Origin of the sequence: Klebsiella sp. NPDC088457, from assembly GCF_044900465.1 — a bacterium.
Classification (GTDB): domain Bacteria; phylum Pseudomonadota; class Gammaproteobacteria; order Enterobacterales; family Enterobacteriaceae; genus Klebsiella.
This window is the reverse complement of the sequence record NZ_JBJDNH010000031.1, coordinates 5,237-62,907: the sequence shown is the minus strand read 5'-3', so window position 1 is coordinate 62,907 and position 57,671 is coordinate 5,237. Positions and strand designations below refer to the sequence as shown.

The following is a 57,671-nucleotide window of genomic DNA, read 5'->3' as shown; positions in this document are numbered from 1 at the left end:
TCAGCGATCACAATGGCCCGCATGCCCATATGATCGCCGCCGATCCCAGCGGGAAATTCGTCTACTCTACCGATCTGGGGCTGGATCGGATCTATCAGTACCGGATCGACAATAGCAGCGGCAAGCTGACGCCGAACGATCCGCCGTTTATCGCCGCTTCTTCGGCCGGCGCCGGGCCGCGTCACTTTGTCTTTACGCCGAAAGGCGACGGACTGTGGTTGATTAATGAAGAATCTTCAACGCTGACGTTCTATCATCTTGATAAGCAAAGCGGGCTGCTGCGCGAAGGCAAAACGGTTTCCGCACTGCCGAAAGGCTACAAAGGCACCAGCTTTGCCGCCGGACTGGTCCTCAGCGCCGATGGCAAACAGCTGTACGTCGCGAATCGCCTGCATAACAGCATCGCGCATTTTAGCGTGCTGGCCGACGGCAGCCTGAGCCATCAGGAGGATATCTGGACCCGCGGCGACTACCCGCGGACGTTGACGCTGGATAATCAGGGGCAATGGCTGTACGTCATGAACCAGCGTAGCGATAATATTACCCGTTTTAGCGTGGCGCCGCAGAGCGGCAAGCTGACCTTTGCCCCGGATTACACCCCGGTAGGCAGCCCATCACAAATGGTGATATCCGCTCAACCTTGAGCCGTGAGATGAAGGAACTGACATGCGATTTCCCAACCAACGTTTAGCGCAACTGTTTACTTTGCTGCAAAACGAAACGCTGCCGCAGGATGAGCTGGCGCAGCGGCTGTCGGTTTCTACTCGTACCGTGCGCGCCGATATTACCGCGCTTAACGCGCTGTTGGTCCATTACGGCGCGCAATTTACTCTCACTCGCGGCAGCGGGTATCAACTGAAAGTTGACGACCCGGCGCGCATCCAGACGCTGGAAGAGAACGCGCCGAAGCCGCAGCTTATTCCGCGCACCGCCCAGGATCGCATCAACTTTCTGTTGGTGCGTTTTTTGATTTCTCCCTTCTCCCTTAAGCTCGAAGATCTGGCGGACGAGTGGTTCGTCAGCCGGGCGACGCTACAGAGCGATATGGCCGAGGTCCGCGAGCGTTTTCAGCGCTATCAGCTGACGCTGGAGACCCGCCCGCGCCACGGTATGAAGCTGTTTGGCAGCGAAGTGTCGATTCGCGCCTGTCTGACCGACCTGCTGTGGCAACAGGCGCAGCAGGGGGGACTCAATCCGCTGGGGGAGGAAGAAGGGCTGGATGCGGCGATGCAGGAACAGCTCGGCCGCGTCCTGCAGGAGATACTGATCCGCCACCATGTTCGCCTGACCGATGAGGGCGAACGTTTTATCCGTCTGTATGCCGCGGTGGTGGTGCGTCGCGTCAGTCAGGGCTATCCGCTGGCGGAATTTAGCGCGGAAGATGTCGCGCAAAACGTGCGCGATGCCGCGCGCGATCTCACCGGGGCGCTACAGCAGCTGGCGGGAAAAGCGCTCTCTCCGGCAGAAGAGGCGTGGCTGTGCGTGCACCTTGCCGCCCGCCAGGTCCAGGATGTCGATCCGGGCACCATCAGCGCCGATGATGGCGAAGCGCTGGTGAACTATATTCTGAGCTATATCAACAGCCAGTATAACTACAATCTGCTGGATGACGCCCAGCTGCATGCCGATCTGCTGACCCATATTAAGACCATGATCACCCGGGTGCGCTACCAGATTATGATCCCCAATCCGCTGCTGGATAATATTAAGCAGCACTATCCGATGTCGTGGGATATGACCCTGGCGGCGGTGACCAGCTGGGGCAAGTACACGCCCTATACCATCAGCGAAAATGAGATTGGTTTCCTCGTGCTGCATATTGGCGTCGGCCTGGAGCGCCATTACAACGTGGGTTATCAGCGTCAGCCGCGGGTGCTGCTGGTGTGCGACACCAGCAATGCGATGGTGCGGATGATCGAGGCGATTTTGCAGCGTAAATATCCGCAGCTCGAAATTGCCGCCACGCTGTCGCAGCGGGAGTACGAGCAGCGGGAGGCGATTGCCGAGGATTTTGTCATCTCAACGGTGCGGATCGGCGAAAAAGATAAGCCGGTGGTGACCATTGCGCCCTTCCCGACCGACTATCAGCTGGAGCAAATCGGCAAGCTGGTGCTGGTGGACCGGACCCGCCCCTGGGTGCTGAATAAATATTTCGATGCGGCCCATTTCCGGGTGATCGACACGCCGGTCGATCGGCAGACGCTGTTTGCCGAGCTGTGCGAGCAGCTGCAGCGCGAAGGGTTTGTCGATGCCGGGTTCCATGATTCCGTCGTCGAACGTGAAGCTATCGTCAGCACCATGCTGGGCGACGGGATTGCGCTGCCGCACGCCCTGGGCCTGCTGGCGCAAAAAACCGTGGTCTATACCGTGATTGCGCCAAACGGTATCGCCTGGGGCGACGAAACCGCCCATATCATCTTCCTGCTGGCCATCAGTAAAAGCGAGTATGAAGAGGCGATGGCGATCTACGATATTTTCGTCACCTTCCTGCGCGAGCGGGCGATGACCCGCCTTGCCGCAACCCGTAGTTTCGATGAGTTTAAAGCGCTGGCGCTGGAGTGCGTCAGCCGGTTTTAACCCCGACTATCGCAGATGATGGACCACCTGGTTGCTGCTGCCACGCCAGATCAGCGCCGGGTCTTTTAAATCCTGCACAAATTTGCCGTCGACCAGGACGTTGATCAGATCGACGACGGCCATTTGCGCGTCGTTCAGTTCGGCCAGCTTATAGCCCGTCCACACCCAGATATCCTTCCCGGGGCATTCGGCGCGGATCCGCCGCACCAGCTTAACAATTTCCGGCAGGTTCTGCGGATGCAGCGGATCGCCGCCGGAGAGGGAAATCCCCTGGCGCCTGATGCGCGTATCGTTGAGGTCGGCGATGATACGATCGGCCATGGCGGAGGTGAACGGCAGCCCGGAGTTAAGCCGCCAGGTGCTTTTGTTATAGCAGCCGGGGCATTCGTGGACGCAGCCCGAGACAAACAGGGTGCAGCGGGTACCGGGGCCGTTGACGATGTCTACCGGATAGTATTGATGGTAATTCATGTTCGCTTCTCAATTGACGCCCTTACTGCGTTGGCTGCGCTCGCTTACCCGGGTCACTGACTTATGTAAGTGACCCGGGATTCGCTGGCTTGCCGCCTTGTCCTGGCGCCAATAGCTTTGCGAAAAGCGTCGCATTGCCGGGCAATAATAGTGTCGAAATTAACCGATCTGCCCGTTACCCAAATGCTTCACGCGGCGTTTAACTTCTTCCTGCTTGCCGGCGTTGAACGGGCGGGCGTCCGGGCTGCCGAGATAACCGCAGACCCGACGGGTGACCGACACGCGGGAGGCATCGTGGTTGCCGCATTTCGGGCAGGTAAAGCCTTTGCTGGTGCATGAGAACTCGCCGGTAAAACCACACTCATAGCACTCGTCGATCGGCGTGTTGGTGCCGTAATAGGGCACGTGCTGATAGCTGTAATCCCAGACGTCTTCCAGCGCTTTCAGGTTGTGCTGGATGTTGGGGTATTCGCCATAGCAAATAAAGCCTCCGTTCGCCAGCGGCGGATAGGGCGCTTCGAAGTCAATCTTGTCGTACGGGTTGACCTTTTTCTCGACGTCCAGGTGGAAGCTGTTGGTGTAGTAGCCCTTATCGGTAACGCCATCAACCACGCCAAACTCGGCGGTGTCGAGACGGCAGAAACGGTCGCACAGGTTTTCGCTCGGCGTACTGTAGAGGCTAAAGCCGTAGCCGGTCTCTTCCTTCCACTGCTCTACCGCGTCGCGCAGACGCTGGACGATGGCGATGCCTTTGGCCCGCAGCGCGTCGCTGTCGTACATGTGCTGGTTGCCGGAAAGCGCGTTGATGGTTTCATGGATGCCGATATAGCCCAGCGAGATCGAGGCGCGACCGTTTTTAAAGATATCCGCCACATTGTCGTCGGCTTTCAGCCGCACGCCGCAGGCGCCTTCCATATACAGGATTGGCGCGACGCGCGCTTTCACCCCTTCGAGACGGGCAATCCGCGTCATCAGCGCTTTGTAAGCCAGATCCAGGCGGCTGTCGAGCAGCTTCCAGAAGGCGGCTTCGTCGCCTTTGGCTTCCAGCGCGATGCGCGGCAGGTTCAGGCTGATCACCCCGATGTTGTTGCGGCCGTCGTGGATCTGCTCGCCGTTTTCTTCGTACACGCCGAGGAAGCTGCGGCAGCCCATGGGCGTTTTGAACGAACCGGTGACCTTCACCACCTGGTCGTAGTTCAGAATGTCCGGGTACATGCGCTTGCTTGCGCACTCCAGCGCCAGCTGTTTAATGTCGTAGTTGGCATCGCCCGCTTTGTGGTTCAGACCGTCGCGAATCGCGAACACCAGTTTCGGGAACACCGCCGTTTTACGGTTTTTCCCCAGCCCGGCGATGCGATTACGTAAAATGGACTGCTGAATCAGGCGTGATTCCCAACTGGTGCCGAGGCCAAAGCCAAAGGTGACGAACGGCGTCTGACCGTTGGCGGTATGCAGGGTATTCACTTCGTATTCCAGCGACTGGAAGGCGTCGTAGCACTCTTTCTCGGTCCGGGAACGGGCATAGCCTTCGGCATCGGGGATCTGCCACTCTTCGGCGGTTTGGCGATGTTTTGCAAAGCTGGCGCTGACAAACGGCGCCAGCACCTCATCAATACGATTGATGGTGGTGCCGCCATAAATATGGCTGGCGACCTGGGCGATGATTTGCGCGGTCACCGCCGTGGCGGTAGAGATGGACTTCGGCGGTTCAATCTCGGCGTTACCCATTTTAAAGCCGTGGGTCAGCATGCCTTTGAGGTCGATCAGCATGCAGTTGAACATCGGGAAGAACGGCGAATAGTCGAGATCGTGGTAGTGAATCTCCCCACGCTCGTGGGCAAGGACGACATCGCGCGGCAGCAGATGCTGACGGGCATAGTGTTTGGCGACGATACCCGCCAGCAGGTCGCGCTGGGTCGGGATCACTTTGCTGTCTTTGTTGGCGTTTTCGTTGAGCAGGGAGGCGTTGGTTTGCTCAACCAGGCCGCGAATTTCCTGGTTCAGGCGGCCGCGTTTTTCACGCTCGATATCGCGATCGTGGCGATATTCGATATAGGCGCGGGCCAGCTGTTTCCACGGGCCGGACATCAGCTGGTTCTCAACGGCGGTCTGAATCTCGTTGATATCCACCTGGCTACGGTCCTGCATTTGCTGGCTGACGATGTCCGCGACGGTGGCGCAATAGTCTGCGTCATCGACTCCCGCTGCTTTAGCTGCACGCAGAATTGCTTCTTTAATGCGCTCAGATTTGAACGGCACTTTACAGCCATCTCGTTTCATCACATGCGGTGTCATAGTCACTCCATACTTTATAGAACAGGTTATCCACAGAGGCGGAAGGGGCACCGGAGTCGCGGGGGGCTATCTCTGCCGCCGTTTACCTTCGGTTCCGGCCCTTTTTATCCACATCCCGCCACCGCCTGGTAAGGATGGGATGTGCTGACATAATAGACGATTAATACAATATGTGGGGCCGGGGCGCATTTTAAGTTCTATATGTAGTGATTTGCATCAAAGATGTTTGCGATTTTATTGATGCAGAACAAAGTAAAAACAGGAGAGTACGGATGGTGGGGCGTGCGGGCGAATGTAAATTTATCTGCTTATAAAATAAGCAAAAAACGGGCCTGGATGGCGAACAGCCAGACCCGGCGTGACGCGCTTTCAGGCCATCAGGGTGTCATTGAGCAGATCGACCAGCAGCAGCAGGGCGTAGCGGGCCAGCTGCGGGTTTTCCGGCAGGGGAATAATGTCGGCGGCCATATTCGCCAGCGTATGATTTTCCGGCGTCAGGGCGAGGATGGTGACGCCCTGCGTCCGCGCCTGTAGCGTGGCGCTTTGTAAAATCGTGTCGGCTCCGGCGGTCACCAGTACCAGCAGGAGGTGATCGTCGGTGAGGGTGCTGGCGGTCATCCGCATCAACGCCGCGTCCTGACACAGATTAATGGCAATCCCGGAGGGCAGGAGCTGATGCTGTAACAAGGTGGCCAGGGCGGTATCCTGCGCGCCAAGGGCGAAGCAGTGGACGGCGCGGGCGCTGCGCAGACGGGACCTGAGCTTGTCGAGCGCCGCTTCTGAAGTATGCGTCAACTGACGCGTGAGCGTATCGCCAAGATAGCTCAGCTTATCCCGCCAGGCGGCGGGCAGGGCGTCGCTGCCGGGGTTGAGCCAGCTGGCGCGGCGTTCGCTGGCCTGCGCCAGCTGCTTGCGCAAATCGCGAATATCCTCGCAGCCGACGGAGCGGGCAAAGCGGGTGATGGTCGCCGGGCTGACGCCGGCGCTGGCGGCCAGCTCGTCGATGGAGGCGCTGGCGGTAAAGCTTAAGTTTTCGAGGATAAACGCGGCGACCCGCGACTCCTGGGCGCTAAAACGAACGAACCCTTCCTGCAACTGACCTACGATATCCATCCTGACTGTTCCTTTCTGCAGAACATGGCCTGAAAATATTTTTCACTTACCGATGAGGGCTATTTATAGCATCAGCGCCGGCTATTTCCTATGGCTGACCGCTTTATTCCCCGGAGAGGGGAGGTAATAATGATGAAAAATTACGCTTCGATCACATCGGTGAAAATTATTTTCATATAGCCTTCACTTTCACACAATCTTAACAATATATTCGTGTATGCCCTCATGGGCCAGATCACGAAGCCAAAAGAGGAAAGGTTATGCAACGAATCGTTCTGTGTTGTGCCGCGGGGATGTCGACCAGCATGCTGGTCAGCAAGATGAAAGCGGAAGCGCAGCAGCGCGCGCTGTCGCTCGATATTTACGCGGTGGCGGTGGCGGAGTTTGAGCGTGAGCTGGCCAATGCGGATGTGATCCTGCTGGGGCCGCAGGTGAAATATGAAGCCGGACGCCTGAGCGCGCTGGCCGCCCCGCACGGTAAAGCGGTGGCGGTGATTGATATGGCCGACTACGGGATGATGCGCGGCGCCGCCGTGCTTGATAAGGCGCTCGCGCTGCTGAATCACTGATTTTTCTCTCTAAAACCTGAACCATTACGCGCAATCATGCGGGTTGCGTGCGGCTCTTTGCATGCCGAAAAGAGGTCTCTATGCACACGCTGAAAATCGCCGTTATTGGCGGCGGGAGTAGTTACACGCCGGAGCTGATTGAAGGAATTATCGTTCGTTATGAGCAGCTTCCGGTCACGGAGCTGGCGCTGGTTGACGTGGAATCAGGCCGTGAAAAGGTGGAGATTATCGCCGCATTGACGCGGCGGATGCTTAAACGCCAGGGGCTGGAACACGTCGTCGTCAGCGTCCACTTTGCGCTTGATGAGGCGATTCGCGGCGCCAGCTTTGTATTGACCCAGCTGCGCGTTGGACAGCTGGCGGCGCGTGCCGCGGATGAACGTCTGGGGCTGAAGTACAACCTGCTGGGCCAGGAGACCACCGGAGTCGGCGGGTTTGCCAAAGCGCTGCGGACGATCCCGGTGATCCTTGAGGTGGCGCGGAAGGTGGAGGCGCTGGCGCCGGAGGCCTTTATTCTCAACTTCACCAACCCGGCCGGGATAGTGACCGAAGCGGTGAGCCGCTACAGCAAGGCGAAGATTATTGGCCTGTGCAACGTACCGATTAATATGCAGCACATGATCGTCGGCATGCTGGGGGCAAAAGAGGAAGAGGTCAAACTGCGCTTTGCCGGACTCAACCATATGGTCTGGGTGCACCGGGTGATGCAGGGGCGCCAGGATGTGACCCGCCAGGTGATCGATATGCTGTGCGATGGCCAGGCGCTGTCGATGAACAACATCAAGGAGCTGCCGTGGCCGGCGGAATTTCTGCGGGCGCTGAAGGCGATTCCTTGCCCGTATCACCGCTATTTCTGGCTGACGCCGGCGATGCTGGCGGAAGAGATCGCCGCGGCGAAAAGCAAAGGCACCCGCGCCGAGCAGGTGATGAAGGTCGAACAGGAGCTGTTCGCGCTGTACGCCGATCCGCATCTGGATGAGAAACCGGAGCAGCTCAGCTTCCGCGGCGGCGCGTACTACTCTGAAGTCGCGGTGGAACTGATTAATGCCATCCACAACAATCTCGGCAAGGAGATGGTGGTGAACACCCGTAATAACGGGGCGATCCATGGCCTGGACGACGATGCGGTGGTGGAGACCAACAGCATTATTGACGCGCAGGGCGCCCGTCCGCTGACGTTTGGCCCATTGCCTCCGGCGATGAATGGCCTGACGCAGCAGGTAAAAGCCTTTGAACGACTGACCATTGAGGCGGCGGTACACGGCTGTCGCGACAGCGCGCTGCTGGCGCTGGTGACCAACCCGCTGGTGGGGAATGTCACCGACGCCCAGGCGCTGCTGGATGAAGTGTTAACCATCAACCGTCAATGGCTGACGCAATTTAACTGACCGTTTTTTCCTTCGGGGATCGCACATGTCGAACACTACTTTCATTGAACGCTACGTCATGCCGGCGGCGCTGAAAATCGCCGGGCAAAAACATGTCCTGTCCGTGCGTGACGGCATTATTCTGAATATGCCGTTTATGTTGATTGGTTCGTTTTTCCTGATTTTCGCCTATCTGCCCATCCCCGGCTACGCCGACATGATGAGCAGCCTGTTTGGCGACGTCTGGCGCGATAAAATTCTCTATCCGGTGAAGGCGACCTACGACATCATGGCGCTGATCTCAAGCTTCGGCATCGCTTACCGGCTGGCGGAGAAATACCGTACCCTGGACCCGCTCACCGCCGGGGCGATGTCGCTGGTGGCCTTTGTGATGACCATCCCGCAGCACACGCTGTTTACCCCGGTACACGGCGCGGCGGAGGTGGTTAAAGGGGTGATTCCGGTTGGCCTGGTTGGCAGCCAGGGGCTGTTTGTCGCTATCGTCATTTCGCTGCTCTCCACCGAGATTTACCGCTTTGTCGCCGGGCGCAACCTGGTGATCCGCATGCCGGACGGCGTGCCGCCGGCGGTGGCGAAATCATTCCTCGCGCTGATCCCCGGCTTCTGCGTGCTGGCGGTGGTGCTGGCGCTGCGTCTGATCGTGGAAGCCTCGCCGTTCGGCGATATTAACAGCATGATCGCCACGATTATCGGTATTCCGATGCATCATGTCGGCGGTACGCTGCCGGGGATGATCGTCTCGGTTATCCTGATCGGGATTCTGTGGACCCTGGGTCTGCACGGCGATGCCATCGTGCTGGTATTTATCCAGCCGGTGTGGCTGGCGAATATGTCGGAAAACCTGACGGCGTTTCAGAACGGTCAGCCGATTCCGCACATCATCACTCAGCAGTTTTACGACCTGTGGATTGCTCCCGGCGGTACCGGAGCGCTGCTCGGGCTGGTGATCTTTATGCTGTTCCGCAGTCGCAGCCAGCAGATGAAGCAGCTGGGCAAAATTGCCGCGCCGGGGGCGCTGTTCAATATCAGCGAACCGATGGTGTTTGGGATCCCGCTGGTGATGAACCCCTGGTTCTTCCTGCCGTTTATTCTGACCCCGGTATTGCTGGTGATTGTCTCCTATACCGCGATGGCCACCGGGCTGGTGGCGCCGCCGGCGGGGATTGCGCTGCCGTTTACCACCCCGATTTTCGTCAGCGGCTATCTGGCCACCGGCGGACATCTTTCCGGGACCATCCTGCAGGTGGTTAACCTGGGCATCTCGCTGCTGGTCTATTACCCGTTCTTCCGCGCGTGGGACCGGCTGAAAGCGAAAGAGGAGCATGCGTCGACGCAGCAGGAAGCCAGCGCCGCCCTGTCCTCCGCCGACAGAGCGTAACCCCGCTCAGCGTAGCGCGAGCGGGGGAACGGTTTTACTCCTGCAGCCACCACACCGCTTCGAACGGACGCAACGTGGTGGCCGCCGGACGGTTTGCCGCCTCCGCGTAGTTGCTCATCAGCACCCGCCACTCGCCGTCCATCTCGTCCGGTTGCCAGGTCTGGAACTCGCGGCTCAGGTTGGCGGCGACGATCAGCGTCTTCCCCTGCCATTGACGGCGGTAGCACCACAGAGACGGGTGTTCCGGCAGCAGGTCCCGGTAGTCGCCCCAGGTCAACACCGGCGTCGTTTTGCGTAGCGTAATCAGCTGCTGATAGACGTAGAAGACCGAATCCGGGTCCGCCAGCGCCGCGTCGACGTTGATCGTCCGGTAGTTATCGCACAGCGCAATCCACGGTTCGCCCTCGGTGAACCCCCCTTGTTCGCGGCAGTCCCACTGCATCGGCGTCCGGCTGTTATCACGTGATTTACTGGCAAGGATCGCCAGCAGCTCATCGGGCGCCTGGCCCTGCGCCGAACGTTCAATAAACATATTGTGGCTTTCGACGTCGCGATAATCGCTGATGCGCGAGAAGTGCGGGTTGGTCATGCCAATCTCTTCCCCCTGATAGATATAAGGGGTGCCCTGCATACCGTGCAGCACCATCGCCAGCATTTTGGCCGCCGGTACGCGATATTCGCCCTCGTCGCCGAAGCGCGAAACGATACGCGGCTGATCGTGGTTACACCAGAACAGCGCGTTCCACGCCCGGTTGTGCATCCCCTGCTGCCAGTGGCTGAACAACGCTTTCAGCGCCACGTAGTCCGGGCGCGCCAGAGTCCACTTTTCGCCGCCGGGATAATCCACCTTCAGGTGGTGGAAGTTAAAGGTCATCGACAGCTCGCGGCCGTCCAGCGCCGCGTACTGCTGGCAATGTTCCAGCGAGGTCGAGGACATCTCGCCTACCGTCATCAGGTTGCGCGGCGTAAAGACATCGCGGCTCATCTCCTGCAGGAACTCGTGGACCCGCGGGCCGTCGGTATAAAAACGGCGGCCATCGCCCTGCGGGTCCGACGGGAACGCCTGGTCTTTAGAAATCAGATTGACCACATCGAGGCGCAGGCCGTCGACGCCGCGATCGGCCCAGAATTCGCAGACCTTTTTCAGTTCGGCGCGGACCGTCGGATTTTCCCAGTTGAGATCCGCCTGTTCCGCGGCGAACAGGTGCAGGTAGTACTGCCCGCTCCCGGCGTGCCACTGCCAGGCGTTGCCGCCAAACTTCGAGCGCCAGTTATTGGGCGGCGTGGTGGGCTCGCCGTCACGCCAGATATAAAACTGGCGGTACGGACTCGCGCTATTTAACGACTCGCGAAACCAGGCGTGGGCGGTAGAGGTATGGTTGAAAACCATATCCAGCACGATGCGGATCCCGCGGGCTTTCGCCCCGGCGACCAGCTCGTCGAAATCATCCAGCGTACCGTAGGCGGGATCGATGGCGGTATAGTTCGCCACGTCGTAGCCGTTATCAACCTGCGGCGAGACGTAGAACGGCGTCAGCCAGAGGGCATCCACCCCGAGTTTTTGCAGATAGTCGAGGCGCGAGGTTACCCCGCGCAGATCGCCGGTACCGCTGCCGGTCGTGTCCTGGAAACTCTTCGGATAAATTTGATAAATAACGCCGTTTTGCCACCAGAGGGGAAGGGTATTCATATCGCTTTCCTGCTACAACGAAGGGGCGCCATCGCGCCCCGGAAGAAAAAAATCAGACAATCTGTAAGGTGCCCTGACGGAATTTACGCTGGTAGACGAAGGTGGTGAGAACAATCGGCACCACTACCGCGATGGCCATCGCCAAGCCATAGACCTGCCAGTAAGTCGGCTGGATGGAGAGGATGCCCGGCAGGCCGCCGACGCCGATACCGTTCGCCATGACGCCATTCAGGCCGCACAGCAGGCCGGCAAGACCGGAGCCGACCATCGCGCAGAGCATCGGGAAGCGGTACTTCAGGTTGATCCCGTACATCGCCGGTTCGGTCACGCCGAGGTAGGCGGAGATGGCGGCCGGTACCGAGATTTCACGCTCATTCTGTTTACGGCTGGCGATAATAATGCCGACCACCGCGGAGGCCTGAGCGATGTTAGACAGGGCAATCAACGGCCACACCGGGGTGCCGCCCATGCTCTGAATCATCTGCATATCGATAGCCAGCGTGGTCTGATGGACCCCGGTAATCACCAGCGGCGCATACAGGAAGCCGAACAGCGCGGCGCCAACCGGCGCGAAGCTGCCGGTCATCAGGTGGCGTACCGCGAAGGCGACGCCGTCGCCAATCATGCGGCCAAACGGGCCGATGAAGGCGTGGGCGAGGAACACCGCCAGAATCAGGGAGCAGACCGGCACCACCACCAGGTAGAGGTAGTCAGGGACGATACGTTTCAGACGCGTTTCGATAAAGCCGAGCGCCAGGCCCGCCAGCAGCGCCGGGATCACCTGCGCCTGATAGCCGACCTTCGCGATGGTGAACAGGCCGAAGTTCCACACTTCCGGCAGCTGCTGACCCAGCAGATAGGCGTTCATCAGCTGCGGAGAGACCAGGGTGATGCCGAGCACGATGCCGAGGATTGGCGTGCCGCCCATTTTCTTCACCGCCGACCAGCAGATCCCGACCGGCAGATAGAAGAAGATGGCTTCGCCAATCAGCCACAGGAAGTCATAAATGCTTTTCAGCGACGGGTGCATTTGCGCCAGCGTCTGCCCGTTGCTCATCGGCAGGTCGCCGATCACGTTACGGAAGCCGAGGATCAGGCCGCCGCTGATCAGCGCCGGCAGCAGCGGGAAGAAGATCTCGGCAAAGTGCGAGATCAGCTGCTCGTGCCACTTCATGTTCTGCCGCGCGGCCTTCTTGGCCTGCTCTTTATCCGCCGAGGACTTGCCGGTCGTGGCCAGCAGGGCTTTGTAGTAATCGCCGACCTCGGTGCCGATCACCACCTGGAACTGCCCGGCGTTGGTAAAGCAGCCTTTCACCATGCGCAGTTGTTCAATTTCTTTTGGTTTGGCGATGGCCGGATTGTTCAGCACAAAGCGCAGACGGGTAATACAGTGGCTGACGGTGGCGATGTTGTCGCGCCCGCCCACCAGTTCGATCAATTTATCGATGTCCTGCTGATTTACTTTACTCATTGTAAGGCCTCAAAACAGAGGGAAGAGATTGCGTAATGACCTGAGACGAATCCTAACCGGTTCGCTTCATTTACAAAATGGGAACGTTCCCGAAACGCAGCAACGATCACATAAATCCCGCGGGCGGGCTTAAATAAGCGCGGCGGGAATCACTATCTGACGGGGATCCGCCTGGCCGGCGATCTGGGCGATCAGCTGTTGTGCCGCCTGGCGTCCGGCCTCGCCATAGCCGGGATCGACGGTGATGATCTCCGGATGGAGAAACTTCATCAGCGGCGTACTGCCGACGCTGGCAAGCTGCAGGCTATCGATACGCTGCTCTTGTAAATATTTGCTGGCGCCGAGGGCGAGGGTATCGGTGGCGCAAAGCAGCGCGCTGGTGTCGGGGGTCAGGACGCTGGCGACATTTTCATAGCCCTGCTTCATGGCCAGCCCCGGCAGGGCGGCGGTAGGGGTGAGCTGGTACTGCGTACAGAAATCGAGATAGGCCTGATGGCGGCGTTGCCCGGTGGTGACGTCGCTGTGCGGCACCCCGAGGAAGCTGATATGGCGGTGCCCGCGCTCGTAGAGACGCTGCATCAACATTTTCACCGCGCCGTCGTCGTCGTAACAGACGGAGGCGACGCCCGGCGCGTCGCGGGCCAGCAGCACCAGCGTTTCCCGCCACTGCGTCAGCATCTCTTCGCTAATGCCGGTAAAGCCAAACAGCACCACGCCGTCGATATTGCGGCGGGCGAGGATCCCCAGATGCTCGGCAACCAGCGCCGGGGAGAACTGGCTTTCCATCATAATCGGATCGTAACCCTGCTCGTAAAACGCCGGCAGCATGGTCTGCACGGCGAGGTTTTCCGACAGCGAATCGAGACGGGTGACGATGATGGCCACCACTTTGTCGCTCTGGCCGCGCATGGCGCGCGCGGAGCGGGAGGGCGAGAAACCGTATTGCTGCATCACCGCTTCTACCCGTTCACGGGTGCGCTCGTTAACACCGCTTTCATTGTTGAGCACTCGTGACACCGTCGATTTCCCGACGCCGCTTAAGCGCGCGATATCTTTGATGGTCAGCCGGTTTTGCATGCAGGGTTCTCGTCGCTATCCAGTTTTAGTGAGCCTAATGCTACTCAACCCAATCGCAATGAGCAAAGTCTGGTTTACGTCTGGTTTAGTTACGCGGGGTTATCATTGCGAAAGTGGCTACGAGTTGTCCGCCGTGCGCGGTATACTCAGCGCCGTTTTTTTACTCACTTACCGGAGATTTTATGGACCCCGATCCCACTCCTCATCCGCGATGGAGTTACCCCTTTTTCCGGTAAGCCTGCTTAGCACTGCTTTACCGGAAGCGTAAAGCAGTGACGTCTTTGATGTCCCTGCCATAAAAAAATAATACCTGACGGGTATGGTTTTATCCTGCCTGTCTGTTGTGCTGCGTTCGCCCATGCGAGCGCGGAGGGACTGTTTATGCTGAAAAATATGACCCGGCAGCTGTTCGCGCAGCTTAGCCGCCACTTGCCGCGCCGACTGGTTCAGCGCGATCCATTACCTGATGCGCGTAATCTGACCAGCGCGCCGATCCCGGACTCGCTAGGCAAACGCTGCCTGGACGTCGCGCCGATCCCGGACTCGCTAGGCAAACGCTGCCTGGACGTCGCGGCGATGGACGACAATGAAATCTGGCGCGCCTTCGCCAGCCACCCGGAAGGGCTCAACGAGGGCGAAGTCGCGCAGAAAATCGCCGAGCACGGCGATAACCAAATTCCGGCGCAGAAGCCGGCGCCGTGGTGGGTTCATCTGTGGACCTGCTATCGCAACCCGTTCAATCTGCTGCTGACGGTGCTGGGCATCGTCTCCTATTCGACGGAAGATCTGTTCGCCGCGGGCGTGATTGCGCTGATGGTCGGGATCTCCACGCTGCTCAACTTTATTCAGGAAGCTCGCTCAACCAAGGCGGCGGATGCCCTGAAGGCGATGGTCAGCAACACCGCGACGGTGCTGCGGGTGGTCAATGAGCAGGGGGAAAGCCGCTGGTGCGAGCTGCCGATCGATCGGCTGGTGCCGGGCGATATCGTCAAGCTGTCGGCCGGGGATATGATCCCGGCGGACCTGCGCATCCTCCAGGCGCGGGATCTGTTCGTGGCGCAGGCGTCGCTGACCGGCGAATCGCTGCCGGTGGAAAAAGTGGCCCGCAGCCGCGACCCGCAGCAAAGCAACCCGCTTGAGTGCGATACCCTGTGCTTTATGGGCACCAACGTGGTGAGCGGTACGGCGCAGGCGATGGTCTTTGCGACCGGCGGCAACACCTGGTTTGGTCAGCTGGCCGGGCGGGTCAGCGAGCAGGAGAGCGAACCTAACGCCTTCCAGAAAGGCATCAGCCGCGTCAGTATGCTGCTGATTCGCTTTATGCTGGTGATGGCGCCGGTGGTGCTGCTGATTAACGGCTACACCAAAGGCGACTGGTGGGAAGCGGCGCTGTTTGCGCTGTCGGTGGCGGTCGGGCTGACGCCGGAAATGCTGCCGATGATCGTCACTTCCACCCTGGCGCGCGGGGCGGTGAAGCTGTCGAAACAGAAAGTGATTGTGAAACACCTCGATGCGATCCAGAACTTTGGCGCGATGGACATCCTGTGCACCGATAAAACCGGTACCCTGACCCAGGATAAAATCGTGCTGGAAAACCATACCGACGTCTCCGGCAAGGTCAGCGAACGCGTGCTGCACGCCGCATGGCTGAACAGCCACTATCAGACCGGGTTGAAAAACCTGCTGGATACCGCGGTGCTGGAAGGGGTCGAGCTGGATGCCGCCCGCCAGCTTGCCGAGCGCTGGCAGAAAGTGGATGAGATCCCGTTCGATTTTGAACGCCGCCGGATGTCGGTGGTGGTGAGCGAGCTGGAAGGCGTTCATCAGCTGATCTGCAAAGGGGCGCTGCAGGAGATCCTTAACGTCTCGACTCAGGTGAACTACAACGGCGAAATCGTGCCGCTGGACGACACCATGCTGCGCCGTATCCGCCGGGTGACCGATACGCTCAACCGCCAGGGGCTGCGCGTCGTGGCGGTAGCGACCCGCTATCTGCCCGCTCGCGAAGGGGATTATCAGCGGGCCGATGAGTCGGACCTGATTCTGGAAGGCTACATCGCCTTCCTCGATCCGCCGAAAGAGACCACCGCCCCGGCGCTGAAAGCGCTGAAGGCCAGCGGAATTAGCGTCAAAATTCTTACCGGCGATAGCGAGCTGGTGGCGGCGAAGGTGTGCCATGAGGTGGGGCTGGACGCCGGCGAGGTGGTGACCGGCAGCCAGATTGAAACCCTGAGCGATGACGAGCTGGCGGCGCTGGCTAAACGTACCACCCTGTTTGCCCGTCTCGCGCCATTGCATAAAGAGCGTATCGTTACGCTGCTCAAACGCGAAGGGCATGTGGTGGGTTTCATGGGCGATGGCATCAACGACGCCCCGGCGCTGCGCGCGGCGGATATCGGTATTTCCGTCGATGGCGCGGTGGATATCGCCCGTGAAGCGGCGGATATCATTCTGCTGGAAAAAAGCCTGATGGTGCTGGAAGAGGGGGTGATCGAAGGGCGCCGCACCTTTGCCAACATGCTGAAGTACATCAAAATGACCGCCAGTTCGAACTTCGGTAATGTTTTCAGCGTGCTGGTGGCGAGCGCATTCCTGCCGTTCCTGCCAATGCTGCCGCTGCACTTACTGATCCAGAACCTGCTGTACGATGTCTCCCAGGTGGCGATTCCGTTTGATAACGTCGATGATGAGCAGATTCGCAAACCGCAGCGCTGGAACCCCGCCGAGCTGGGGCGCTTTATGGTCTTCTTTGGCCCGATAAGCTCGATTTTCGATATCCTGACCTTCTGTCTGATGTGGTGGGTCTTCCACGCCAACGTCCCGGAAGCGCAGACGCTGTTCCAGTCGGGCTGGTTTATCGAAGGGCTGCTGTCGCAAACGCTGATTGTGCATATGATCCGTACGCGACGCATTCCGTTCGTCCAGAGCCGCGCCGCGTGGCCGCTGTTCGCCATGACGCTGGTGGTGATGATCGTCGGCATCGCGCTGCCGTTCTCGCCGCTGGCCGGCTATCTGCAGCTGCAGGCCCTGCCGCTGAGCTACTTCCCGTGGCTGATTGCCATTCTGGCGGGCTACATGACGCTGACCCAGATGGTGAAAGGCTTCTATAGCCGTCGTTACGGCTGGCAGTAAGCGCAATTTTTCCCGCCGCCTCTCTCCGCCGCCAGGAGAGAGGCTATTCTGGCATTTCTCTTAAATCTCAGAAAGTTGTGAACCCCGTCATCCCATTCTCTTGACGCTCTTTTGCGCGCATGTTAACCCAATGTTTTGCTTTTTTTTGGCCCGTCATCAAAAGGAAAACTCATGCTTAACACTGTGTGCTATGGCCTGCTGAGCAGCGGACTACTCTTCGGCGCTCTGGCCCAGGCCGCCCCGGCCGGCGACCTGCCGCTGATGCCGTGGCCGGCCCACGTTGAACGCCCGCAATCGCAGGGCGCGTTAGTACTCAATAACCAACTGACGCTGAGCGTCAGCGGCGACGATCTTGGCGACGCCGTGGGGCGCTGGCGGGAACGTATTGCCCGCCAGACCGGCTGGACGCTGCAGCCGCAGGTGGCGCCGGTGAAAACGCCGACGATTAACGTAGTGATTGGCAAAAAAGTGCCGCCGCTCCCCCGTCCCGATAGCGACGAACGCTATCAGCTGACGGTCGCGGCCGACGGGGTGACGCTGCGGGCGAACACCCGCTTTGGCGCGCTGCGCGGCATGGAAACGTTGCTCCAGCTGATTCAGAACGGGCCCGAGAATACCGCGATTCCTTACGTCACGATCGATGATGCGCCGCGCTTCCCGTGGCGCGGGCTGCTGCTGGACTCCGCGCGCCACTTTATGCCGCTGGACGCCATCAAGCGGCAGATCGACGGCATGGCGGCGGCCAAACTGAACGTTTTCCACTGGCATCTGACTGACGATCAGGGCTGGCGCTTTGCCTCCACGCGCTATCCGAAACTGCAGCAGAAGGCCAGCGACGGGCTGTATTACACCCAGGCGCAGATGAAAGAGGTGGTGCGCTATGCCGCGGAACGCGGTATCCGGGTGGTGCCGGAAATCGATATGCCCGGTCACGCGTCGGCGATTGCGGTGGCCTACCCGGAGCTGATGAGCGCCCCGGGGCCGTATGAAATGGAGCGCCACTGGGGAGTACTCAAGCCGGTACTCGATCCGACGAAAGAGGCCACCTACGCCTTTGCCGAGGCGATGATCGGCGAACTGGCGGCGATCTTCCCCGATCCCTATCTGCATATCGGCGGCGATGAGGTCGATGACAGCCAATGGCAGGCGAACCCGGCGATCCAGAAATTTATGCGCCAGAAGGGGCTGGCCGATAGCCACGCGCTGCAGGCGTATTTCAACCGTAAGCTGGAGACGATCCTCGAAAAATACCATCGCCAGATGGTGGGCTGGGATGAAATCTATCACCCCGATCTGCCAAAAAGCATTCTGATCCAGTCCTGGCAGGGGCAGGACGCGCTGGGAGAGGTGACCAAACAGGGCTATCGCGGGATCCTTTCCACCGGTTTTTATCTCGACCAGCCGCAGTACACCGCCTACCACTACCGCAATGAGATCGTGCCGCAGGGGCTCAACGGCGTTGATACGATTAGCGACAACGACAGCGCCCAGAGCTGGAGCTTCACCATGCCAAGGCTGAAGGGAAGCGCGGTAGAGGGCACTTTTACCCTGGTCAAAGGCGAGGGCGGCTGGCGCGGCTTTATTGACTTCACAGGTAAATCCCGCCGTGCGGTGCAGGATATTGAATGGTCAGGCGACGATCGGCTGACCTTCCGCGTCGACACCTGGATGGGGGAAACCCGGCCGGTACTGAGCGTGAACGACGATAAGCTGAGCGGCTATTTCCTGCTGGGCAACGCCCGCTATCCTGTCAGCGGGCAGAGGCTGGAAGCGGTGCCTCAGGGCACGCCGCCGGTGGTCCCCGGCGCGGACCAGCAGAAGAACCTGCTCGGCGGTGAAGCGGCGCTGTGGGCGGAAAACGTCGCGGCGCCGGTGCTGGATATTAAACTGTGGCCGCGGGCCTTCGCGGTGGCGGAGCGGCTGTGGTCGGCGCAGGATGTTAACGATAGCGACAATATGTATCAGCGCCTGCAGGCGATGGACAGCTGGTCAACGGTCTCGGTCGGCCTGCAGCAGCATACCCAGCAGCTGGTGCAGTTCACGCGCCTGGCCAACGGCAGCAGCGCCCTGCCGCTGCAAATCCTCGCCCAGGCGCTGGAACCGGCGCACTACTACACCCGTCAGCACCTGAAATTCCAGGCCAACCATTACGATCTGTTCGAGCCGTTAAACCGCCTGGCCGATGCGCTGCCCGCGGAAAGCGCCACCGTCCGCAGCCTCGACCGCTGGGCGGAACGTTTAATCAGCGATGCGGAAGACAACGAAAGCGCGGACGCGTTACGCCATATCTTTAGCCGCTGGCAAAATAACACCGCCGATGTTCAGGCGTTGACGGAAAATAGCTATCAGCTGGCGGCGATCGGCCCGGTGGTACAGCAGGTGGATAAACTGGCGACGTTAGGCCTGCGGCTGACCGATCTGGTGGCGCGTCAGGGGACGCTGGACGATAAAGAGTATGCTTCGGTTCAGGCGCAGCTCGACGAGGCGGCGAAAACCCAGGATGAGCTGGTGATTGCGGCGGTCTATCCGCTGGAGAAGCTGCTGCGGGCGACGAAGGTAGAGTGAGGAAACTCCCTCACCCGACGCGTGACTTAACAGCGGGCGGGTGAGGGGAAAGAAGCGCTTAGCGACGAATCGCGATCGCTTCGATCTCGATCTTCACATCTTTCGGCAGGCGCGCCACTTCAACACAGGAACGTGCCGGGAAGGTCGCATTATGCTCGCTGAAAAACGCTTCATAAGCGGCATTCACGGTGGCGAAATCGTTGAGATCTTTGACGAATACGGTGGTTTTAACAATATCGCCCACTTTCAGGCCTGCCGCTTCCACGATAGCTTTCACGTTGTCCAGAGACTGACGCGCCTGCGCGGCGACATCTTCCGGCACGCTACCGGTTTTCGGGTCGACGGGGATTTGGCCGGAAGTGATGATCATGCTACCCAGATCAACACCCTGAACGTACGGGCCGATTGCTGCTGGTGCATTTTCCGTCGCGATAGTTTTAGACATGAGTTCTCCTGAATAACAGCATGATTAAGTAGTGACGCGGAATCCTTGGGGTTGCATCGATGCGGCAGGGAGCGAGTCGCCGTGGGCGCTCACGCCGCCGACAAAGAGGCCGCTTGCAGGATAGCGCGTAGGGGACCCGGCCATTATAGGGAGCCGGGTCGCCAATACCAACCTCAATTAGTTGGCCAGAACGACATAATGTGAAAACTCTTTTTCACAATATTTGCACTTCAGCGCGATATCATTGGCGCGCTTTTTGACCGCAAAGCTGGAAGAAACCGGCTCAGCGTGGCTGATGCAGTTGCTGTTCGGGCAGACCAGCACGTTGTTGATCCGATCCGGCAGGTTCGGGCGCGATTTACCCACCACTTCATAATCGTCGATGCGGTTGACCGTGGCATGCGGGGCGTACAGCGCCAGCTGGTTAACCTGCTCGTCGGTGAGGAAGGTATTCTCGATTTTTACCAGGTCCTTGCGGCCCATTTCACCTGACGGCAGATTCAGGCCGATGGTGATGCGCTGGTCCGTTTCGGTCAGCTTGAACAGCGTCAGCAGCTTAAAGCCCACCTGCGCAGGGATATGGTCAATGACGGTGCCACGTTTAATGGCTTCTACCTGCAATTTATTATCGTGTGTCATGGTCGTTCCCCCTTACAGAGCCAGCTCGCTATTCAGTACCAGTGCCAGTAACGCCTGGCGTGCGAAGATGCCGTTGCCGGCCTGCTGGAAATACCAGGCGTGCGGCGTTTTATCGACATCGGTGGTGATTTCATCAATGCGCGGCAGCGGATGCAGCACTTTCATGTTGTGTCGGGCGCCTTCGAGGTCGGCGGCACGCAGGACAAACTGCGCCTTGACGTTGGCGTATTCGGATGGATCCAGACGCTCTTTCTGGACGCGGGTCATGTACAGAATATCCACCTCTTCCATCACCTCATCGATGGCGCTATGCACGCTCCAGGCAATTCCTTTTTCATCCAGCATATCGAGGATGTACTGCGGCATCGCCAGCGCGTCCGGGGCGATGAAGTAGAAACGGTTGCCGCTAAACTTCGCCAGCGCCTGGGTCAGCGAGTGGACGGTGCGGCCGTACTTGAGGTCGCCGACCATCGCGACGTTGAGGTTTTCCAGGCGCCCCTGGGTTTCCTGAATGGTGAACAGATCCAGCAGGGTCTGCGTCGGGTGCTGGTTCGCCCCGTCGCCGGCGTTGAGCACCGGAATACCGCCGGAAAATTCGGTGGCCAGGCGCGAGGCCCCTTCCTGCGGGTGACGCATGACGATGGCGTCAACGTAGGTGCTGATGACCGAAATGGTGTCGGCCAGGGTTTCGCCTTTTTTGCCCAGCGAAGTGTTGCTGCTGTCGGAGAAGCCCACCACGCTGGCGCCGAGGCGATGCATCGAGGTTTCAAACGACAGACGGGTACGGGTGGAGGCTTCAAAGAAACAGCTGGCGATAACCTTATGCTTCAGCAGTTCTGGCTGTGGATTCGCTTTTAGTTTTGCAGCGGTCGCCAGGACCAGTTCGAGGTCTTCTCGGCTGAGATCGTTTATGGAAATGATATGTTTTTGATATAGCGGGTTAGCCATGTTTATCTCCTGACGCCTGGGCAAAAAAAAAGCCCCTTGAATAAGGGGCTTCGAGAATTCTTGAGCAACGGAAAGAAAAACGCTACGCCAGCGCCTGTTTTCAGACGCGGTAAGACAGAATGTCGTACGCAGTAGACCATGCTTCCTCCCGGCAAATCGACCGGCATTATACGCAGCTCAAATTTCGGATCAAGCGATTAGTACGCAAACAAGAAAACGATTGCTTCGATAAGCTTGCGTCAGCGCAAAAAAGCATAAAAAAGAGCTGGTATGGTACCGCCAGGGGGCGTATAAAAACGAAAATGAAAAGCCGTTTTATATTTGAGGGTTATTATGATCGTCGGTCACATTCACCATCTGCAGGCCTGGCTGCCGGACGCGCTGCGTCAGGCGATTGAATATATTAAAGCGCACGTCACCGCGGAGACGCCGCCCGGTAAACACGATATTGACGGCAACACGCTGTTTTATCTGATCTCAGAAGACAGTACCGAACCGCTCGCCGCTCGCTGCTCGCCGCGCCGAATATCATGCGCGTTATCTGGATATCCAGATCGTACTGCGCGGCCAGGAGGGGATGACCTTCAGCACGCGGCCTGCCGGGGCGCCGGATACCGACTGGCTGGCGGAGAAAGACATCGCGTTTCTGCCCGCCGGCGAGCAGGAGCAAACCGTGATCCTCAATGAGGGCGACTTTGTGGTGTTTTATCCCGGAGAAGTGCATAAGCCGCTGTGTGCGGTGGGGGAGCCGGCAAAAGTGCGTAAGGCGGTGGTGAAGATGCGGGTGGCGTAACCCCAGCCCCGGTGGCGTTATGCTGGCCGGCGCGAGGGGCTGCGTCAGGTCGCCCGGATAAGGCGCTGGCGCCGCTATCCGGGAGGATAACCCAGAGCTGATAAGGTTATTTCGCCAGCGTCGCGACCATCACCGCTTTGATGGTATGCATCCGGTTTTCCGCCTGATCGAAGACGATGCTGGCGGGCGACTCAAAGACCTCATCGGTCACTTCCATCCCGCCGTGCAGGCCGTATTCCGCCGCCATCTGCTGGCCCAGGAGGGTTTGATCGTCATGGAACGCCGGCAGGCAGTGCAGGAACTTCACCTGCGGATTGCCGGTCAGCGCCAGCATCGCGCTGTTCACCTGGTAATCACGCAGCAGCGCAATACGCTCGGCCCACTTCTCTTTGGCTTCGCCCATCGACACCCACACGTCGGTATAGATAAAGTCGGCGCCCTTAACCCCCGCCGCGATATCTTCGGTCAGGGTAATGTTACCGCCGTTTTTCTGCGCCAGCGCTTTGCACTTCGCCACCAGGCCCTCCTCCGGCCAGCAGGCCGTCGGGGCCACCAGGCGCAGATCCAGCCCGGTGAGGGCCGCCGCTTCCAGCATCGAGTTGCCCATATTGTTGCGGGCGTCGCCGGCATAGACCAGGGTCATGTCGTTGAAGGCTTTCCCCGGCAGATGTTCCTGCATGGTCAGCAGGTCCGCCAGCAGCTGGGTGGGATGAAATTCGTTGGTCAGGCCGTTCCACACCGGAACACCGGCATACTCGGCAAGCGTTTCGACCACTTCCTGGCCATGGCCGCGGTACTGAATACCGTCATACATCCGCCCCAGCACGCGGGCCGTGTCTTTAATCGATTCTTTGTGGCCGATCTGGCTGCCGCTTGGCCCGAGATAAGTGACGCGGGCACCCTGATCGTATGCGGCAACTTCGAAAGAGCATCGGGTGCGGGTAGAGTCTTTTTCGAAGATGAGCGCGATGTTTTTGCCAGCAAGATACTGGATTTCAATACCGTTTTTCTTATCGGTTTTCAGTCTGGCCGCCAGCTTCAGCAGGGCGGTAATTTCTGCTGGGGTAAAATCAAGCAACTTTAAAAAATGCTTCTGATAAAACTCGGACATGGTTCCCTCGCATGGCTTAAGCCACTTATTGAATTAAAATTCAATTTATATGTATGAATATTCATTTGCAACCCCATTGCACAAATCTTTCGCGCAAAGGTGGAGGCAATCACGGCGGTATGTGACAATAGAAGTATCTGCCGCACATTATGAGGAACGAGCCATGGCAAACCCGGAACTACTGGAAGAACAGCGTGAAGAAACGCGTCTGATAATCGAAGAGCTGCTCGAAGACGGCAGCGATCCGGACGCCCTGTACACCATTGAGCACCATCTCTCTGCCGACGACTTCGAAACGCTGGAGAAAGTGGCGGTAGAAGCGTTCAAACTGGGTTATGAAGTGACCGAGCCGGAAGAGCTGGAAGTCGAAGAAGGCGATGTGGTTATCTGCTGCGATATCCTGAGCGAAAGCGCGCTGAAAGTGGAGCTGATCGACGCCCAGGTTGAGCAGCTGCTGAACCTGGCGGAAAAATTCGGCGTGGAATATGACGGCTGGGGCACGTACTACGAAGATCCTAACGGCGAAGACGGCGACGAAGAAGACGATGACGATCTCGTCGATGAAGACGACGACGGGGTTCGCCACTAAGGTTGCAGATGGATACGGCGGCGCCCGCCGCCGTATAGCAAGGATCATTCATGGATTACCCGCAAATACTCGCACCCGTACTGAATTTCCTGCACTGTCCAACGCCTCAGGCGTGGATTGATGAAGCCCGTAAAGCGGAAAATCTTCCGCTGCTGCTGACCGATCACATGGTCTGTGAGCTAAAGGCGGCGCAAAATGCGCTGCTGCTGGTGCGTAAATATGTCGCCGATAAAGAGGGGGCCGACGAACTGCTGGCCTGTCTCAAGCCGTATGAGGACTTCACCTACCGCTGGGGGCCGGAGCCGGATTTCGTCGCGCTGCATAAGCGAATCAATAAAAGCACCATGCCGCAAACCGACGACCCCTGGGGCCGCCAGCTGATAGATAGCATGGTCCTGCTGATTAAAGAAGAGCTGCATCACTTCTGGCAGGTGCGCGAAATGATGCAGGCGCACGACATCCCGTACGTCAAAATCACCGCCAGCAACTACGCCCGCGGGCTGCGCAGAGAGGTGCGTTCTCACGAACCGGTGATGCTGATCGATAAGCTGATTTGCGGCGCCTATATTGAAGCGCGCTCGTGCGAGCGGTTTGCCGCGCTGGCGCCGTGGCTGGAGGAAGACCTGCAGAAGTTTTACCTGTCGCTGCTGCGTTCGGAGGCGCGCCATTATCAGGACTACCTGGACCTGGCGCAGCAGATCGCCGATGAGGATATCAGCGAACGCATACGCCAGCTTGGCGAGGCGGAAGCGGCGTTAATTAACGCTCCGGAGGCGGAGTTCCGCTTTCACAGCGGCGTGCCGGTTATCGCCTGATGCGATGTTCCCGGATAGCGACGCTGCGCGTCTTATCCGGGTGACCTGAGTGCCGGGAGCCGCCGCAGGCAGCGCGCGGGCGGGGCAAGCGCTTACAGCGTTTTCAGCATTCGCACTTCGCAATCCACATGTCCGGTGCGGCCAAGGGGCCCGTCGATATGTTCGAACCCCAGGTGCTCATATAGCCCGACGGCCTCTTTCAGAAAGGCGGTGGTTTCCAGATAGCAGCGTTTGAACCCCTGCTCGCGGGCGTGATCTAACGCCAGCAGCGCCAGCTTTTTCGCCAGCCCCTGTCCGCGGGCAGAGGTCATAAAATACATTTTCTGCAGTTCGCAGATATCCGGTTCGCTATGAGCCAGCGGGGCAATTCCGCCGCCGCCGACCACCCGACCATCCTGTTCAACCACCCAGTAGGCGGAGCCCGGCTGGCTGTAGAGCTCAAAAAGCTCATCGAGGTTGGGATCGGCTACGGTGTAGCCCTTATCGGCCGTCAGCCCGTATTCCGCAGAAACCTGGCGGATAACGTTGGCGATAGCAGCATTGTCTTCAGCGGTGATGCGGCGCAGCGACGCCGTAACGGTCGCGATCGTATTCATACGATTACTCATAGCAAAAAAATGACGGATGGTGTTGTTAATAACATCGGGAGCGGGGGGAGCGCAAGCGCGTATCGTGGATAAAAACGCCCCTTGCCTGAACAGGCAAGGGGCGGGAGGATTACAGCGCGGCGATAACGGCCTGCTGTTCGATCAGTTTGCTTTTCGCTTCCGCGTAGCCTTCCAGCTTCTCGCGCTCTTTGGCAATCACCGCTTCCGGCGCGCGGGCGACGAAGCCTTCGTTGGCGAGCTTACCTTCGATACGGCCAATCTCCGCTTCGACTTTCGCGACCTCTTTCGCCAGACGCGCCAGCTCGGCTTGTTTGTCGATCAGCCCCGCCATCGGGATCAGCAGCTCGGCGCCGTCGATGATTTTGGTCACGGAAACCGGACCCTTATCATCGGCAGGCAGCACGGTGATGCTTTCCAGGCGCGCCAGGTTGAGCAGGAAGCTGCGGTTGTCGTTAACACGACGAATCGCATCTTCGCTGCAGCCGCGCAGCAGCAGTTCCAGCGGTTTGCCCGGCGCGATGTTCATTTCCGCACGGATATTACGCACCGCGACGATCGCCTGCTTCAGCCATTCGGTATCGGCCAGCGCCGCTTCATCAACCTGCGCCGCATCGTAAACCGGGAACGGCTGCAGCATGATGGTGTCCGCATCGATACCGACGATGGTTTTCACCCGCTGCCAGATGGTTTCAGTGATGAACGGAATGATCGGGTGCGCCAGACGCAGCAGAGCTTCCAGCACGGTCACCAGCGTATGACGCGTGCCGCGCAGCTCGGCTGCGGAACCGCCGGTCATCACCGGTTTGGTCAGCTCCAGATACCAGTCGCAGAACTGGTTCCAGGTGAACTCATACAGGATGCCGGCGGCGATATCGAAGCGGAAGTTATCCAGCGCCTCGCGATACGCTTTGACGGTCTGGTTGAACTCCGCGAGGATCCAGCGATCGGCCAGGGAGAGCACCATTTCGCCGCCGTTGAAGCCACAGTCCTGATCTTCGGTATTCATCAGCACGAAACGGCTGGCGTTCCACAGCTTGTTACAGAAGTTACGGTAACCTTCCAGACGCTTCATATCCCAGTTGATGTCGCGGCCGGTGGAGGCCAGCGCCGCCAGAGTGAAGCGCAGGGCGTCGGTGCCGTGCGGCTCAATGCCGTTCGGGAACTGTTTCTCGGTGCGTCTGGCGATTTTTTCCGCCAGCTGCGGCTGCATCATATTGCCGGTACGTTTCTCCAGCAGCTCCGGCAGGGAGATGCCGTCGACCATATCCAGCGGGTCAATGACGTTACCCTTGGATTTGGACATTTTCTGCCCTTCGTCGTCGCGAATCAGGCCGGTCATATAGACCGTTTTGAACGGTACCTGCGGCTTGCCGTTTTCATCTTTGATGAAGTGCATGGTCATCATGATCATGCGGGCAATCCAGAAGAAGATGATGTCAAAGCCGGAAACCATCACGCTGGTCGGATGGAACTGACGCAACGCGTCGGTGTTTTCCGGCCAGCCGAGGGTGGAGAAGGTCCACAGCGCGGAGGAGAACCAGGTATCCAGAACATCTTCGTCCTGGCGCAGGGCGACGTCGGCGGAGAGGTTATTTTCCTGACGCACTTCGTCTTCGGTGCGGCCCACGTAAACGTTGCCTTCGTTGTCATACCATGCCGGGATACGGTGACCCCACCACAGCTGACGGGAGATACACCAGTCCTGAATATCGCGCATCCAGGAGAAATACATGTTTTCGTACTGCTTCGGCACGAACTGGATGTCGCCGTTTTCAACCGCTTCTACGGCGGGCTTCGCCAGCACGTCGGCGCGGACGTACCACTGGTCGGTCAGCATCGGCTCGATGACCACGCCGCCGCGGTCGCCGTACGGCACGGTCAGATCGTGAGGTTTGATCTCTTCGAGCAGGCCGAGCGCATCGATGGCCGCCACAACGGCTTTACGCGCAGCGAAACGCTCCAGATTCTGGAATTCAGCCGGGATCTCTGCGGAGTAAACCGCGGACTCTTCGCCTTTGGTGTCGTACACCTGCGCGCTTTCGCGGATGTCGCCGTCAAAGGTCAGGATGTTGATCATCGGCAGGGCGTGACGTTTCCCGACTTCATAGTCGTTAAAGTCGTGCGCCGGGGTGATTTTCACGCAGCCGGTGCCTTTTTCCATGTCAGCGTGTTCGTCGCCGACGATCGGAATGCGGCGGTTAACCAGCGGCAGAATCACGAATTTGCCGATCAGGTCTTTGTAACGCGGGTCTTCCGGATTCACCGCCACGCCGGTGTCGCCCAGCAGGGTTTCCGGACGGGTGGTGGCGACCACCAGGTAATCTTTACCGTCAGCGGTTTTCGCGCCGTCGGCCAGCGGGTAGCGGATGTGCCACATCGAGCCTTTGGACTCGCGGTTTTCCACTTCCAGATCGGAGATGGCGGTGCGCAGTTTCGGATCCCAGTTGACCAGGCGCTTGCCGCGGTAAATCAGATCTTCTTTGTACAGGCGGACAAAGACTTCTTTGACGGCGTTGGAAAGACCTTCATCCATGGTGAAGCGCTCGCGCTCCCAGTCCACGGAGTTGCCAAGGCGACGCATCTGCCGGGTGATGGTGCCGCCGGATTCCGCCTTCCACTGCCAGATTTTATCGATAAAGGCCTCGCGACCGTAGTCGTGGCGGGTTTTCCCTTCTTCGGCGGCAATCTTACGCTCAACCACCATCTGGGTAGCGATACCCGCATGGTCGGTCCCGGCCTGCCACAGGGTATTTTTACCCTGCATGCGCTGGTAGCGAATCATGGTATCCATGATGGTTTGCTGGAAGGCATGACCCATATGCAAACTGCCGGTGACGTTCGGCGGCGGGATCATGATGCAGAAGCTCTCCTGGCTTTCATCACCATTCGGTTTGAAATAGCCCTGCTTTTCCCAGTGCTCGTAAAGCGGCTGTTCGATATCTTGTGGGTTGTATGTCTTTTCCATTATTTCCAGGTTGCCGTGTTCAGGTTGAAACCAGCCATGCGGTACGCTTTATAACGTTCGCGCGCCAGTTGTTTCAGAGAGTCTTCGTGAGGGACAAAGTCTATCACTTCTGTGAAAGCGGTGGCAAAATCTGCAAAGTTTAGCCGCAGACTGATCAGAATATCGCGCGGGCTGCTGTTGCGCTTTTGCGGCCAGGCGACCTCCACCGGCGCGCCGCCTCTTGGCCCTTCTCCCGCCAGGTTGTGCGGCACAAAGCTTTCCGGGGGGCGCGTCCACAGCGCTTCATCCAGGCGGATGGCCTGCTGCTCGTCTTCACAGGCGATCAGCACGCGCTTGCCGCTGCGCCAACGTTCTGCGGCAAGTTCACACACCAGTTGCTCGACGGCGCTCAGGCCATCCTGTGTGGTGTCGTTGTCCAGAAGGTAGAACGTTGCGTTTCTCATGATATGGGGCTTCTTGTGGTGGATTTAAACGTACTGCCCGGCTGCGCTGCGCTGGCCGGGCCTACGGTTTACTGCCGTTTTGCAGGCCGGATACGCCTCGCGCGATCCGGCAAGCAAACTTACTCTTCGCCGTTAAATCCGGCGCGATTGAGCAGGAACTGCGACAGCAGGGCGACCGGACGACCGGTGGCGCCTTTGGCTTTACCGGAGCGCCAGGCGGTGCCGGCGATATCCAGGTGCGCCCAGTTGTATTTGCGGGTGAAGCGCGACAGGAAGCAACCAGCGGTAATCGCTCCGCCAGGGCGGCCGCCGATGTTGGCCATATCCGCGAAGTTAGACTCCAGCTGATCCTGGAACTCGTCGGCCAGCGGCAAGCGCCAGGCGCGGTCGCCCGCCAGCTCGGAGGCGCCGATCAGCTCGTGGGCCAGCGGATTGTGGTTCGACATCAGGCCGGTGATGTGGTGGCCCAACGCAATCACGCAGGCGCCGGTCAGCGTCGCGACGTCAATCACCGCTTCCGGCTCGAAACGTTCAACGTAGGTCAGCACGTCGCATAGCACCAGGCGGCCTTCGGCATCGGTGTTTAACACTTCAACCGTCTGGCCGGACATGGTGGTCAGAACGTCCCCCGGGCGATAGGCGCGGCCGCCAGGCATGTTTTCACAGCCCGCGAGGACGCCGATCACGTTCAGCGGCAGCTGCAGCTCCGCGACCATGCGCATCACGCCATAGACCGCCGCCGCGCCGCACATGTCGTACTTCATCTCGTCCATGCCTTCGGCAGGTTTGATGGAGATCCCGCCGGAGTCAAAGGTCAGCCCCTTGCCGACCAGCACGATCGGACGCGCGTCTTCTGCCGGATTGCCTTTGTATTCGATAACCGACATCAGCGATTCGTTCTGCGAACCGTTGCCGACCGCCAGGTACGAGTTCATGCCCAGCTCGCGCATCTGCTGTTCGCCGATCACGCGGGTAATGACATTCTTGCTGTAGGTATCGGCCAGCTGACGCGCCTGAGAAGCCAGGTAGGCGGCGTTGCAGATGTTGGGCGGCATATTGCCCAGATCTTTCGCCGCTTTGATCCCGGCGGCAATCGCCAGACCGTGCTGGATGGCGCGCTCGCCGCTGGTCAGTTCGCGGCGGGTCGGGACGTTGAAGACCATTTTACGTAGCGGACGACGCGGCTCGCTTTTGTTGGTCTTCAGCTGATCGAAGCTGTACAGCGTCTCTTTGGCGGTCTCAACGGCCTGGCGAACTTTCCAGTAGTTGTTACGCCCTTTAACGTGCAGTTCGGTCAGGAAGCAGACGGCTTCCATCGAACCGGTATCATTCAACGTGTTGATGGTTTTCTGAATGACCTGTTTATACTGACGCTCATCCAGTTCACGCTCCTTGCCACAGCCAATCAGCAGAATTCGTTCTGACAGAATGTTGGGCACATGGTGCAGCAGCAGCGTCTGGCCAGGCTTACCTTCCAGTTCACCGCGACGCAGCAGCGCGCTGATATAACCGTCACTGATTTTATCGAGTTGCTCGGCAATCGGGGAGAGGCGACGCGGTTCAAAGACGCCGACTACGATACAGGCACTCCGCTGTTTCTCCGGGCTACCGCTTTTTACACTGAACTCCATGCACTACGCTCCTGAATCTTAAAGACAACGACGGTGGCTACGGATAGAATTGAAAGCTTTCGTAACTCATGACCGCGGTTGCGGTGACTTCGTGTTAATCTTAACGTTATTACGGCTTTGGTTCGTCAGAAAAAAACCTGATACGCGGAACCAATGAGTCATTTAATCTTAGCGATGATTTCGAAGACCAAAGAGAATAAATGACGTTTAAGCCATGAAACAAGCAATTTTCCTGCAATAAGACGGGTTTTTACGGGCGTATTTATAGTGATAATCATAAGATATCTGGTTCGTGAGACGCTGAAAAGCCAGTTGGCGATCCTGTTCATCCTGTTACTCATTTTCTTTTGCCAGAAGCTGGTCAGGATCCTCGGCGCCGCGGTGGATGGCGATATCCCGACCAATCTGGTGCTCTCGCTGTTAGGGCTGGGCGTGCCGGAAATGGCGCAGCTGATTCTGCCCCTGAGCTTATTCCTCGGGCTGCTGATGACGCTGGGCAAACTGTATACCGAAAGTGAAATCACGGTGATGCATGCCTGCGGTCTGAGTAAGGCCGTACTGGTGAAAGCGGCGATGATCCTCGCGCTGTTTACCGGCGCCGTGGCGGCGGTGAACGTGATGTGGGCCGGCCCCTGGTCGTCCCGACATCAGGATGAGGTGCTGGCGGAAGCCAAAGCCAACCCCGGGATGGCCGCGCTGGCCCAGGGGCAGTTCCAGCAGGCCAGCGATGGCAGCGCCGTACTGTTTATTGAAAACGTCAACGGCAAGCGCTTCCAGGATGTGTTCCTGGCGCAGCTGAAGCCGAAAGGCAACGCGCGTCCGTCGGTCGTGGTGGCGGATTCGGGCGAGCTCACCCAGCAGAAAGACGGCTCGCAGGTGGTGACCATGAATCAGGGCACCCGCTTCGAAGGCACGGCGATGCTGCGCGATTTCCGCATTACGGATTTCAAAAATTATCAGGCGATTGTCGGCCATCAGGCGGTGGCGTCGGATCCTGACGATACCGAACAGATGGGGATGCGCACGCTGTGGCGCACCGATACCGACCGCGCGCGCGCGGAGCTGCACTGGCGTTTCACGCTGGTGGCGACGGTGTTCATTATGGCGCTGATGGTGGTCCCGCTGAGCGTGGTGAACCCGCGTCAGGGCCGGGTGCTGTCGATGCTGCCGGCGATGCTGCTGTACCTGGTGTTCTTCCTGCTGCAGACCTCGATTAAGTCCAACGGCGGCAAAGGGAAAATCGACCCGATGATCTGGATGTGGGCCATCAACCTGCTCTATTTCGCGCTGGCCGTGCTGTTGAACCTGTGGGATACGGTGCCGATGCGCCGCTTCCGTGCCCGTTTTAATAAAGGAGCGGCGTGATGCAGGCGTTTGGCGTACTTGACCGTTATATCGGTAAGACGATTTTCAACACCATCATGATGACGCTGTTCATGCTGGTTTCGCTCTCGGGCATTATCAAGTTTGTCGATCAGCTGAAAAAAGCCGGTCAGGGCAGTTATGACGCGCTGGGCGCCGGGCTGTACACCCTTCTCAGCGTGCCGAAAGACGTGCAGATCTTCTTCCCGATGGCGGCGCTGCTCGGCGCGCTGCTCGGGCTGGGGATGCTGGCGCAGCGCAGTGAGCTGGTGGTCATGCAGGCCTCTGGCTTCACCCGCTTGCAGGTGGCGCTGGCGGTGATGAAAACCGCGATTCCGCTGGTGCTGCTGACCATGGCGATAGGCGAGTGGGTCGCGCCGCAGGGCGAGCAGATGGCGCGTAACTACCGCGCTCAGCAGATGTACGGCGGGTCGCTGCTGTCGACTCAGCAGGGGCTGTGGGCGAAAGACGGGCATAACTTCGTCTATATCGAACGGGTGAAAGGTAACGACGAGCTGGGCGGGGTGAGCATTTACGCCTTCAACGACCAGCGCCGCTTGCAGACCGTGCGCTACGCCGCTTCGGCGAAATTCGATAACGAGACGAAAGTCTGGCGCCTGTCGCAGGTTGATGAGTCCAACCTGACCGACCCGAAACAGATCACCGGTTCACAGATGGTGAGCGGGACCTGGAAAACTAAGCTGACGCCGGACAAGCTGGGGGTTGTGGCCCTGGACCCGGATGCGCTGTCGATCAGCGGCCTGCATAACTATGTCACCTATCTGAAGTCCAGCGGGCAGGATCCGGGACGTTATCAGCTAAATATGTGGAGCAAGATCTTCCAGCCGCTGTCGGTGGCGGTGATGATGCTGATGGCGCTGTCGTTTATCTTCGGCCCGCTGCGCAGCGTGGCGATGGGCGTCAGGGTGGTCACCGGGATCAGCTTTGGCTTTATCTTCTACGTCCTCGACCAGATTTTTGGCCCGCTGACGCTGGTCTACGGTATTCCGCCGATTATCGGCGCGCTGCTGCCGAGCTTCAGCTTCTTCCTGATTAGCCTGTGGCTGATGATGAAAAAAAATTAGTCCCGCATCCCCCTCCCTTGCGCCGGGAGGGGGATGAGATCAACGTTTTCGCCCGCCGAGTAAACTCCCCAGCATGCCTCTCACTATCTGATTCGTCACCTGACGCACCGCGCTTTTGGCCGCCGTTTGCACGATGCCGTCGCGCTTGCCGCCGCGCGGGCCGGTGGTGCCAAACAGGATATCTTTCAGCCCGCCCAGCAGACCGTCGTCGTCGCCGCTGGTCTGGCCTTGCGCCGGCGGCGTCTCCTGCTGTCCGGCGGCGGCCTGCACGCCTTTTTGCAACATTTCAAACGCGGACTCGCGATCGACCTCTTCTTCATATTTGCCGTACAGTGCCGAGTGGTTAATCAGGCCGTTACGCTCGTCGTCGCTCACCGGTCCCATCCGCGAGCACGGGGCGATAACCATCGCCCGCTCGACCACCGACGGGCTGCCTTTCTCATCAAGGAATGAGATCAGCGCTTCGCCGGTGCCCAGTTCCTGAATGGCCTGCTCGGTGCTGAAGGCCGGGTTGGCGCGCATGGTCTGCGCGGCGGTTTTCACCGCTTTCTGATCTTTCGGCGTGAAGGCGCGCAGGGCGTGCTGGACCCGGTTGCCCAGCTGGCCCAGGACCGCATCGGGTATATCCGACGGGTTCTGCGAGACGAAATAGACCCCCACGGCTTTAGAGCGAATCAGGCGGATCACCTGCTCGATTTTATCCAGCAATACCTGGGGGGCGTCGTTAAACAACAGATGGGCTTCATCGAAGAAAAAGACCAGCTTCGGCTTTTCCAGATCCCCGGCTTCCGGCAGACGTTCATAGAGTTCTGAGAGCATCCACAGCAGGCTGGCCGCATACAGCTTCGGCATCTGGTACAGCTTCTCGGCGCTGAGGACATTAATTACCCCTTTGCCATCCTCATCGACGCGCATCCAGTCCGCGATATCGAGCATCGGCTCGCCAAAGAAGTGCTCCGCCCCTTGCTGCTCCAGCGTCAGTAAACCGCGTTGGATAGCCCCGACCGACGCGGTGCTGATATTGCCATACTGGTTTTGAAAGGCTTTGGCGTTGTCGCCGATATACTGGGTGATGGCGCGCAAATCCTTAAAGTCGAGGAGCAGCAGGCCGCGATCGTCGGCAATGCGAAAAATGATATTCAGCACTCCGGACTGGACCTCGTTGAGATTCAATAACCGCGCCAGCAGCAGCGGCCCGAGATCGGATACCGTCGCGCGAACCGGATGGCCTTTCTCGCCGAAAATATCCCACACTACCACCGGGTTAGCGTGGGGCTGCCAGTCGGTAACGCCGATCTTTTCCAGCCGTGCCTGCAGTTTCTCCGAGCTTTGGCCCGCTGCGGCGATCCCGGTCAGATCGCCTTTTACATCGGCCATAAACACCGGGACGCCGATTTGCGAAAATGATTCCGCCAGCTTCTGCAGGGTGACAGTTTTCCCGGTCCCGGTGGCACCGGTGATCAGGCCGTGACGGTTGGCCATACCGGGTAACAAATGCAGCTGTTTTTCCAGCGTGCGCGCAATCAGCAGGGGTGAGCTCATGGTTGATTCCTCCATTTATCCTGCGTCGATTATAGGCAACCCGGGCGCAAAAAGAGCGAAGAAATCGCCACGTTAGTCGGGAATGGCGTTGATGGGGCCTCAGGCGCAGTGCTGCTGAATCAGCGCGATGCTCTGCGCTATCTCGCGGCGGATATCGTCTTCGCTCCATGTCGCCAGCGCCGGGGCGAAGGGTTCGAAGGAGTAGGCGCCCTGGTAACCGCGCGCTTCCAGCTGTTTGACCTGCTCAGCGGTCTGCAGCCGGTCTTTGGCCGTCAGCATGATGCGTTCATCATCGGTCAGGCTTTCCCGCGGCCGGGCGTCGTCCACGCCGGAGAGGTGCACGAGGCCGACCTCTGCAACATCCAGCAGGCTAAACTCGGCCTCCGCCTGCGGATACAGGTGGTGGTGAAAGGTATCAATCAGCAGCTTAAACGGTACCTGGGCATCGCGAATCAGCCTCTGCACCTGGGCGGCGGAACGCAGCGAGCTCTGCGGGAAGCCGAGCGGTTCAACCAGGCCCCGCACGCCGTAAAACGAAAACAGGGGGGAGAGGTCGCGCAGGGCGTGCAGGGTTTCAGCGGCGGCCACCTCGCTGCCATCGTTGAGCGGGCACAGGACCAGGGCTTTTGCGCCGATGGCCTGGGCCTCTTTCAGCAGCGATTCGGCCAGGCTGCGAACCTGTTCCGTACGACGGTTGAAAGGATACAGCGCATTAATGGTCAGAATCTCAATATGATAACGGTCAGCCAGTTCCCGCACCTGCTGATGGCTGAGATCGTCGGTCACTTGACCGCCGGGCAAATCATTACGCAGTTCGACCTTGTTCAGCCCCAGGCTGTTCACCAGGCGGAAAAAAGCGTCGATGCTTAGCGCGGGGGCGATCTTGCGGTTGATGCAGAAACGTTGCAGGGCGATAGCCATGTGACTCTCCAGGAAGAAGGTGGATGGTTTGTTCGATTACCCGTTAGTCAAAACATTTATTTCAAAATTAGCAATGAGTGAAATGATGGTTCTTTGAACAGCTTCGCAAATAATCGTTCATGCTGTGTCTGATGGCTATCCGGCGCAGGGGTTGCCCTGTCTGAAGCGTATCGATCGCGCTTTTGTCGGCGATCGGAAGCGCCATTGCGGAGAAATGCGACAGTTATCACCAAAATAGAATTTCATTTAATATCATCATTGAAATATAAGTTTCATTTTACTACGGTTATAGCACAGCAAAATCGGAGATGGGCCGCAGCGTTGGCCTTCCACACCATGAGGCGAGAACATGACGATCACAGGAAACTTTATTGGCGGGAAAACCGTTACCAGCAGCAGCAATGAAACGATGCCGGTGTATGACCCGGCGACGGGCAAGGTGGTGCGCGAAGTCACCTTGTCGACCGCTCAGGAAGTCTCTGATGCCATTCAGGTTGCCCGTGATGCGTTTGAAAGCTGGTCGCGCACCACGCCGCTGCGCCGCGCCCGCGTGCTGTTCAACTTTAAAATGCTGCTTGAACAACACGCGGATGAGCTGGCGGGCATTATCGTCAGCGAGCATGGCAAGGTATGGTCAGACGCGCTGGGCGAGCTGACCCGCGGCCTGGAAGTCGTGGAGTTTGCCTGCGGGATTCCGCACCTGATTAAAGGTGAATATTCATCAGACGTCGGTACCGGCGTGGACAGCTATTCATTGATGCAGCCGCTGGGGGTGGTGGCGGGGATTACTCCGTTTAACTTCCCGGCGATGGTGCCGATGTGGATGTTCCCGCTGGCGCTGGCCTGCGGCAACAGCTTCGTCCTCAAACCACCGGCGCTGGCCCCGACGGCCGCGGTACGCCTGGGCGAACTGCTGAAGGAAGCCGGTCTGCCGGACGGCGTTTTTAACGTCATACATTGCAGCAACGAAGACGCCGAGCAGCTGTATACCGACCCGCGCATTGCGGCGGTCAGCTTCGTCGGCTCGTCCGGCGTCGCCGAATATATTTATAAGACCGCCAGTGCGCATGGCAAACGCGTCCAGGCCTTTGGCGCGGCGAAAAACCACGCCATCGTCATGCCGGATGCGGACCTCGATGCGACCGTTAATGCCATTATGGGCGGCGCCTTTGGCTCCGCGGGCGAGCGCTGCATGGCGCTGCCGGTCGTCGTCGCGGTGGGCGATGAAACGGCGGACAAACTGATTGCGCGTCTGAAGCCGCTGGTGGAAGCGCTGAAGGTCGGCCCGGGCTGCATGCGCGGCAAAGAAGAGAACGAAATGGGCCCGGTGGTTTCTGATACCCATCAGAAAAAAGTGCTCGGCTATATTGATAAAGGCGCCAGCGAAGGGGCGAAACTGGTGGTCGACGGGCGCAAGCTGCGCGTGGCGGGCTATGATGAAGGCTACTACGTCGGCGGTACGCTGTTCGATAACGTGACGCCCGAGATGACCATCTGGCGCGAAGAGATTTTTGGCCCGGTGCTGGGGATTGTGCGCGTGGCGGATTACGCTGGCGCGCTGGCGCTGGTGAACAGCCACGAATTTGGCAACGGCAGCGCCGTCTTTACCAGCAACGGCCACACCGCGCGGGAATTTGTGCATGATGTTCAGGCCGGCATGGTCGGGGTCAACGTTCCGGTGCCGGTGCCGATGGCGTTCCACAGCTTTGGCGGCTGGAAACGTTCGGTGTTTGGCGCGCTGAATGTCCACGGACCGGACGGCGTGCGTTTTTATACCCGCATGAAAACCGCCACCGTGCGCTGGCCGGAAGGGCAGCAAACCGTATCTGAATTCAGTATGCCGACTTTAGGTTAACCGGCGAAGGAGAACGCCATGTCGTTACTGGCAAAATCGCGAAAAGAGGGGCAGATCCAGCACATTACGCCGCAAAGCGCCGGATGGCGCTATATCGGCTTCGATGTGTGGCTGCTGAAAAAAGGGCAGTCCATTACCCTGGAAAGCGGTGAACGCGAGCTGTGCCTGGTGCTGGTCGCCGGGCTGGCCTCGGTGAAAACCGCGCAGGCCGATTTTCCCAACCTTGGTCAGCGGATGTCGCCATTTGAGCGCACTCCGCCGTGGTCGGTGTACGTTCCGACGCAGGACAAGGTGGAGGTGACGGCGGATTCCGATCTGGAACTGGCGGTGTGTAGCGCCCCGGGCAAGGGGACGCTGCCGGCGCGGGTGATTCCGCCGCAGGAGGTGGGCGTGGAGCATCGCGGCAAAGGGCGCAATCAACGGCTGGTGCACAACATCCTGCCGGATAACGCGCAGGCCGACTGTCTGCTGGTGGTCGAGGTGTATACCGACGAGGGGGCGACCAGCTCGTGGCCGTCCCATAAGCATGATACCGCGCTGCCGGGGAAAGAGACCCAGCTGGAAGAGACCTACTATCACCGTTTCGATCCGCCGCAGGGTTTTGCCCTGCAGCGTGTCTATACCGATGACCGCAGCCTTGATGTCTGTATGGCGCCTTACAACCACGATGTGGTGATGGTGCCGCGCGGCTACCATCCGGTCGCGGCGATCGCCGGGTATGACAGCTACTATCTGAACGTGATGGCCGGCCCGCAGCGGAAATGGCTGTTTACCTGGGAAGAGGACCACGCGTGGATCAATAGTCCGGACTATCCCCGCCACGACTGACGGTTCGCAAGCGTTCAAAGGGCCGCTAAGTTTTGCTTAGCGGCCCTTTTTGTCTTCTGTTGTTCCCCGGTGGCCGCCCGGAGGTATTCCCCGGTGGCGCTACGCTTACCGGGGCTACATGGGGAGAGGGGGCGCCCGGATCAGGCGCAGGCGCGGCAATCCGGGAGGTTTCGCGACGGCGCCGGTGATCTTCCCCGGTGGCGCTACGCTTACCGGGGCTACATGGGGAGAGGGGTCGCCCGGATCAGGCGCAGGCGCGGCAATCCGGGAGAGGGAGGCCGGGTCAGGCGTGATTCTGCTGGGGCTGTGGTTCTTTACTGCTGTTCAGCGCCAGGGAAACGGCCAGCGTCTGGGCCAGGCACAGGGAGGCCACCTGCGAACGGAAACCGTCAACCTGCGCCTCACGCACCACGAAACAGACGTCGCTGAACGCCGCGAGCGGGCTCACCTGGCTATCGGTAATGGCGATTTGCCGGGCTTTACGCTGGGCGCCCAGCTCCACCAGCTCCACCACCTCACGCGCGTAAGGCGAGAAGCTGACGGCGACCACCACGTCTTTCGGCCCCACCAGGCTCAGCTGCTCGGTAAACATCCCGCCGAGACCGTCAATCAGGAACGCTTTGCGATCGAGATGGCGCAGCGCGTAGGTCAGATAGGAGGCGACGCTAAATGAACGGCGCAGGCCAATCACGTAGATATTCTCCGCTTCCGCCAGCAGGGCGACCGCGCGCTCAAGGTCATCGCCGGAGGTCTGCATCGCCAGCTGCTGCAGCGCCTGGGTGTTCACCATGGTAAACATATTGAGGATTTCCGTCGGCGTTTCCGGCGGGGAGGTTTCATCGTTGGTGGTCTGACGAAACAGACGCGCGCGCTCGGTATAGTTGGCGGTCTCTTCCATCAGATGCTGTCTGAACATCTGCTTCATTTCGTTAAAGCCGCTGAAGCCAAACGCATTCGAGAAACGGATCAGGGTCGAAGGCGGGACGTCCGCCTGCTGGGCGATGGAGGCCACGGTATCGAAAGCCACGCTATTGCTGTTATCCAGAATATAGCGCGCCACCTGTTTCAGGCGTTTGCTTAAGGTATCGTAGCGACGCCGTATTTCATCCTGCAGGATGGTCAGTTGGGTCGGATTATTGGCCATAGGGTGCGCTCTGAGAAAATGAAAGGAATATAACTTCCAGTGTACCAAATGAAGCGAATTTTTCATTTATTGCGATGAAATACGCGATTCATTTCACGAAGAAAGCGTAAAAAACCCGCCCCAGGGGGGCGGGGCGGGCTTTATCAGGGTTAACCGCGGGCTTCGCGCCAGTAGTCGATAAGGGTCAGGTAGTTACGTTTCACCTCATCGATCAGCGCTTCGTCGCTCAGTTCGCCCTGCATCCAGCGGCGGGAAGGCTGGCCGAAGATGGTGCGTCCCACGGCGAAACCTTTGATGATCGGGTGGCCGGCGGCCTCGGCAAAACCGGCGCGCAGACGATCGGAAGGGGCGTCGAGGCCAAGGATCAGGATCCCGCGGCACCAGCGATCTTCGCGTTCGATCAGGGCGCTGATTTTTTCCCAGCTGGCGCTGGAGAGCGGCGGCAGCTTCCACCAGTCTGGCTGGATGCCGAGCTGGTAAAAATGTTCCAGCATCGTGTAGTAATGGCGCTCGTCTTTGTCCGGGCCGTTTTCCGGGAGGATCACTTCCACCAGCAGCTCGTGCCCGGACTTGTTGCAGGCCTGCCAGACCTCCAGCAGCAGCGCATCCTGTTCAGCCCGCAGCGGAGCCGGATCGGCCGGGTGATAGAAGACCAGACATTTCACCACCTGCTCCAGCGGCCAGTCGATCAGCTGAGAGCCAATATTGCCGTGTTCCAGGCGCAGCGGTCGGGAGCCGGGTAGCTCAATCGGGCGACCGATCCACCAGCCTTTGCCGGTAATCGCGTTCAGCGCCCGCTGACCGTAGGTGCCGTCAGAGAGAATGCCGCTTCGCTGCTCGAGGCCCGCCTCTTGCGCGGCGGCTTCCGCCGCGGCCAGCAGCAGCAGCTTGAGCTGCGGGATGCAGCTCTCATCGCGCCCGGTTTCCTGGACCAGATCCGCCAGCTGCTTACGGTGGTCAAAAGCGAAAATGCACAGCTCCGGCCACTGCTGGCGGCGGCTGGTGACGCGGTGTAAATGGTTCAGACGCGCATCAATATCCGGACGCGGAACGGATTCCGCCCGCAGCAGATAGTCATCTAACTCGACCCGGGTCGGCATCGCCGGCGCACAGCCGTGGCGCGAAACCACCAGCGCGCCGCAGGCGTTCGCATAGCGGCAGGCCTGCTCCCAGCCTTCATCATTCAGCCAGCCGCGCAGCAGGCCGGACATAAAGGCGTCGCCCGCGCCCAGCACATTGAGCACCTCGACCCGTACGCCCTGCTGCAGCGGGACGCTGTCCCAGCTATCGGGAATGTCGCCTTCCAGCACCACGCAGCCCATCGGACCCCGTTTACACACCAGCGTCGCCTGGGTGGCATGACGCACGTTTTTCAGCGCGGTCAGGGTGTCGGTGCTGCCGCCGGCAATATGAAACTCTTCTTCCGTACCGACCACTAAATCGAATAAATGTAGCACTTCCTGCAGCTGGCTGGTGACCTGACCGGATTCGATGAAACGCGTTTCACCGTCGCCCAGCGAAGTTAAGCCCCACAGCACCGGACGGTAATCGATATCCAGCGCGGTGCGCAGGCCGTGACGGCGGGCGTATTCCAGCGCCTTCAGCACCGCCGCGCGGGTACTGGCATGAGAAAGATGGGTGCCGGTGACCGCCAGCGCACGGGAAGAGGCGATGTACTCCTCAGCAATATCCTCAGGCGCCAGCGCCATGTCGGCGCAGTTATCACGGTAAAAAATGAGCGGGAAGGTTTCCTGGTCTTTGATCCCCAGCATCACCAGCGCGGTGAGGCGCTGTTTATCCGTAATCAGGTATTCGGTATCGACCCCCGCCCGGCTGAGCGTTTCACGCAAAAAACGGCCATTGTGCTCATCGCCGACGCGAGCCAGCATCGCGGATTTTAATCCCTGAATGGCGGTGCCAAAGGCCACGTTGCCGGAGGAGCCGCCCAGATATTTAGAGAAACTGGCAACGTCTTCCAGCCTCGCGCCGATCTGCTGGGCGTAGAGGTCGACTGCCACCCGGCCAATACAGATGACATCAAGCCGCTTTACTGCTGCATTCATAGCTAGGATTTCCTTTTGCATATCTGCTGTACGGAAGGGTCGGGATGCCGACGGGACCTCCACAAACAGCCTGAGGTGAACGGTTACCCCTAGTTTGAGAAATAAATATTTCATTTGCAAATTGGATCGAAATTAAAAAACCAAAAGTGTGAGGGATCTACCACTCTGCCGCGCCAGGCCTCATGAGACTAAGGACGACGGGTCGCTAGCGTCCCTGGGGTGAAAGGGGACGACAGGTTAGCGCTTTATACATGATTTTTAAGAGGATATATCAGCTATGGCCGGCCCGACGCGGCGGGCTATCTGCGGGCGGCGGCCCGTGAAACGCATGAAATGAAGGGAGAGTTTGATCCTTCTCGCAAAATGAAATGTTTTTTCTGTATTTATGTTTAATGAAAAAATTGTTTGCCTATAATCCAGAAGTATTCCAGTGGACGTTAACGATTTCCCGCCGCCGTGACAAGCGTTGCTGCGCAGGGAAAACGCGCTAACCCACACACAAATACTGAACAATAAGGATTGTGCAAGATGGGCAAACTGAGACTGACCATGGCGCAGGCGCTGGTAAAATTCCTTGATAACCAGTTTCTGGACGTCGACGGCGAAGAGCATAAATTCGTCAAGGGTATTTTCGCCATCTTTGGCCACGGCAACGTGCTGGGGATGGGCCAGGCGCTGGAACAGGATAGCGGCGAAATGCGGGTCTTCCAGGGGCGTAACGAACAGGGGATGGCGCATGCGGCCACCGGTTTCGCTCGCCAGTCTCTGCGCCGGCAGATCATTGCCTGCACCTCTTCCGTCGGCCCGGGCGCGGCCAATATGATTACCGCCGCGGCGACGGCCACCGCCAACCGCATTCCTCTGCTGCTGCTGCCCGGCGACGTGTTTGCGAGCCGGCAGCCGGACCCGGTGCTGCAGCAGGTTGAGCAGAGCTATGACCTCAGCATCAGCACCAACGACGCCTTCCGGGCGGTGAGCAAATACTGGGATCGCGTGACGCGCCCGGAACAGCTGATGAGCGCCTGCATTAACGCCATGCGGGTCCTCACCGATCCGGCGGAAACCGGCGCCGTCACTCTCTGTCTGCCGCAGGATGTGCAGGGCGAAGCCTGGGATTACCCGGAGTCGTTCTTTGTTCGCCGCGTGCATCGTCTCGATCGCCGCCCGGCCAGCGCCGCCCAGCTGGCGGATGCGGTGGCGGCGATTAAGGCCAGCCGCAAGCCGCTGATTATTTGCGGCGGCGGAGTGAAATATGCCGGTGCCGGGGAAGCGCTGTCCCGCTTCGCGGAACGCTACGGCATTCCCTTTGCAGAAACCCAGGCCGGGAAAGGGACGGTGGTCTCCTCCCATCCGCTGAACGTCGGCGGCGTCGGCGAAACCGGCTGCCTGGCCGCGAACCTGCTGGCAAAAGAGGCCGATTTGATCATCGGTATCGGCACCCGTTTTAGCGATTTCACCACCTCCTCTAAATGGCTGTTCCAGCACCCTGGCGTGCGCTTCCTGAACGTCAACGTCAGCAACTTCGATGCCTGGAAGCTCGACGGGATTCCGCTGCTGGCCGATGCCCGCGAAGCGCTGACCGCGCTGGACGGCGCGCTGGCGGACGACGGCTGGCAGGCGAACTGGGGGGCGCAGATTGACAGCGTGCAAAGTCGCCAGCTGAAAGAGACGCAGCGCGTCTATCAGGCCGTATGGCAGGAAAAGAGTTTCGTCCCGGAAGTCGATGATGCTCTCGATCGCGAGTCGGTGTATCGCGAATTCCGCCAGATCACCGACTCCACGCTGACCCAGAGCAGCGTGCTCGGCGTACTTAATGACACGCTCCCGGCCGACGCGGTGATCGTGGCGGCGGCGGGCAGCTTACCCGGAGATCTGCAACGCGTCTGGCGCAACCGGGCGCCCAACACCTACCACGTGGAATACGGTTACTCCTGCATGGGTTATGAAGTGAATGCCGCGCTGGGGGTGAAGCTGGCGCAGCCGCAAACCGAGGTCTATTCGCTGGTGGGGGATGGCTCCTTCATGATGCTGCACTCCGAGCTGGTCACCTCGTTGCAGGAGCGGGCGAAGATCAACATCGTGCTGCTCGACAACATGGCCAACGGCTGTATTAACAACCTGCAGATTGGCCACGGTATGGGCAGCTTCGGTACCGAGTTCCGCTATCGCTCGGCGGAAGACGGGCAGTTGCAGGGCGGGCTGATACCGGTCGATTTCGCCACCATCGCCGCCGGCTACGGCTGCAAAACCTGGCGCGTCACCACCCTCGATGAACTGCGCCATGCCCTGGATGCCGCGCGCCGCGAAACGGTCAGCACCCTGATCGATATTAAAGTGCTGCCGAAAACCATGGTCCACTCGTACGGCAGCTGGTGGAACGTCGGTATCGCCCAGGCGGCACTGTCGGAACGTATTCGCAAAGTGGCTGAAATGATTAATGAAAAACGCGCTGAAGCGCGAGATTACTAGAACAGAATGCTCACCTTGAACCCTACAGAATCACGGAGAAAACCACTATGTCACTCAAGCTAGGTGTCATCGGCGCTGGCGCCATCGGTAAAGAACATATCCGGCGTTGTACCCAGGTCTTACAGGGGGCCACCGTGGTGGCGGTGTCGGATATCAATGCGGACAGCGCGCGCGCGGCGGTTGCCTTGCCGGGCGTGCAGGCGGAAATCTACACCGACGGGCATGACGTCATTAACGCCAGCGACGTGGATGCCATTCTGGTGACCTCATGGGACCCGACGCATGAGGAGTATACCCTCGCCGCCATCGCCGCCGGTAAACCGGTATTCTGCGAAAAGCCGCTGGCGTTGAGCGCCGAAGGCTGCCGCCGCATCGTGGACGCCGAAATGAAAGCCGGCCGTCGTCTGGTGCAGGTTGGCTTTATGCGCCCTTATGATGAAGGCTATCTGGCGCTGAAAAAAGTCATCGATGATGGCGACATCGGCGCGCCGCTGATGCTGCATTGCGCGCACCGCAATCAGTCGGTAGGTGAGAACTACACCACCGATATGGCGATCACCAACACCCTGATCCACGAGCTGGACGTGCTGCGCTGGCTGCTTAACGACGACTATCGCTCGGTACAGGTACGCTTTCCGCGTTCCACTTCCCATACCCATGCGCGCCTGCGAGATCCGCAGATTGTCTCCTTCGAAACGCGCAAGGGCACCCTGATCGACGTGGAAGTCTTCGTCAACTGCCAGTACGGCTACGACATTCAGTGTGAAGTGGTGGGAGAAACGGGGATTGCCCGGCTGCCGGAACCGTCAGCGATTCAGATGCGTAAAAGCGCCAACCTGTCGACGGCGATCCTCACCGACTGGAAAGACCGCTTTATCAAGGCCTACGACGTGGAGCTGCAGGCCTTTATCAATGACGTGAAAGCCGGCCAGCTGCACGGCCCGTCGGCCTGGGATGGCTATGCGGCCTCCGTAGCGGCCGACGCCTGCCTGCAGGCGCAGGAGAGCAGCGGACCGGTCGAGGTGACGCTGCCGGAGTGTCCGGCGTTCTACCGGCGTTAAATCCCCCCTTGCTTATGGAACGGTAAACGCTCGCGCGTCGTCCGGTAAACCGGCCGACGGCGGCAAGCGTGAGCCTCTCGACTATGAATAGCCGCGTCGTCAGGATGCGGCGGCAGGAGCAATCTTATGAACAAAGAGAATGTCAAACTGGCCATCGCCCCGATTGGCTGGACCAACGATGATATGCCGGAGCTGGGCAGTGAAAATACCTTCCAGCAAATTGTCAGCGAAATGGCGCTGGCGGGGTTTAGCGGCAGCGAAGTGGGCAGCAAATACCCGCGCGATCCGGCGGTGCTGAAGCCGATGCTCGATATTCGCGGCATCCAAATTTGCAACGCCTGGTTCAGCACCTTTTTTGCCAACGGGCAGCGGGAAAAGACCATCGATGAGTTTGTGAATCACATGAATTTCCTGCATGCGATGGGGGCGAAAGTGATTGGCTGCTCCGAGCAGAGCGGCAGTATCCAGGGGCTGGAGAAGCCGATTCTGGGCGAAGCGAAGCCCTGCTTCAGCGAAGAAGAGTGGCAGCGGGTAGCGGAAGGCTACAACACCCTGGGCCGTCTGGCCGCTGAAAAAGGGATGCAGGTTTGCCTGCACCATCACATGGGCACCGGCGTTCAAACGACGGAAGAGATCGATAAATTTATGTCGCTGGTGGATGACGGCGTCTTCCTGCTGTACGACACCGGCCATGCCTGGTACTCCGAAGGCGGCGAAGAGCAGATGCTGGCGATCCTCAAAAAATACCTGCCGCGTATCAACCATGTGCACCTGAAAGACGTGCGCCCACCGGTGATTGAACAGGTGCGTCGCGAAGGGCTGTCGTTCCTCGACGGCGTGAAAAAAGGCACCTTCACCGTTCCCGGCGACGGAGTGATCGACTTCCGCCCGGTGTTCAAGGTGCTGGATGATTTTGGTTACAAAGGCTGGATGGTGGTGGAGGCCGAGCAGGATCCGGCGCTGGCCAACCCCTTCGAATACGCCCTCAAAGCGCGTAAATATATTCGTGAAACGGCAGGAATCTAATCGTTGATCCACTTGCAGGCCGCACCGCGTTGTGGCCTGCTTTTTTCCACATCTCCCGTTCCGTCAATGCCAGGCCAATCGCCCCGGCAAGCCATCCCGCACGGCGCTTCTCCTTCCGGCCACGCCAAACGGCGGAATACGCTCGCTTACACCGTCCCCTGCAATCCGCTGGCGCTGAGCTTACCGGGACTATGGCCGGAGCAGAGTGGGGGGCCGGACAGGCGCGTTGACGCCGCGATCCGGGGTGTTCCCCGGGCAGCTGATTGGCGGGCAGGTGTGCCATTCTGTGATCCAGTTTGAAAAACGCGCACTTCCGGCGGGCTTGTCATTTACCTTCTCTTTGCTGGCGGCATAGTATGATCGTTAAATAAAAGAACACTGTTCTATAATGTAGAACAAAATGATTCAGCAAGGAGATCTCATGCAGCAAACCGTGCAGTTCTCGGGGATTATTCCGCCTGTCTCCACCGTTTTCACCGCCGACGGCCAGTTCGATAAAGCGGGCACCGCCGCGCTGATCGACGATATGATCGCCGCTGGCGTCGATGGCCTGTTCTTCCTCGGCAGCGGCGGGGAGTTCTCTCAGCTCAACGCCGACGAGCGCAAAACCATCGCCGCCTTTGCCGTCGCCCACGTGGATCGTCGGGTGCCGGTGCTGATTGGCACCGGCGGCACCAACGCCCGGGAAACCATCGAACTCAGCCAGCACGCCCAGGAGGTCGGCGCCGACGGTATCGTGGTGATTAACCCCTATTACTGGCAAGTCTCTGAGCCCAACCTGCTGCGCTACTTCCAGCAGGTGGCGGACAGCGTCACCCTGCCGGTGGTGCTGTATAACTTCCCGGCCCTGAGCGGGCAGGACCTGACTCCCGAGCTGGTGAAAACCCTCGCGGATTCGCGGCGCAATATCGTCGGCATCAAAGACACCATCGACTCGGTGGCCCATCTGCGCAGCATGATCGCGACGGTCAAATCGGCGCACCCGCACTTCTCGGTGCTGTGCGGCTACGATGACCATCTGTTTAACACCCTGCTGCTGGGCGGCGACGGAGCGATCTCGGCCAGCGGCAACTTTGCGCCGCAGCTATCGGTTAAGCTGCTGCAGGCCTTCCGCGACGGCGATCTGGCGCAGGCGGCGCGCTATCATCAAACGCTGCTGCAAATCCCGCAGATCTATCAGCTGGATACGCCGTTCGTTAATGTGATTAAAGAGGCGATCGTGCTGTGCGGCCGGCCGATCTCAACGCACGTGCTGCCTCCGGCCTCCCCGCTGGATGCGGCGAAAAAGGCGCGGCTTACCACGCTGCTGCAACAGCTCAGACTCTGCTGAACCGGAAAAATAAGATGGCGATAGAGAAGATTTTTACCCCCCAGGACGCGGACTTTTATGCGGTCGTCACCCATGCGGCCGGCCCGCAGGGGGCGCTGCCGCTGACGCCGCAGATGCTGATGGAGTCGCCGAGCGGCAATCTGTTCGGGATGACGCAAAACGCCGGCATGGGCTGGGATGCCAATAAGCTCACCGGAAAAGAGGTGCTGATTATCGGCACCCAGGGCGGGATTCGCGCCGGCGACGGTCGCCCGGTGGCGCTGGGTTACCACACCGGCCACTGGGAGATTGGCCTGCAGATGCAGGCGGCGGCGAAAGAGATCACCCGCAACGGCGGCATTCCGTTTGCCGCCTTCGTCAGCGACCCGTGCGACGGGCGCTCCCAGGGCACCCACGGGATGTTCGACTCCCTGCCGTACCGCAACGACGCGGCGATCGTGTTTCGCCGGCTAATCCGCTCACTGCCGACGCGGCGGGCGGTAATTGGCGTCGCCACCTGCGACAAAGGTCTGCCGGCGACGATGATCGCCCTGGCGGCGATGCACGATCTGCCGACCATTCTGGTGCCCGGCGGGGCGACGCTGCCGCCGACCTTCGGCGAAGACGCCGGAAAAGTGCAGACCATCGGCGCGCGCTACGCCAACCACGAACTGTCGCTGCAGGAGGCCGCCGAGCTGGGCTGCCGCGCCTGCGCTTCGCCGGGGGGCGGCTGCCAGTTTTTAGGCACGGCGGGCACCTCGCAGGTGGTCGCGGAGGCGCTCGGCCTGGCGCTGCCGCATTCGGCGCTGGCGCCGTCGGGGCAGCAGGTATGGCTGGAAATCTCGCGCCAGTCGGCAAGGGCGGTCAGCGAGCTGGATAATCGCGGCATCACCACCCGCGATATCCTGACCGATAAGGCGATCGAAAATGCGATGGTGATCCACGCGGCGTTCGGCGGCTCGACCAACCTGCTGCTGCACATTCCCGCCATCGCCCATGCGGCGGGCTGCACGATCCCTGACGTTGCCCACTGGACGCGGATTAACCGCAAAGTCCCGCGGCTGGTCAGCGTGCTGCCGAACGGGCCGGACTACCACCCGACGGTGCGGGCGTTCCTCGCCGGCGGGGTGCCGGAAGTGATGTTGCACCTGCGCGATCTGGGCCTGCTGCATCTGGATGCGATGACGGTGACCGGCCAGACGGTGGGGGAAAACCTCGACTGGTGGCAAACCTCCGGGCGGCGCGAGAAATTCCGCCAGTGTCTGCGCGAACAGGACGGCGTCGATCCGGATGATGTGATCCTCCCGCCGGCGCGGGCGAAAGCCAAAGGATTGACCTCAACGGTGGCCTTCCCGGTGGGCAATATTGCCCCGGAAGGATCGGTGATCAAAGCCACGGCGATCGATCCCTCCGTAGTGGACGACGACGGCGTGTATCGCCATACCGGGCGGGCGCGGGTGTTTGTCTCGGAAGCGCGGGCGATCGGGGCGATCAAAAACGGCGAGATCGCGCAGGGCGATATTATGGTGGTGATCGGCGGCGGGCCGTCCGGCACCGGCATGGAAGAGACTTACCAGCTCACCTCGGCGTTGAAGCACGTCTCGTGGGGGAAAACGGTATCGCTGATCACCGACGCCCGTTTCTCCGGGGTGTCGACCGGCGCCTGTTTCGGCCATGTCGCCCCCGAGGCGCTGGCGGGTGGGCCCATCGGCAAGCTGCGCGATGGCGACATCATTGAGATCGCGGTCGATCGTCTCGCCTTAACCGGCAGCGTTAATTTCATCGGCACGGCGCAGCGGCGGCTGACGGCGGAAGAGGGGGCGGCGGAATTAGCGGCGCGACAGCCGCATCCCGATTTGCACGCTCATGATTGTTTACCCGACGATACCCGCCTGTGGGCGGCGCTGCAGTCGGTCAGCGGCGGCACATGGAAAGGCTGTATATATGACACCGATAAAATTATTGAGGTGATTAACGCCGGTAAAAAAGCGCTCGGACTGTAATAAGAAATAGATTTTTTCGCCTGCGGAAAATATTTCGCAGGCGGCTTTTTCGCGCCTGAAATAAGCGTATTTCTCGCGTTTTATACATTTCATAACTCGCTAAAAATAAAAGATAAAAATATTAACCCTATTTTGTGGTTAATCCCGACGGTAATCACAAAAACCAAATAACATAATTCATAAATAAAAAATGACCATTGCTGTAAAAAGGAACAACTTCTTACACTCAATTAACACGAATACGTGAATTCAGCACACGCATCATGGGTGTATTCCTGACGCCGCAGCGGCTATTTATTGCCCTTTTCAGGTCCCTGACGTTTGCACCATATCCACTCTCTGGGGTTGGGGATAAATATGCAATTAACCATGAAAGATAAAATCGGTTACGGGCTGGGTGACACCGCCTGCGGCTTCGTCTGGCAGGCGACGATGTTTCTGCTGGCCTATTTCTACACCGATGTGTTCGGCCTGTCCGCAGGCATCATGGGGACGCTGTTTTTAGTTTCCCGCGTGCTCGATGCCGTCACCGATCCGCTGATGGGCCTGCTGGTGGACCGCACCCGCACTCGTCACGGACAGTTCCGCCCGTTCCTGCTGTGGGGGGCGATTCCGTTTGGCGTCGTCTGCATGCTCACCTTCTACACGCCGGACTTCTCCGCGCAGGGCAAAATCATCTATGCCTGCGTGACCTACATCCTGCTGACGCTGGTCTACACCTTCGTCAACGTGCCCTATTGCGCGATGCCGGGGGTTATTACCGCCGACCCGAAAGCGCGCCATGCGCTGCAGTCGTGGCGCTTTTTCCTCGCCGCGGCGGGCTCGCTGGCGATCAGCGGGATTGCGCTGCCGCTGGTGAATATCATCGGCAAAGGCAATGAGCAGGTGGGCTATTTTGGCGCGATGTGCGTCCTGGGGCTGACCGGCGTGGTGCTGCTGTACGTCTGCTTCTTTACCACCAAAGAGCGCTACACCTTCGAGGTGCAGCCGGGGTCGTCGGTGGCGAAAGATCTCCGGCTGCTGCTCGGCAACACCCAGTGGCGAATCATGTGTACTTTCAAAATGATGGCGACCTGCTCCAACGTGGTGCGCGGCGGGGCGACGCTGTACTTCGTGAAATACGTCATGGACCATCCGGAACTGGCGATGCAGTTTCTGCTCTACGGCAGCATTGCCACCATGTTCGGTTCGCTGGCCTCTTCGCGCCTGCTGGGCCGCTTCGACCGGGTGAAGGCTTTTAAAGCGATTATCGTGGTCTATTCCCTGATCAGCCTGCTGATTTTTGTCACCCCGGTGGAGTACATTGCGCTGATTTTCGCGCTCAATATCCTCTTCCTGTTCGTCTTTAACACCACCACGCCGCTGCAGTGGCTGATGGCCTCCGACGTGGTTGACTACGAAGAGAGCCGCAGCGGCCGCCGTCTCGACGGGCTGGTGTTCTCCACCTATCTGTTCAGCCTGAAGATCGGTCTGGCCATTGGCGGCGCGGTGGTGGGCTGGATCCTGGCCTACGTAAACTACTCCGCCAGCAGCAGCGTGCAGCCGGTGGCGGTCTTAACCACTATCAAAATTCTGTTCTGCGTGGTGCCGGTGGTGCTCTACGTCGGCATGTTCATCATGCTCTCACTCTACAAACTGAGCGATGCCCGGGTTGAGGCCATCAGTCAGCAATTACGCAAGCACCGCGCGGAGCAGGAAGAGGATGTGCCTGCCGTCGCCGCCGCGACGTCCAACTAACGAGGAGGCCAATATGTACACCATTACTAACCCGATTCTCACCGGCTTTAACCCGGACCCGTCGCTGTGCCGTCAGGGAGAGGATTACTACATCGCCACCTCCACCTTCGAGTGGTTTCCGGGCGTGCGCATTTACCACTCGCGGGATTTGAAAAACTGGTCGCTGGTGAGCACGCCGCTGGATCGCGTGTCGATGCTGGACATGAAAGGCAACCCTGACTCCGGCGGCATCTGGGCGCCGTGCCTGAGCTACGCCGACGGGCTGTTCTGGCTGCTGTATACCGATGTGAAAATCGTTGATTCGCCGTGGAAAAACGGCCGCAACTATCTGGTTACCGCGCCGTCGATCGAAGGGCCGTGGAGCGAGCCGATTGCGATGGGCAACGGCGGCTTCGACCCGTCGCTGTTCCACGATAGCGATGGGCGCAAATACTATATTTACCGGCCGTGGGGGCCGCGCCACCACAGCGACCCGCACTGCACCATCGTGCTGCAGGAGTATTTCCCGCAGACCCGGAGCCTGGCGAAGACGCGCAAAACCCTGTTTACCGGCACGGCGCTGCGCTACACCGAAGGGGCGCACCTTTATCACAAGGACGGCTGGTACTACCTGCTGGTCGCCGAGGGCGGCACCAGCTACGAGCACGCGGTGGTGGTGCTCAGAGCGAAAAATATCGACGGGCCGTACGAACTGCACCCGGACGGGACGCTGATGACCAGCTGGCATCTGCCGGAGAACCCGCTGCAGAAGAGCGGCCACGGGTCGCTGCTGGAGACCCACACCGGGGAGTGGTATATGGCCTATCTCACCAGCCGCCCGCAGCGCTTACCCGGCGTGCCGCTGCTGGCCTCCGGCGGGCGCGGCTACTGTTCGCTGGGGCGGGAAACCGGGATTGCGCGCATCAACTGGCACGACGGCTGGCCGTCGGTGGCAGGGGGCAAACACGCCCAGCTGAGCGTGCCGGGGCCGCAAATGGCCGAAAGTCGCGTCGTCGCTGACGAGAGCTGGCGGGATGAGTTTAGCGGCCCGGCGCTCAATCCGCAGCTGCAGACCCTGCGTATTCCGTTTGACGACACGTTGGGTTCCCTCAGCGCGCGGCCGGGCTTTTTGCGCCTGTACGGCAACGATTCGCTCAACTCCACCTTTACCCAGTCCACCGTGGCGCGGCGCTGGCAGCACTTTGCCTTTCGCGCCGAAACGCGGATGGAGTTTGCCCCGGAGAACTTCCAGCAGAGCGCCGGGTTAACCTGCTATTACAACAGCAAAAACTGGAGCTACTGCTTCGTTGACTATGAAGAGGGGCAGGGCAGAACCATTAAGGTATTGCAGCTTGACCACAACGTGCCGTCGTGGCCGCTGCACGAACGGCCGATTGCGGTGCCGGACGCGGCGCAGAGCGTGTGGCTGCGGGTCGATGTCGACCATCTCGTCTATCGCTACAGCTACTCGTTTGACGGCGAGGCGTGGCACAGCGTGCCGGTGGAATATGCCGCCTGGAAGCTGTCGGATGATTATATCGGCGGGCGCGGGTTCTTTACCGGCGCCTTTGTCGGCCTGCACTGCGAGGATATCAGCGGCGACGGCTGCCACGCCGATTTTGACTACTTCAGCTATGAGCCGGTAGTCGGGTAAGCCTCAGGCCGGGTAGCCCAGCGCTTTCGACAGCTGGCGCCCGGCCTCTTCCAGTAAAGCGCGATAGCGCGCGAGCTCGTCGTCATCGACGCGGGAGGTGAGCGTCGACAGGCTCAGCGCCGCGATGACGCGGGATTCATGGTTCCACACCGGCACCGCCACGCAGCGAACCCCCTGTTCGTTCTCTTCGCTATCCAGGGCGTAACCCTGGGCGCGAGTGCGGGCCAGCGTCGCCAGCAGCGCCTCGCGGGAGGTGAGGGTCGCAGGGGTAAACGGCGTGTACTGATAGCCTTCCAGCAGGGTATGCAGCTCCGCCTCGCTGAGCCAGGCGATCAGCACCTTGCCGATCGCCGTCGCGTGGATCGGCAGCCGGCGGCCGATGCGCGAGTAGGCGATGGCGGCGAGCTTGCCTTCAATTTTCTCAATATAGACGCCTTCGTGGCCGTCGAGAATGCCGAGGTGGGTGGTCTGCCCGGTGCGCTGCGAGAGATCCGTCAGCCAGCTTTTCGCCTTCTGGCGAATATCCATGGTGCCGACCACGAAATGGCCGCGCTCCACCAGCTTCATGCCCAGGCGATATTTGTCGTTTTCCGGGTTCTGGTCGATATAGCCGTGCAGCTGTAAGGTTTTGAGCAGCGAGTGAAGGGTGCTTTTACTCAGGCCCATGCGTTTGCTGATGTCGGTGATTTTGAGTTCCGTGGCCTGCTCGTTAAACAGGTCGAGGATCGTCAACGCACGTTCAACAGACTGAATAATAGGCATAATGCACGACCGCTCACGCTGGGGGGAAGGTGAAAAAGTACCTTTTTTACGCTGAAAAATCAAACGGCTGGCGCGGAAAGGGCGCGCAATATCACCTCAGGGAACATGTTCCCGGATGGCGGCGCGGCATCGACTGTAGCCCCGGTAAGCGCAGCGCGACCGGGGAATATATCCGGGCGCGGGCGGGAACCCCCGGATGGCGGCGCCAGCGCCTTATCCGGGCTACCACATCCCGTGTAGCCCCGGTAAGCGCAGCGCGACCGGGGAATATATCCGGGCGCGGGCGGGAACCCCCGGATGGCGGCGCCAGCGCCTTATCCGGGCTACCACATCCCGTGTAGCCCCGGTAAGCGCAGCGCCACCGGGGAGAGGCACCGGAGCGACAAGGGGGCTTACTTCACCTCAGCGAGGGCGGTTTTGTCGACGTACGGTTTCATCAGCGCGTCGGCCTCTTTCTGCGCCGCCTGCACCGCCGCTTCCGGCGTCACTTTGGCATCGTTAACCACCGCCGCCAGCTGGTTCTCCATCGCTTTACGCACGGCGACGGTCTCCCAGGTGGAGTACCACGGATGGGCGTATTTCAGCTGCTCGAGAGCAATCGCCGCGCGCGGGTCCTGCTGCAGATAGGCCTTCATTTCCGGCGTCTCGTAGGCGGCCTTGCGCGGCGAGAAGTAGCCGGTGAAACGGCTCCACTCGCCGTTGACCTGCGGGCTCACCAGATACGTCAGGAACTGATAGGCGGCTTTCTTCTGCGTATCGGAAATGCCTTTGAAACTCACCAGGCTGGCGCCGCCGATCGGCACCGCGCGCTGCTCTTTCGCCGGCAGCATCGCCACCCCGAGCTCAAAATCTTTGCTGTTCTCGCGCATAAAGCCCAGCGCGCCGGTGCTGAGCATCGCCATTCCCACCTTACCGGAGAAGAAGCTGGCGCTGATCTGCTTCGAGTTGAGGACGCCGGAGGGCATCACTTTGTCTTTGTAGATCAGATCCTGCCAGAAGCGCAGCGCCCCGATGGTGCTCGGCGCGTTGTAGTAGACCTCGCCGGGGTAGTCTTCGTTAAAGTATTTCCCGCCGTTGGCGCGTACCAGCGCCGAGAAGATCCAGCCGCCGTAATCGTCGTTGGTCGACGGCAGCATGATCCCCCACTGGCCTTTGCTCGCATCGGTCAGCTTTTGGGCATCCGCCAGCAGCTCGGCCCAGGTCTGCGGCGGCTGCTTGATCCCGGCCTGCTCGAACAGGGTTTTGTTGTAGTAGAGGATCGGCGTCGAGTTATGGAACGGAATAGCCCAGGTGGTGCCCATCACCTGGGCGTTCTTGTGCATCGCCGGCCAGAACTCGTTGACCAGGAAGTCCCCCGCTTTTTGATCGCCATACTGGAACAGCTCGTCCATCGGCAGGATCTCATCCTTCAGCGCCAGGTCGGTGGTGAAGTTGGCGGACATGATCACCAGCGCCGGCGGCTGTCCGGCCTTCTGCGCCGATTCGGCTTTGATCTTGGTGGTGTCGTAGTTGCCGGTGAAGATGCCGCGCACTTCGACGTCCTGCTGCGAATCGTTAAAAGCTTTGATGACGCGGGTCATCTCCATGGTCAGCTTGCCGTCTACCGGCGCCGGGAACATGAAATCGATCTTCTCTTTCGCCAGCGCCGTGCCGCAGAGGGCAAGCGCAAGCCCGACGGCTGTCAGGGTTTTAAGCATGGTCAATCTCCTGGAGTAAATTGTGCTGTTGCTCAGCATGAAAAAGATGAATATCCGCGGGCGAAAAGCCGAGGGTCAGCGTGTCGCCTTTCTCCGGCACCGCGCCGCGATGGCGGCGGCTAAAGCGCAGGGTGCCGATGGGGGTGCTGACGTGGAGCAGGTAATCGGCTCCCATCAGTTCTCGTTGCAGCACGGTGGCGGAGAGACGCAGGTGGCTCTCCTCCACGCGATCGCTGATATGTTCCGGACGAATGCCGAACCAGACCCGGGATTCGTCGCGATAGCGCGGCGGCAGCGGATGGCGCAGGTCGCCGAGCCGCACCTCGCCGTCGGCGCAGGGCAGCGACAGCAGGTTCATCGCCGGCGAGCCGATAAACCCGGCGACGAACAGGTTGGCCGGATGGGCGTAGAGGTATTCCGGCCGCCCGACCTGCTGGACGTGACCGCCGTTCATCACTACGATGCGGTCGGCCATCGACATCGCCTCGGTCTGGTCATGGGTGACGTAGACGGTGCTGGTTTTCAACTGCTGGTGGAGATCCATAATGCTGTCGCGCACTTCGCTGCGCAGGCGCGCGTCGAGGTTGGAGAGCGGTTCGTCCATCAGGAACAGCCGCGGGTTGCGCACGATGGCGCGGGCCATCGCCACCCGCTGGCGCTGGCCGCCGGAGAGCTTCGCCGGCCTGCGGTCCAGCAGCGTTTCCAGCTGCAGCATCTGCGCCACTTTATCGACCCGCGGCTGCCAGCTGGCCTTATCTTCTTTCCGCACCTTCATGCCGAAGGTGATGTTGTCCTGCACCGACAGGTGCGGGAACAGGGCGTAGTTCTGGAAGATCATCGCGAAGTTGCGCTCGCGCGGCGACAGGGCGGTGATGTTCTCGTCGTGCAGCCAGATTTCCCCCTCGCTCACCGGCTCCAGCCCGGCGAGCAGGCGCAGCAGGGTGCTTTTGCCGCAGCCGGAGGGGCCGACCAGCACCACGAACTCCCCTTCGTGGATATCCAGCGACAGATTGTTGAGGGCCGCTTTGCCGTCGAAACGCTTACTGATGTTTTGCAAACTAAGCATGAGGATTAGCGCTCTTCCGTTGGGCAACTGATGTTTTCGTCATATAGCCACGGCCCGGCGTGGTGGGTCAGCGGGTGCTGGTAGCTGACCCACTGCTCGCCCACCTGGCGGTGCATCAGGCACGACGCCGGCGACAGGTCGTAGTACGGGCGGCGGTCCTCGTGGAAATAGGGCACCTGATGGACGGTGCCCGGAATGGTGGAGACGATCGCCTGGCGATACTGGGTCAGGGTCAGGCTGTGGTTATGCCCGCAGAAGATGCGGGTCAGGGAAGGGAAGCGCTCCACCAGCGCCAGCAGGCGATGGCCGTTTTCGCAGGCGATGGGATCCATCTGGGCGTTGCCCAGCGGCAGCGGCGGGTGATGCATAAATACCGTGGCGGGTTTATCTCCGCCGTCGAACAGCTGGGCCTCCAGCCATTTGATGGTTTCATCCGTCAGCCAGCCGCTGGAGGTGCCGGCGCGGCTGGAGTCGATAAACAGCAGGCGGGTGGCGAAGTCGTCCACCGCGTAATGCACGTTCTGCGGGTCGCTGCCGAGCTGCGGGCACAGCGGGTGCAGGTATTCGAGAAACAGTGCTTTATCGTCGTGGTTGCCGGGGATCAGATACAGCGGATAGTTCAGGCTGCCGAGGATCTGGCGGGCAACTTCGTACTCCTGCGGGCGGCCGCAGTTGACGATATCGCCGCTGACCACCACCGCGTCCGGGCGCTCCGTCAGGGCGTTGAGCTGGGAGACCACGTCGGCGTTGGCGGCGTTGACGTCGATAAAGCCGTACAGCTTCTGCCCGTGGCTGCGGAAATGGGTATCGGAAATCTGGGCTAACAGCATAGATAACTCCTTATTTGATCCCGGAGAAGCCGAAGCTTCGCAGGAACTGTTTCTGGAAAAGGATGAACGCCAGCATCAGCGGCAGGCAGACCATCAGCGTCCCGGCGCCGATGGTGCCCCACTGGCCGCCGGATTCGGCGCCCATGGCGAAGGAGACCAGCCCCACGGTCAGCACCTGCTTATCGGGATCGTTGAGCATCATCAGCGGCCACAGATACTCGTTCCAGTGGTAGGTAATGCTGACGGTGGCGAAGGCCAGCACCGACGGCCAGGACATCGGCAGCAGCACGCGGAACAGCACCTGCCACCAACGGCAGCCCTCCATCAGGGCGGCTTCTTCCAGCTCTTTGGGGATGGCGAGGAACGCCTGGCGCATCAGGAACACGCCGAACGCCGAGGTGAAGTAGGGCATCATCACCCCGGTGAGGGTGTTGAGCAGGCCGAAGGTTTTCAGGGTCAGCATGTTCGGCACCATCATCACCACCGGCATGATCATCAGCTGGACCAAAAACAGCAGGAACAGGGTCTGCTTGCCGCGGAACTCGTGGCAGGCGAAGACGTAGCC

General features: G+C 59.7%; 46 protein-coding genes and 1 pseudogene (1 of these 47 cut by a window edge). 22 read left to right on the top strand and 25 right to left on the bottom strand.

Annotated features, from left to right (window positions below; translation table 11 throughout):
* Nucleotides 1-644, top strand: the 3' portion of a protein-coding gene (locus ACI2JR_RS19095; RefSeq protein WP_132730152.1) for a lactonase family protein. It extends 508 nt beyond the left edge of the window; 644 of the gene's 1,152 nt are visible here — the last part of the coding sequence; its start codon lies beyond the left edge, outside the window; the stop codon is at nucleotides 642-644.
* A gap of 22 nt (nucleotides 645-666) precedes the next feature.
* A complete protein-coding gene (locus tag ACI2JR_RS19090) occupies nucleotides 667-2,577 on the top strand; it encodes a BglG family transcription antiterminator (protein WP_462479219.1) in 1,911 nt (636 codons plus the stop codon).
* Nucleotides 2,578-2,583: 6 nt separating this feature from the next.
* Here ACI2JR_RS19090 and nrdG read toward each other — a convergent pair whose 3' ends face one another.
* From nrdG to ACI2JR_RS19075, 3 genes are all read right to left on the bottom strand, one after another.
* Entirely contained in the window at nucleotides 2,584-3,048 is a 465-nt protein-coding gene (gene nrdG / locus ACI2JR_RS19085; RefSeq protein WP_132730150.1) for an anaerobic ribonucleoside-triphosphate reductase-activating protein, read from the bottom strand.
* A 159-nt stretch (nucleotides 3,049-3,207) separates the two neighbouring features.
* On the bottom strand, nucleotides 3,208-5,343 hold the full coding sequence (gene nrdD / locus ACI2JR_RS19080) for an anaerobic ribonucleoside-triphosphate reductase (protein ID WP_462479218.1): 2,136 nt from the start codon (nucleotides 5,341-5,343) through the stop codon (nucleotides 3,208-3,210).
* A gap of 369 nt (nucleotides 5,344-5,712) precedes the next feature.
* Complete coding sequence (locus ACI2JR_RS19075; RefSeq protein ID WP_132730148.1) at nucleotides 5,713-6,456, bottom strand: MurR/RpiR family transcriptional regulator; 744 nt, start codon at nucleotides 6,454-6,456, stop codon at nucleotides 5,713-5,715.
* Between the two features lie 260 nt (nucleotides 6,457-6,716).
* Between ACI2JR_RS19075 and ACI2JR_RS19070 the strand changes: the two genes are divergently transcribed.
* The 3 genes from ACI2JR_RS19070 to celB all read left to right on the top strand — a co-directional run bounded on the left by ACI2JR_RS19070 (nucleotide 6,717) and on the right by celB (nucleotide 9,791).
* Nucleotides 6,717-7,025 (top strand): PTS sugar transporter subunit IIB, encoded by a 309-nt coding sequence (locus ACI2JR_RS19070; protein ID WP_132730147.1) that lies wholly within the window; start codon nucleotides 6,717-6,719, stop codon nucleotides 7,023-7,025.
* A gap of 80 nt (nucleotides 7,026-7,105) precedes the next feature.
* Nucleotides 7,106-8,413: a 6-phospho-beta-glucosidase gene (locus tag ACI2JR_RS19065; RefSeq protein ID WP_462479217.1), complete on the top strand. Its 1,308-nt coding sequence runs from the start codon at nucleotides 7,106-7,108 to the stop codon at nucleotides 8,411-8,413.
* Nucleotides 8,414-8,438: 25 nt separating this feature from the next.
* Nucleotides 8,439-9,791, top strand: a complete 1,353-nt coding sequence (celB, locus tag ACI2JR_RS19060; protein ID WP_132730145.1) for a PTS cellobiose transporter subunit IIC — start codon at nucleotides 8,439-8,441, stop codon at nucleotides 9,789-9,791.
* A 34-nt stretch (nucleotides 9,792-9,825) separates the two neighbouring features.
* Here celB and treC read toward each other — a convergent pair whose 3' ends face one another.
* The 3 genes from treC to treR form a co-directional block, all read right to left on the bottom strand.
* Nucleotides 9,826-11,481: an alpha,alpha-phosphotrehalase gene (treC, locus tag ACI2JR_RS19055; protein WP_132730144.1), complete on the bottom strand. Its 1,656-nt coding sequence runs from the start codon at nucleotides 11,479-11,481 to the stop codon at nucleotides 9,826-9,828.
* Between the two features lie 52 nt (nucleotides 11,482-11,533).
* The gene (gene treB, locus ACI2JR_RS19050; RefSeq protein ID WP_132730143.1) at nucleotides 11,534-12,952 is read right to left on the bottom strand and encodes a PTS trehalose transporter subunit IIBC; all 1,419 of its coding nucleotides are present in this window, start codon (nucleotides 12,950-12,952) and stop codon (nucleotides 11,534-11,536) included.
* Nucleotides 12,953-13,081: 129 nt separating this feature from the next.
* A complete protein-coding gene (treR, locus tag ACI2JR_RS19045) occupies nucleotides 13,082-14,029 on the bottom strand; it encodes a trehalose operon repressor TreR (protein ID WP_462479216.1) in 948 nt (315 codons plus the stop codon).
* A 182-nt stretch (nucleotides 14,030-14,211) separates the two neighbouring features.
* On the opposite strand from treR, the gene mgtL reads away from it, so the two are divergent.
* From mgtL to ACI2JR_RS19030, 3 genes are all read left to right on the top strand, one after another.
* Nucleotides 14,212-14,265, top strand: coding sequence for a mgtA regulatory leader peptide MgtL (gene mgtL / locus ACI2JR_RS19040; RefSeq protein WP_462479222.1), 54 nt, complete (start codon nucleotides 14,212-14,214; stop codon nucleotides 14,263-14,265).
* A 145-nt stretch (nucleotides 14,266-14,410) separates the two neighbouring features.
* Nucleotides 14,411-17,161, top strand: a complete 2,751-nt coding sequence (mgtA, locus tag ACI2JR_RS19035; RefSeq protein ID WP_462479215.1) for a magnesium-translocating P-type ATPase — start codon at nucleotides 14,411-14,413, stop codon at nucleotides 17,159-17,161.
* Between the two features lie 171 nt (nucleotides 17,162-17,332).
* Nucleotides 17,333-19,726 carry a beta-N-acetylhexosaminidase gene (locus ACI2JR_RS19030; RefSeq protein WP_462479214.1) on the top strand — a complete coding sequence of 798 codons (2,394 nt, stop codon included), beginning with the start codon at nucleotides 17,333-17,335 and terminating at the stop codon, nucleotides 19,724-19,726.
* A gap of 58 nt (nucleotides 19,727-19,784) precedes the next feature.
* On the opposite strand, the gene ridA is transcribed toward ACI2JR_RS19030, so the two are convergent.
* The 4 genes from ridA to pyrL form a co-directional block, all read right to left on the bottom strand.
* On the bottom strand, nucleotides 19,785-20,171 hold the full coding sequence (ridA, locus tag ACI2JR_RS19025) for a 2-iminobutanoate/2-iminopropanoate deaminase (RefSeq protein ID WP_032689775.1): 387 nt from the start codon (nucleotides 20,169-20,171) through the stop codon (nucleotides 19,785-19,787).
* A 177-nt stretch (nucleotides 20,172-20,348) separates the two neighbouring features.
* Nucleotides 20,349-20,810, bottom strand: coding sequence for an aspartate carbamoyltransferase regulatory subunit (gene pyrI, locus ACI2JR_RS19020; protein ID WP_132730140.1), 462 nt, complete (start codon nucleotides 20,808-20,810; stop codon nucleotides 20,349-20,351).
* 12 nt (nucleotides 20,811-20,822) lie between these two features.
* Nucleotides 20,823-21,758: an aspartate carbamoyltransferase gene (pyrB, locus tag ACI2JR_RS19015; RefSeq protein WP_132730139.1), complete on the bottom strand. Its 936-nt coding sequence runs from the start codon at nucleotides 21,756-21,758 to the stop codon at nucleotides 20,823-20,825.
* A 2-nt stretch (nucleotides 21,759-21,760) separates the two neighbouring features.
* On the bottom strand, nucleotides 21,761-21,898 hold the full coding sequence (pyrL, locus tag ACI2JR_RS19010) for a pyr operon leader peptide (RefSeq protein WP_165905732.1): 138 nt from the start codon (nucleotides 21,896-21,898) through the stop codon (nucleotides 21,761-21,763).
* A gap of 193 nt (nucleotides 21,899-22,091) precedes the next feature.
* On the opposite strand from pyrL, the pseudogene ACI2JR_RS19005 reads away from it, so the two are divergent.
* Nucleotides 22,092-22,551, top strand: a pseudogene (locus ACI2JR_RS19005) (YhcH/YjgK/YiaL family protein).
* Nucleotides 22,552-22,657: 106 nt separating this feature from the next.
* Here ACI2JR_RS19005 and argF read toward each other — a convergent pair.
* Nucleotides 22,658-23,662: an ornithine carbamoyltransferase gene (gene argF / locus ACI2JR_RS19000; protein WP_132730136.1), complete on the bottom strand. Its 1,005-nt coding sequence runs from the start codon at nucleotides 23,660-23,662 to the stop codon at nucleotides 22,658-22,660.
* Nucleotides 23,632-23,727 (bottom strand): hypothetical protein, encoded by a 96-nt coding sequence (locus ACI2JR_RS18995; RefSeq protein ID WP_462479213.1) that lies wholly within the window; start codon nucleotides 23,725-23,727, stop codon nucleotides 23,632-23,634. The genes argF and ACI2JR_RS18995 overlap by 31 nt, the downstream gene beginning before the upstream one ends.
* Nucleotides 23,728-23,825: 98 nt before the next feature.
* Between ACI2JR_RS18995 and rraB the strand changes: the two genes are divergently transcribed.
* Nucleotides 23,826-24,251, top strand: a complete 426-nt coding sequence (gene rraB / locus ACI2JR_RS18990) for a ribonuclease E inhibitor RraB (RefSeq protein ID WP_132730135.1) — start codon at nucleotides 23,826-23,828, stop codon at nucleotides 24,249-24,251.
* Between the two features lie 50 nt (nucleotides 24,252-24,301).
* Entirely contained in the window at nucleotides 24,302-25,066 is a 765-nt protein-coding gene (miaE, locus tag ACI2JR_RS18985; protein ID WP_132730134.1) for a tRNA isopentenyl-2-thiomethyl-A-37 hydroxylase MiaE, read from the top strand.
* A 92-nt stretch (nucleotides 25,067-25,158) separates the two neighbouring features.
* Here the strand turns inward: miaE and ACI2JR_RS18980 are convergent, their stop codons facing one another.
* From ACI2JR_RS18980 to pepA, 4 genes are all read right to left on the bottom strand, one after another.
* Complete coding sequence (locus ACI2JR_RS18980) at nucleotides 25,159-25,662, bottom strand: GNAT family N-acetyltransferase (protein ID WP_132730133.1); 504 nt, start codon at nucleotides 25,660-25,662, stop codon at nucleotides 25,159-25,161.
* 121 nt (nucleotides 25,663-25,783) lie between these two features.
* Nucleotides 25,784-28,639 carry a valine--tRNA ligase gene (locus tag ACI2JR_RS18975; protein ID WP_132730132.1) on the bottom strand — a complete coding sequence of 952 codons (2,856 nt, stop codon included), beginning with the start codon at nucleotides 28,637-28,639 and terminating at the stop codon, nucleotides 25,784-25,786.
* Entirely contained in the window at nucleotides 28,639-29,082 is a 444-nt protein-coding gene (gene holC / locus ACI2JR_RS18970) for a DNA polymerase III subunit chi (RefSeq protein WP_132730131.1), read from the bottom strand. Before holC ends, ACI2JR_RS18975 begins: the two co-directional genes overlap by 1 nt.
* A 119-nt stretch (nucleotides 29,083-29,201) precedes the next feature.
* The gene (gene pepA / locus ACI2JR_RS18965) at nucleotides 29,202-30,713 is read right to left on the bottom strand and encodes a leucyl aminopeptidase (RefSeq protein ID WP_132730130.1); all 1,512 of its coding nucleotides are present in this window, start codon (nucleotides 30,711-30,713) and stop codon (nucleotides 29,202-29,204) included.
* A gap of 267 nt (nucleotides 30,714-30,980) precedes the next feature.
* Between pepA and lptF the strand changes: the two genes are divergently transcribed.
* The gene (gene lptF / locus ACI2JR_RS18960) at nucleotides 30,981-32,078 is read left to right on the top strand and encodes an LPS export ABC transporter permease LptF (protein WP_132730129.1); all 1,098 of its coding nucleotides are present in this window, start codon (nucleotides 30,981-30,983) and stop codon (nucleotides 32,076-32,078) included.
* On the top strand, nucleotides 32,078-33,160 hold the full coding sequence (gene lptG, locus ACI2JR_RS18955; protein WP_132730346.1) for an LPS export ABC transporter permease LptG: 1,083 nt from the start codon (nucleotides 32,078-32,080) through the stop codon (nucleotides 33,158-33,160). The genes lptF and lptG overlap by 1 nt, the downstream gene beginning before the upstream one ends.
* 39 nt (nucleotides 33,161-33,199) lie before the next feature.
* On the opposite strand, the gene ACI2JR_RS18950 is transcribed toward lptG, so the two are convergent.
* Both ACI2JR_RS18950 and ACI2JR_RS18945 read right to left on the bottom strand, forming a co-directional pair.
* Nucleotides 33,200-34,702, bottom strand: coding sequence for a helicase HerA-like C-terminal domain-containing protein (locus ACI2JR_RS18950; protein ID WP_462479212.1), 1,503 nt, complete (start codon nucleotides 34,700-34,702; stop codon nucleotides 33,200-33,202).
* 99 nt (nucleotides 34,703-34,801) lie between these two features.
* Nucleotides 34,802-35,623: a TIM barrel protein gene (locus ACI2JR_RS18945; protein WP_132730127.1), complete on the bottom strand. Its 822-nt coding sequence runs from the start codon at nucleotides 35,621-35,623 to the stop codon at nucleotides 34,802-34,804.
* Nucleotides 35,624-35,972: 349 nt separating this feature from the next.
* Here ACI2JR_RS18945 and ACI2JR_RS18940 point away from each other — a divergent pair, with 349 nt between their 5' ends.
* Both ACI2JR_RS18940 and iolB read left to right on the top strand, forming a co-directional pair.
* Nucleotides 35,973-37,478 carry a CoA-acylating methylmalonate-semialdehyde dehydrogenase gene (locus ACI2JR_RS18940; RefSeq protein WP_132730126.1) on the top strand — a complete coding sequence of 502 codons (1,506 nt, stop codon included), beginning with the start codon at nucleotides 35,973-35,975 and terminating at the stop codon, nucleotides 37,476-37,478.
* An 18-nt stretch (nucleotides 37,479-37,496) separates the two neighbouring features.
* Complete coding sequence (gene iolB / locus ACI2JR_RS18935) at nucleotides 37,497-38,306, top strand: 5-deoxy-glucuronate isomerase (protein ID WP_462479211.1); 810 nt, start codon at nucleotides 37,497-37,499, stop codon at nucleotides 38,304-38,306.
* A gap of 283 nt (nucleotides 38,307-38,589) precedes the next feature.
* Here the strand turns inward: iolB and ACI2JR_RS18930 are convergent, their stop codons facing one another.
* Both ACI2JR_RS18930 and iolC read right to left on the bottom strand, forming a co-directional pair.
* Entirely contained in the window at nucleotides 38,590-39,450 is an 861-nt protein-coding gene (locus tag ACI2JR_RS18930) for a MurR/RpiR family transcriptional regulator (protein WP_132730124.1), read from the bottom strand.
* A gap of 149 nt (nucleotides 39,451-39,599) precedes the next feature.
* Nucleotides 39,600-41,513, bottom strand: a complete 1,914-nt coding sequence (gene iolC / locus ACI2JR_RS18925; protein ID WP_132730123.1) for a bifunctional 5-dehydro-2-deoxygluconokinase/5-dehydro-2-deoxyphosphogluconate aldolase — start codon at nucleotides 41,511-41,513, stop codon at nucleotides 39,600-39,602.
* 528 nt (nucleotides 41,514-42,041) lie between these two features.
* On the opposite strand from iolC, the gene iolD reads away from it, so the two are divergent.
* The 7 genes from iolD (at nucleotide 42,042) to ACI2JR_RS18890 (ending at nucleotide 52,751) form a co-directional block, all read left to right on the top strand.
* Nucleotides 42,042-43,982 (top strand): 3D-(3,5/4)-trihydroxycyclohexane-1,2-dione acylhydrolase (decyclizing), encoded by a 1,941-nt coding sequence (gene iolD, locus ACI2JR_RS18920; protein ID WP_132730121.1) that lies wholly within the window; start codon nucleotides 42,042-42,044, stop codon nucleotides 43,980-43,982.
* Between the two features lie 47 nt (nucleotides 43,983-44,029).
* On the top strand, nucleotides 44,030-45,043 hold the full coding sequence (locus ACI2JR_RS18915) for a bifunctional inositol 2-dehydrogenase/D-chiro-inositol 1-dehydrogenase (protein ID WP_132730120.1): 1,014 nt from the start codon (nucleotides 44,030-44,032) through the stop codon (nucleotides 45,041-45,043).
* Nucleotides 45,044-45,169: 126 nt separating this feature from the next.
* Complete coding sequence (gene iolE, locus ACI2JR_RS18910) at nucleotides 45,170-46,069, top strand: myo-inosose-2 dehydratase (protein WP_132730119.1); 900 nt, start codon at nucleotides 45,170-45,172, stop codon at nucleotides 46,067-46,069.
* 421 nt (nucleotides 46,070-46,490) lie between these two features.
* Nucleotides 46,491-47,399: a dihydrodipicolinate synthase family protein gene (locus ACI2JR_RS18905; RefSeq protein WP_462479210.1), complete on the top strand. Its 909-nt coding sequence runs from the start codon at nucleotides 46,491-46,493 to the stop codon at nucleotides 47,397-47,399.
* A gap of 14 nt (nucleotides 47,400-47,413) precedes the next feature.
* A complete protein-coding gene (locus tag ACI2JR_RS18900) occupies nucleotides 47,414-49,381 on the top strand; it encodes a YjhG/YagF family D-xylonate dehydratase (RefSeq protein WP_462479209.1) in 1,968 nt (655 codons plus the stop codon).
* Nucleotides 49,382-49,738: 357 nt separating this feature from the next.
* The gene (locus tag ACI2JR_RS18895; protein ID WP_462479208.1) at nucleotides 49,739-51,118 is read left to right on the top strand and encodes a glycoside-pentoside-hexuronide (GPH):cation symporter; all 1,380 of its coding nucleotides are present in this window, start codon (nucleotides 49,739-49,741) and stop codon (nucleotides 51,116-51,118) included.
* Between the two features lie 13 nt (nucleotides 51,119-51,131).
* Complete coding sequence (locus ACI2JR_RS18890; protein ID WP_462479207.1) at nucleotides 51,132-52,751, top strand: glycoside hydrolase family 43 protein; 1,620 nt, start codon at nucleotides 51,132-51,134, stop codon at nucleotides 52,749-52,751.
* A gap of 3 nt (nucleotides 52,752-52,754) precedes the next feature.
* Here the strand turns inward: ACI2JR_RS18890 and ACI2JR_RS18885 are convergent, their stop codons facing one another.
* The 5 genes from ACI2JR_RS18885 to ACI2JR_RS18865 all read right to left on the bottom strand — a co-directional run.
* The gene (locus ACI2JR_RS18885; protein ID WP_462479206.1) at nucleotides 52,755-53,513 is read right to left on the bottom strand and encodes an IclR family transcriptional regulator; all 759 of its coding nucleotides are present in this window, start codon (nucleotides 53,511-53,513) and stop codon (nucleotides 52,755-52,757) included.
* Between the two features lie 392 nt (nucleotides 53,514-53,905).
* Complete coding sequence (locus tag ACI2JR_RS18880) at nucleotides 53,906-55,210, bottom strand: ABC transporter substrate-binding protein (RefSeq protein WP_462479205.1); 1,305 nt, start codon at nucleotides 55,208-55,210, stop codon at nucleotides 53,906-53,908.
* Nucleotides 55,203-56,276, bottom strand: a complete 1,074-nt coding sequence (locus tag ACI2JR_RS18875; protein ID WP_462479204.1) for an ABC transporter ATP-binding protein — start codon at nucleotides 56,274-56,276, stop codon at nucleotides 55,203-55,205. The genes ACI2JR_RS18880 and ACI2JR_RS18875 overlap by 8 nt, the downstream gene beginning before the upstream one ends.
* A 5-nt stretch (nucleotides 56,277-56,281) precedes the next feature.
* Entirely contained in the window at nucleotides 56,282-57,106 is an 825-nt protein-coding gene (locus tag ACI2JR_RS18870) for a phosphodiesterase (RefSeq protein ID WP_132730111.1), read from the bottom strand.
* Nucleotides 57,107-57,116: 10 nt separating this feature from the next.
* Nucleotides 57,117-57,671: carbohydrate ABC transporter permease (locus tag ACI2JR_RS18865; protein ID WP_462479203.1), on the bottom strand; the 555-nt coding region annotated here is incomplete at its 5' end.

Excerpts from the sequence above, each read along its gene's own strand:
- miaE (WP_132730134.1), top strand. The coding sequence starts at position 24,302 with ATGGATTACCCGCAAATACTCGCACCCGTACTGAATTTCCTGCACTGT.
- treB (WP_132730143.1), bottom strand. The coding sequence starts at position 12,952 with ATGAGTAAAGTAAATCAGCAGGACATCGATAAATTGATCGAACTGGTG.
- ACI2JR_RS18915 (WP_132730120.1), top strand. The coding sequence starts at position 44,030 with ATGTCACTCAAGCTAGGTGTCATCGGCGCTGGCGCCATCGGTAAAGAA.
- ACI2JR_RS18975 (WP_132730132.1), bottom strand. The coding sequence starts at position 28,639 with ATGGAAAAGACATACAACCCACAAGATATCGAACAGCCGCTTTACGAG.
- ACI2JR_RS19030 (WP_462479214.1), top strand. The coding sequence starts at position 17,333 with ATGCTTAACACTGTGTGCTATGGCCTGCTGAGCAGCGGACTACTCTTC.
- treC (WP_132730144.1), bottom strand. The coding sequence starts at position 11,481 with ATGAATACCCTTCCCCTCTGGTGGCAAAACGGCGTTATTTATCAAATT.
- celB (WP_132730145.1), top strand. The coding sequence starts at position 8,439 with ATGTCGAACACTACTTTCATTGAACGCTACGTCATGCCGGCGGCGCTG.
- ACI2JR_RS18980 (WP_132730133.1), bottom strand. The coding sequence starts at position 25,662 with ATGAATACGATCGCGACCGTTACGGCGTCGCTGCGCCGCATCACCGCT.
- ACI2JR_RS18890 (WP_462479207.1), top strand. The coding sequence starts at position 51,132 with ATGTACACCATTACTAACCCGATTCTCACCGGCTTTAACCCGGACCCG.
- nrdD (WP_462479218.1), bottom strand. The coding sequence starts at position 5,343 with ATGACACCGCATGTGATGAAACGAGATGGCTGTAAAGTGCCGTTCAAA.
- ridA (WP_032689775.1), bottom strand. The coding sequence starts at position 20,171 with ATGTCTAAAACTATCGCGACGGAAAATGCACCAGCAGCAATCGGCCCG.
- ACI2JR_RS18870 (WP_132730111.1), bottom strand. The coding sequence starts at position 57,106 with ATGCTGTTAGCCCAGATTTCCGATACCCATTTCCGCAGCCACGGGCAG.
- argF (WP_132730136.1), bottom strand. The coding sequence starts at position 23,662 with ATGTCCGAGTTTTATCAGAAGCATTTTTTAAAGTTGCTTGATTTTACC.
- mgtA (WP_462479215.1), top strand. The coding sequence starts at position 14,411 with ATGCTGAAAAATATGACCCGGCAGCTGTTCGCGCAGCTTAGCCGCCAC.
- ACI2JR_RS18950 (WP_462479212.1), bottom strand. The coding sequence starts at position 34,702 with ATGAGCTCACCCCTGCTGATTGCGCGCACGCTGGAAAAACAGCTGCAT.
- ACI2JR_RS18875 (WP_462479204.1), bottom strand. The coding sequence starts at position 56,276 with ATGCTTAGTTTGCAAAACATCAGTAAGCGTTTCGACGGCAAAGCGGCC.
- iolB (WP_462479211.1), top strand. The coding sequence starts at position 37,497 with ATGTCGTTACTGGCAAAATCGCGAAAAGAGGGGCAGATCCAGCACATT.
- iolE (WP_132730119.1), top strand. The coding sequence starts at position 45,170 with ATGAACAAAGAGAATGTCAAACTGGCCATCGCCCCGATTGGCTGGACC.
- ACI2JR_RS19075 (WP_132730148.1), bottom strand. The coding sequence starts at position 6,456 with ATGGATATCGTAGGTCAGTTGCAGGAAGGGTTCGTTCGTTTTAGCGCC.
- ACI2JR_RS18995 (WP_462479213.1), bottom strand. The coding sequence starts at position 23,727 with ATGAATATTCATACATATAAATTGAATTTTAATTCAATAAGTGGCTTA.
- ACI2JR_RS18930 (WP_132730124.1), bottom strand. The coding sequence starts at position 39,450 with ATGGCCAATAATCCGACCCAACTGACCATCCTGCAGGATGAAATACGG.
- iolD (WP_132730121.1), top strand. The coding sequence starts at position 42,042 with ATGGGCAAACTGAGACTGACCATGGCGCAGGCGCTGGTAAAATTCCTT.
- holC (WP_132730131.1), bottom strand. The coding sequence starts at position 29,082 with ATGAGAAACGCAACGTTCTACCTTCTGGACAACGACACCACACAGGAT.
- pyrB (WP_132730139.1), bottom strand. The coding sequence starts at position 21,758 with ATGGCTAACCCGCTATATCAAAAACATATCATTTCCATAAACGATCTC.
- ACI2JR_RS18880 (WP_462479205.1), bottom strand. The coding sequence starts at position 55,210 with ATGCTTAAAACCCTGACAGCCGTCGGGCTTGCGCTTGCCCTCTGCGGC.
- pyrI (WP_132730140.1), bottom strand. The coding sequence starts at position 20,810 with ATGACACACGATAATAAATTGCAGGTAGAAGCCATTAAACGTGGCACC.
- nrdG (WP_132730150.1), bottom strand. The coding sequence starts at position 3,048 with ATGAATTACCATCAATACTATCCGGTAGACATCGTCAACGGCCCCGGT.
- ACI2JR_RS19065 (WP_462479217.1), top strand. The coding sequence starts at position 7,106 with ATGCACACGCTGAAAATCGCCGTTATTGGCGGCGGGAGTAGTTACACG.
- ACI2JR_RS18905 (WP_462479210.1), top strand. The coding sequence starts at position 46,491 with ATGCAGCAAACCGTGCAGTTCTCGGGGATTATTCCGCCTGTCTCCACC.
- iolC (WP_132730123.1), bottom strand. The coding sequence starts at position 41,513 with ATGAATGCAGCAGTAAAGCGGCTTGATGTCATCTGTATTGGCCGGGTG.
- pepA (WP_132730130.1), bottom strand. The coding sequence starts at position 30,713 with ATGGAGTTCAGTGTAAAAAGCGGTAGCCCGGAGAAACAGCGGAGTGCC.
- pyrL (WP_165905732.1), bottom strand. The coding sequence starts at position 21,898 with ATGGTCTACTGCGTACGACATTCTGTCTTACCGCGTCTGAAAACAGGC.
- ACI2JR_RS19090 (WP_462479219.1), top strand. The coding sequence starts at position 667 with ATGCGATTTCCCAACCAACGTTTAGCGCAACTGTTTACTTTGCTGCAA.
- ACI2JR_RS18940 (WP_132730126.1), top strand. The coding sequence starts at position 35,973 with ATGACGATCACAGGAAACTTTATTGGCGGGAAAACCGTTACCAGCAGC.
- ACI2JR_RS18895 (WP_462479208.1), top strand. The coding sequence starts at position 49,739 with ATGCAATTAACCATGAAAGATAAAATCGGTTACGGGCTGGGTGACACC.
- ACI2JR_RS19070 (WP_132730147.1), top strand. The coding sequence starts at position 6,717 with ATGCAACGAATCGTTCTGTGTTGTGCCGCGGGGATGTCGACCAGCATG.
- ACI2JR_RS18945 (WP_132730127.1), bottom strand. The coding sequence starts at position 35,623 with ATGGCTATCGCCCTGCAACGTTTCTGCATCAACCGCAAGATCGCCCCC.
- lptG (WP_132730346.1), top strand. The coding sequence starts at position 32,078 with ATGCAGGCGTTTGGCGTACTTGACCGTTATATCGGTAAGACGATTTTC.
- ACI2JR_RS18900 (WP_462479209.1), top strand. The coding sequence starts at position 47,414 with ATGGCGATAGAGAAGATTTTTACCCCCCAGGACGCGGACTTTTATGCG.
- treR (WP_462479216.1), bottom strand. The coding sequence starts at position 14,029 with ATGCAAAACCGGCTGACCATCAAAGATATCGCGCGCTTAAGCGGCGTC.
- rraB (WP_132730135.1), top strand. The coding sequence starts at position 23,826 with ATGGCAAACCCGGAACTACTGGAAGAACAGCGTGAAGAAACGCGTCTG.
- ACI2JR_RS18885 (WP_462479206.1), bottom strand. The coding sequence starts at position 53,513 with ATGCCTATTATTCAGTCTGTTGAACGTGCGTTGACGATCCTCGACCTG.